Origin of the sequence: Edaphobacter aggregans DSM 19364, from assembly GCF_000745965.1 — a bacterium.
Taxonomy (GTDB): Bacteria; Acidobacteriota; Terriglobia; order Terriglobales; family Acidobacteriaceae; genus Edaphobacter; species Edaphobacter aggregans.
This window is the reverse complement of the sequence record NZ_JQKI01000047.1, coordinates 1-50697: the sequence shown is the minus strand read 5'-3', so window position 1 is coordinate 50697 and position 50697 is coordinate 1. Positions and strand designations below refer to the sequence as shown.

Annotated in this window: 45 protein-coding genes and 4 pseudogenes; 27 read left to right on the top strand and 22 right to left on the bottom strand. The window is 57.4% G+C overall.

Annotated features, from left to right (window positions below):
* From Q363_RS17880 to Q363_RS17825, 14 genes and pseudogenes are all read right to left on the bottom strand, one after another.
* A partial coding sequence (locus tag Q363_RS17880; protein WP_281176022.1) for a ligand-binding sensor domain-containing protein occupies window positions 1-1313 on the bottom strand: 1313 nt, incomplete at its 3' end.
* Window positions 1314-1400: 87 nt separating this feature from the next.
* Window positions 1401-1547 (bottom strand): annotated as a pseudogene (locus Q363_RS46420) (hypothetical protein); the annotation flags it as partial.
* A 47-nt stretch (window positions 1548-1594) separates the two neighbouring features.
* A complete protein-coding gene (locus Q363_RS17875; RefSeq protein ID WP_051978942.1) occupies window positions 1595-2368 on the bottom strand; it encodes a LamG domain-containing protein in 774 nt (257 codons plus the stop codon).
* 770 nt (window positions 2369-3138) lie between these two features.
* Window positions 3139-3198, bottom strand: a pseudogene (locus tag Q363_RS46415) (sigma 54-interacting transcriptional regulator); the annotation flags it as partial.
* 852 nt (window positions 3199-4050) lie between these two features.
* Window positions 4051-4734 (bottom strand): hydrogenase nickel incorporation protein HypB, encoded by a 684-nt coding sequence (gene hypB, locus Q363_RS17870; RefSeq protein ID WP_035352791.1) that lies wholly within the window; start codon window positions 4732-4734, stop codon window positions 4051-4053.
* Complete coding sequence (locus tag Q363_RS17865; RefSeq protein WP_035352788.1) at window positions 4700-5074, bottom strand: hydrogenase maturation nickel metallochaperone HypA/HybF; 375 nt, start codon at window positions 5072-5074, stop codon at window positions 4700-4702. The genes hypB and Q363_RS17865 overlap by 35 nt, the downstream gene beginning before the upstream one ends.
* Complete coding sequence (hypF, locus tag Q363_RS17860) at window positions 5067-7349, bottom strand: carbamoyltransferase HypF (protein ID WP_035352786.1); 2283 nt, start codon at window positions 7347-7349, stop codon at window positions 5067-5069. The genes Q363_RS17865 and hypF overlap by 8 nt, the downstream gene beginning before the upstream one ends.
* Window positions 7349-7588 carry a glutaredoxin domain-containing protein gene (locus Q363_RS17855; RefSeq protein WP_035352783.1) on the bottom strand — a complete coding sequence of 80 codons (240 nt, stop codon included), beginning with the start codon at window positions 7586-7588 and terminating at the stop codon, window positions 7349-7351. The genes hypF and Q363_RS17855 overlap by 1 nt, the downstream gene beginning before the upstream one ends.
* A complete protein-coding gene (locus tag Q363_RS17850; RefSeq protein WP_211256237.1) occupies window positions 7575-8759 on the bottom strand; it encodes a D-sedoheptulose-7-phosphate isomerase in 1185 nt (394 codons plus the stop codon). The genes Q363_RS17855 and Q363_RS17850 overlap by 14 nt, the downstream gene beginning before the upstream one ends.
* A gap of 10 nt (window positions 8760-8769) precedes the next feature.
* Complete coding sequence (gene hypE, locus Q363_RS17845) at window positions 8770-9828, bottom strand: hydrogenase expression/formation protein HypE (RefSeq protein WP_051978941.1); 1059 nt, start codon at window positions 9826-9828, stop codon at window positions 8770-8772.
* On the bottom strand, window positions 9825-10955 hold the full coding sequence (gene hypD / locus Q363_RS17840) for a hydrogenase formation protein HypD (RefSeq protein ID WP_035352780.1): 1131 nt from the start codon (window positions 10953-10955) through the stop codon (window positions 9825-9827). The genes hypE and hypD overlap by 4 nt, the downstream gene beginning before the upstream one ends.
* Before the next feature lie 84 nt (window positions 10956-11039).
* On the bottom strand, window positions 11040-11324 hold the full coding sequence (locus tag Q363_RS17835; protein ID WP_035352777.1) for a HypC/HybG/HupF family hydrogenase formation chaperone: 285 nt from the start codon (window positions 11322-11324) through the stop codon (window positions 11040-11042).
* Between the two features lie 54 nt (window positions 11325-11378).
* Entirely contained in the window at window positions 11379-12377 is a 999-nt protein-coding gene (gene moaA / locus Q363_RS17830; protein WP_035352774.1) for a GTP 3',8-cyclase MoaA, read from the bottom strand.
* Window position 12378: 1 nt separating this feature from the next.
* Window positions 12379-13395 carry a ThiF family adenylyltransferase gene (locus Q363_RS17825; protein WP_035352771.1) on the bottom strand — a complete coding sequence of 339 codons (1017 nt, stop codon included), beginning with the start codon at window positions 13393-13395 and terminating at the stop codon, window positions 12379-12381.
* 126 nt (window positions 13396-13521) lie between these two features.
* Here Q363_RS17825 and Q363_RS17820 point away from each other — a divergent pair, with 126 nt between their 5' ends.
* Window positions 13522-13728 (top strand): TOBE domain-containing protein, encoded by a 207-nt coding sequence (locus Q363_RS17820; RefSeq protein ID WP_035352768.1) that lies wholly within the window; start codon window positions 13522-13524, stop codon window positions 13726-13728.
* Between the two features lie 281 nt (window positions 13729-14009).
* On the opposite strand, the gene Q363_RS17815 is transcribed toward Q363_RS17820, so the two are convergent.
* Window positions 14010-15041, bottom strand: coding sequence for a 2Fe-2S iron-sulfur cluster-binding protein (locus Q363_RS17815; RefSeq protein ID WP_035352766.1), 1032 nt, complete (start codon window positions 15039-15041; stop codon window positions 14010-14012).
* A 4-nt stretch (window positions 15042-15045) separates the two neighbouring features.
* Window positions 15046-16701, bottom strand: coding sequence for a hydroxylamine reductase (gene hcp, locus Q363_RS17810; RefSeq protein WP_035352764.1), 1656 nt, complete (start codon window positions 16699-16701; stop codon window positions 15046-15048).
* A 428-nt stretch (window positions 16702-17129) separates the two neighbouring features.
* Between hcp and Q363_RS17800 the strand changes: the two genes are divergently transcribed.
* The 18 genes from Q363_RS17800 to Q363_RS17705 all read left to right on the top strand — a co-directional run bounded on the left by Q363_RS17800 (window position 17130) and on the right by Q363_RS17705 (window position 38302).
* Complete coding sequence (locus tag Q363_RS17800; RefSeq protein ID WP_211256236.1) at window positions 17130-18425, top strand: cysteine desulfurase; 1296 nt, start codon at window positions 17130-17132, stop codon at window positions 18423-18425.
* Between the two features lie 344 nt (window positions 18426-18769).
* Window positions 18770-19246, top strand: a complete 477-nt coding sequence (locus Q363_RS17795; protein ID WP_035352760.1) for a 4Fe-4S dicluster domain-containing protein — start codon at window positions 18770-18772, stop codon at window positions 19244-19246.
* Window positions 19247-19248: 2 nt separating this feature from the next.
* Entirely contained in the window at window positions 19249-21051 is a 1803-nt protein-coding gene (locus tag Q363_RS17790) for an aldehyde ferredoxin oxidoreductase family protein (protein ID WP_035352758.1), read from the top strand.
* Between the two features lie 32 nt (window positions 21052-21083).
* The gene (locus Q363_RS17785) at window positions 21084-21356 is read left to right on the top strand and encodes a MoaD family protein (protein WP_035352755.1); all 273 of its coding nucleotides are present in this window, start codon (window positions 21084-21086) and stop codon (window positions 21354-21356) included.
* A gap of 145 nt (window positions 21357-21501) precedes the next feature.
* The gene (locus Q363_RS36270; RefSeq protein WP_211256235.1) at window positions 21502-24429 is read left to right on the top strand and encodes a proton-conducting transporter transmembrane domain-containing protein; all 2928 of its coding nucleotides are present in this window, start codon (window positions 21502-21504) and stop codon (window positions 24427-24429) included.
* Window positions 24426-24896: an NADH-quinone oxidoreductase subunit B family protein gene (locus Q363_RS17775; protein ID WP_051978939.1), complete on the top strand. Its 471-nt coding sequence runs from the start codon at window positions 24426-24428 to the stop codon at window positions 24894-24896. The genes Q363_RS36270 and Q363_RS17775 overlap by 4 nt, the downstream gene beginning before the upstream one ends.
* Window positions 24893-25807, top strand: a complete 915-nt coding sequence (locus Q363_RS17770) for a respiratory chain complex I subunit 1 family protein (RefSeq protein WP_035352752.1) — start codon at window positions 24893-24895, stop codon at window positions 25805-25807. Before Q363_RS17775 ends, Q363_RS17770 begins: the two co-directional genes overlap by 4 nt.
* A gap of 1 nt (window position 25808) precedes the next feature.
* A complete protein-coding gene (locus Q363_RS36265) occupies window positions 25809-26336 on the top strand; it encodes a 4Fe-4S dicluster domain-containing protein (RefSeq protein WP_051978938.1) in 528 nt (175 codons plus the stop codon).
* Window positions 26333-26716, top strand: coding sequence for an NADH-quinone oxidoreductase subunit C (locus tag Q363_RS36260; protein WP_051978937.1), 384 nt, complete (start codon window positions 26333-26335; stop codon window positions 26714-26716). The genes Q363_RS36265 and Q363_RS36260 overlap by 4 nt, the downstream gene beginning before the upstream one ends.
* Window positions 26713-27789, top strand: a complete 1077-nt coding sequence (locus Q363_RS17755; RefSeq protein ID WP_035352749.1) for a hydrogenase large subunit — start codon at window positions 26713-26715, stop codon at window positions 27787-27789. The genes Q363_RS36260 and Q363_RS17755 overlap by 4 nt, the downstream gene beginning before the upstream one ends.
* Before the next feature lie 487 nt (window positions 27790-28276).
* The gene (locus Q363_RS17745) at window positions 28277-29200 is read left to right on the top strand and encodes a DUF3034 family protein (protein ID WP_035352743.1); all 924 of its coding nucleotides are present in this window, start codon (window positions 28277-28279) and stop codon (window positions 29198-29200) included.
* A gap of 1103 nt (window positions 29201-30303) precedes the next feature.
* Window positions 30304-30588, top strand: coding sequence for a hypothetical protein (locus tag Q363_RS17735; protein WP_035352737.1), 285 nt, complete (start codon window positions 30304-30306; stop codon window positions 30586-30588).
* 160 nt (window positions 30589-30748) lie between these two features.
* The gene (locus Q363_RS17730; protein ID WP_211256234.1) at window positions 30749-31600 is read left to right on the top strand and encodes an Mrp/NBP35 family ATP-binding protein; all 852 of its coding nucleotides are present in this window, start codon (window positions 30749-30751) and stop codon (window positions 31598-31600) included.
* Window positions 31601-31926: 326 nt separating this feature from the next.
* Window positions 31927-33330 carry a sigma-54-dependent transcriptional regulator gene (locus tag Q363_RS17725; protein WP_035352734.1) on the top strand — a complete coding sequence of 468 codons (1404 nt, stop codon included), beginning with the start codon at window positions 31927-31929 and terminating at the stop codon, window positions 33328-33330.
* A 24-nt stretch (window positions 33331-33354) separates the two neighbouring features.
* Window positions 33355-34572 carry a PAS domain-containing sensor histidine kinase gene (locus Q363_RS17720; protein ID WP_051978935.1) on the top strand — a complete coding sequence of 406 codons (1218 nt, stop codon included), beginning with the start codon at window positions 33355-33357 and terminating at the stop codon, window positions 34570-34572.
* The gene (locus Q363_RS17715) at window positions 34569-34964 is read left to right on the top strand and encodes a response regulator (protein WP_051978934.1); all 396 of its coding nucleotides are present in this window, start codon (window positions 34569-34571) and stop codon (window positions 34962-34964) included. Before Q363_RS17720 ends, Q363_RS17715 begins: the two co-directional genes overlap by 4 nt.
* 149 nt (window positions 34965-35113) lie before the next feature.
* Window positions 35114-36349 (top strand): molybdopterin molybdotransferase MoeA, encoded by a 1236-nt coding sequence (locus Q363_RS17710; protein WP_035352797.1) that lies wholly within the window; start codon window positions 35114-35116, stop codon window positions 36347-36349.
* Between the two features lie 30 nt (window positions 36350-36379).
* A complete protein-coding gene (locus tag Q363_RS17705) occupies window positions 36380-38302 on the top strand; it encodes a molybdopterin biosynthesis protein (RefSeq protein WP_035352731.1) in 1923 nt (640 codons plus the stop codon).
* Window positions 38303-38365: 63 nt separating this feature from the next.
* Here Q363_RS17705 and Q363_RS17700 read toward each other — a convergent pair whose 3' ends face one another.
* Together Q363_RS17700 and Q363_RS17695 are read right to left on the bottom strand one after the other, a co-directional pair.
* Window positions 38366-39433 (bottom strand): substrate-binding domain-containing protein, encoded by a 1068-nt coding sequence (locus tag Q363_RS17700; RefSeq protein WP_169747030.1) that lies wholly within the window; start codon window positions 39431-39433, stop codon window positions 38366-38368.
* Window positions 39434-39483: 50 nt separating this feature from the next.
* Window positions 39484-42075, bottom strand: coding sequence for a TonB-dependent receptor (locus tag Q363_RS17695; protein ID WP_035352794.1), 2592 nt, complete (start codon window positions 42073-42075; stop codon window positions 39484-39486).
* A gap of 537 nt (window positions 42076-42612) precedes the next feature.
* On the opposite strand from Q363_RS17695, the gene Q363_RS17685 reads away from it, so the two are divergent.
* Genes Q363_RS17685 through Q363_RS17675 form a run of 3 tightly spaced genes read left to right on the top strand, consistent with a single transcriptional unit; the run spans window position 42613 to window position 44792 of the window.
* A complete protein-coding gene (locus Q363_RS17685) occupies window positions 42613-43428 on the top strand; it encodes an ABC transporter substrate-binding protein (RefSeq protein WP_035352723.1) in 816 nt (271 codons plus the stop codon).
* Window positions 43429-43431: 3 nt separating this feature from the next.
* The gene (locus Q363_RS17680) at window positions 43432-44127 is read left to right on the top strand and encodes an ABC transporter permease (RefSeq protein ID WP_035352720.1); all 696 of its coding nucleotides are present in this window, start codon (window positions 43432-43434) and stop codon (window positions 44125-44127) included.
* The gene (locus Q363_RS17675; protein WP_035352718.1) at window positions 44124-44792 is read left to right on the top strand and encodes an ATP-binding cassette domain-containing protein; all 669 of its coding nucleotides are present in this window, start codon (window positions 44124-44126) and stop codon (window positions 44790-44792) included. Before Q363_RS17680 ends, Q363_RS17675 begins: the two co-directional genes overlap by 4 nt.
* Window positions 44793-44946: 154 nt before the next feature.
* On the opposite strand, the pseudogene Q363_RS46410 reads toward Q363_RS17675, so the two are convergent.
* Window positions 44947-45197, bottom strand: a pseudogene (locus tag Q363_RS46410) (transposase); the annotation flags it as partial.
* A gap of 102 nt (window positions 45198-45299) precedes the next feature.
* A complete protein-coding gene (locus Q363_RS17670; protein ID WP_035352716.1) occupies window positions 45300-45608 on the bottom strand; it encodes a hypothetical protein in 309 nt (102 codons plus the stop codon).
* A 376-nt stretch (window positions 45609-45984) separates the two neighbouring features.
* Between Q363_RS17670 and Q363_RS44250 the strand changes: the two genes are divergently transcribed.
* The 3 genes from Q363_RS44250 (at window position 45985) to Q363_RS17660 (ending at window position 47657) form a co-directional block, all read left to right on the top strand.
* A complete protein-coding gene (locus tag Q363_RS44250) occupies window positions 45985-46566 on the top strand; it encodes an AAA family ATPase (RefSeq protein ID WP_051978931.1) in 582 nt (193 codons plus the stop codon).
* 79 nt (window positions 46567-46645) lie between these two features.
* Window positions 46646-47380: a conjugative transfer relaxase/helicase family protein gene (locus Q363_RS44245; protein ID WP_051978930.1), complete on the top strand. Its 735-nt coding sequence runs from the start codon at window positions 46646-46648 to the stop codon at window positions 47378-47380.
* A 34-nt stretch (window positions 47381-47414) separates the two neighbouring features.
* On the top strand, window positions 47415-47657 hold the full coding sequence (locus tag Q363_RS17660) for a helix-turn-helix domain-containing protein (RefSeq protein WP_035352713.1): 243 nt from the start codon (window positions 47415-47417) through the stop codon (window positions 47655-47657).
* A 47-nt stretch (window positions 47658-47704) separates the two neighbouring features.
* Here the strand turns inward: Q363_RS17660 and Q363_RS17655 are convergent, their stop codons facing one another.
* Together Q363_RS17655 and Q363_RS42880 are read right to left on the bottom strand one after the other, a co-directional pair.
* Complete coding sequence (locus Q363_RS17655; RefSeq protein WP_035352711.1) at window positions 47705-48028, bottom strand: helix-turn-helix domain-containing protein; 324 nt, start codon at window positions 48026-48028, stop codon at window positions 47705-47707.
* Window positions 48012-48372, bottom strand: a pseudogene (locus Q363_RS42880) (type II toxin-antitoxin system RelE/ParE family toxin). Before Q363_RS42880 ends, Q363_RS17655 begins: the two are co-directional and overlap by 17 nt.
* A 261-nt stretch (window positions 48373-48633) precedes the next feature.
* Between Q363_RS42880 and Q363_RS17645 the strand changes: the two are divergent.
* Window positions 48634-49293: a hypothetical protein gene (locus tag Q363_RS17645; RefSeq protein WP_157467091.1), complete on the top strand. Its 660-nt coding sequence runs from the start codon at window positions 48634-48636 to the stop codon at window positions 49291-49293.
* A 224-nt stretch (window positions 49294-49517) separates the two neighbouring features.
* Complete coding sequence (locus Q363_RS17640; protein ID WP_035352705.1) at window positions 49518-50636, top strand: Fic family protein; 1119 nt, start codon at window positions 49518-49520, stop codon at window positions 50634-50636.
* Window positions 50637-50697 lie beyond the last annotated feature (61 nt).

Genomic DNA, 50697 nt, shown 5'->3' with positions numbered 1-50697 from the left:
AAAGAGGCAAGACCAGCAGACGTTCCACTCCAGAGAGTTCCGGATGAATCCTCGAAAAGGCAGTTCACCTCTGGGGAAGGCAAACCCTCTACCGTTGTATAGGTTCTCCATTGGCCGTTTGAAAAAGAACTCAGCCCGGTAGGTGTGGCAAACCACATTGCACCATCGCGGGTTTCAAGGATGGACGAGACGGTATTCGAAGCGAGTCCGTTGGTCGTCGTGTAAGTGGTGAAGTGCCCATCTTTGAATTTGCTGACGCCGCCGTTTAGTGTGCCGGCCCACACAGAGCCATCTCGGCTCTCATAAACAGCATAGGCACTGTTTTGGGCCAGTCCGTTTGCCTGTGTATAACTCTGGCTCGCTATCGCACCGTTGCGAAATCGTAGACGGGTCAGTCCCCCGCGTTGACGTCCGGCCCACACCACATCTGCCCGTCCACTGATGGAATAGACGACCTCATTTGGTGGTATCGATGTAACGGGTTGAACGCGGCCGTTCTGGAGAACATACAGCCCACCTTGAGCGGGAGCGAACCAGGTGCGGCCCTCCGGGTCGACATATACAGGGCCATTGTGTTCGAAACGACGATCGCTAACAGATGAATAGGTTACGAACGCACTGTCCCGAATGCGGTCTAGCCCTCGCGCACCTCCGATCCAGAGATTCCCTTCACGGTCTTCAAACAGAGCGTTAATCCCACCGTTTCCGCGAAGCTCCTTCTCTTCTGAGAGCGAAACACCTTTGGCATTGATACGCAGCAGCCCGCGCGCTGTGCCCACCCAGGCATTCGCATCGCGATCGCGCAGCATACTCAAAACCTGAACAGCACCAAAGGAGGACGGAAATCCAACACGCCGAAAGTCTTTCCCGTTCCCGTGATACAAGCCCGTGTCGCTGCCGACCCACAATTCCTGATTGCCGATCGGCAGCAAGCAGTTGATCTTTCGGTCGGGCAATCCTGCGTTGACGTTGGTAGCTCGACCGCCCGCCAGAAAAAAGAGACCAGCGCCAAGCGTGCCCAGCCAAATTTTGCCTTCTGTTGTTTCCGCCATAGAGATTACCGGCGATGAACCGGGTAAGACAGCGGGCGCTGTCAGTTTCTGAACCTCGTCTCCCCGGAAGTCGAATGTGCCCTTGGCGATGTCCGAAACCAGTACTCCCCCCTTGCTGTCTTTAGACACCGCAGTGATCTGGGATGTCATTGCTTCTGCACCGTATCTGACACTCTCAAATTTGCCGTCTTTTTGGCGTGCGACATCAGCGCCCTGTGGACGGATCCACAGTCCTCCGCCGGCATCCGTAAGGAGTTCCAAGATGGGAACATTGGAATCGGAAGCAACCGACGTAAATGAGACAGGGGTGAAGGTAAAACCGTCGAACCGTAGCAGGCCTTTGTCGGTCCCAATCCAGAGGTATCCATCGGCGGTTTGCCCAATCGCATTTACCGCCCCACCGGGAAAGTTACTCCCTGCACTCCATTGCTCGCGAACGTACTGCGACGGCGGACGATTGGGGTCGAGTGCACGCGCATCGCTGAAGAGGCACACTGGCGCAATTCCAATAAGGATCCATCGAATTTGCTTCAACGAGCAATTCACGGGAGATACTCGAATTTGTCGATTATGACCTGATTCTCGTCTTTCACTGGGATCTGGCCCTGATGGAAAACATACAGGGCGATGCGCACCGATTGGCCCCCCGGGGAAGGAACTCCCGAGGTAAACACGTGCTGGTTGAGCACACGGCCTGCATTGCCCGATCCCGCTACGGTCGAAAACGTTACCTGTCCCGGTTCCCAGCGGAACGAATGTGTGAACACACCACCCGGTACCCTAAATCGAACAATGTTAGCTGGAACATAGTAAGGCTGGATGACATAGTGCGCATTGTCATTATTACTGTATCCCCAACGAGAAAGCTCAATGTCCAACTCGCGGCGGTTCCTCTCGGTGCCAACGCCGTCCCAAGTGATAAGGGTCAGAACAGCAGAAGGTTCGAGATGAGAGACATCGCGCACCTGGAACCTGTATGTTCCGTATCCCAGGCTGCGCGTGAGCTTCACCTCCGCGGCAGTCCACTTTCCCGGGCTTCCCGAGATGCGAAGATGCAGTGCACCTCTTTCGTCCGTCCAAACGTTCGCAGGATCGAAAAAGTTTCTTGACCCAGCGCGGAAAATTGGCCCGGTGCTCGTCGTCCACTCGTAACCGCTGAAGTTCAGTATCTTGGGCGACGGGAGTACCGGCGCGGGGCCTTCCCCGTTAACGACTGCCAGCGCCACCACGCCGTTGCCGACGATCGGTAACGATTCAGTCTGGTCAGGCGGATTGTAGGTTGGATCAACCAACAGAGCGGCATATTGTGTTCCCAATTGGATCGAAGCTTTCCACCGGCCGTCAGGTTCGATATTCGTAAACGCCTGACTCGATCGCCGATACACCCGCCATCGTCCATCTGTCTTTGCGTACAACACGATTCGCTGCCCGGGTCGAGCCCCTGTGGCACGACCTTCGATTATGTCTGTCTTGTAGGGACTCTCCTGATCTGCGGCGGGGACCTTGCTGAAAGCAAGCGGCGGAGCTGAAATTTTTGCTGAAGAGTGGCATCCGGTCAGCACAAAGGACGCCAACAGCACTGACAATGTTGCGGTACGTGCGAGTATGTGCAGGCGCGACACCATCGATCTCCGTCACGATCCGAGGTAAGGCGGCCAGGGCTGCACCCACCATTGCCCGCTGTGCGCATAAATAACAATCTGCTGGTTTGGTCGAGCGTTTCTTACCCGTCCATAGAAGTGTCGACTCTTTCTCGTCCACCTTGCGGCGCCGGCGGGATATGGGTGAACTCGACCGAAGGTCCGGAATTGGCTTTATGCGACTGGCAACTGTTCAGCGCAATGCAGAAAACCAGCAGCAGCGACTGCTGCAAGAAAACTGGGACCACAGTCGCAGTTGCATGTGACCCCACAATAGACTGCTGGATGCGCGAGGTGAGAGGCACCCTGCAGAGTGCTTGAACCGAAATCTTACCGCACTGAGCTCCGGTGTGCACCTTCAACGAGGTCCGACCACTGGCATGATCATTCTTGTAGCAGACGATAACGCCCTAAGCCGTGAACTCATCAGAGAGCTGCTGGAAGGATCAGGCCAGGTGACCGAAAAGTTCGGATTCCAGTAGATCTTTTGGTATCGCACCACACTCACTGACTTACACGCTCAGCGCCCTCCAACTTTTGGAATAAACCCATGATGTGGCACAAACGCCAATTTATCGTTTATTCGCCACTGGAGACCGAGTCTTCGATGGCTCTGCCCACTGATTGCGGGCGAGTCACAGGCAAGAACGAAGCCGCAGGCGCCGCGGACGCTCGACTGTGCCATACTCGGGGTGGATGGGCTTGCAGAGATCGCTTCATCGGCCTTCGTTGATCTAGCTAAATGGCTGATTACAGGCGTGCTTTGATTCAATCTCCATAGACTCATTCGGATGCGGTCAGGTTACGAGCCATTAAAGTAGAGCTGCGGCGACGAATGCATGAACCTATTCCAGAGCAGGGCCGATGGTTGGGGCAAGTGGTGCGTGGCTACTTTGCGTACCATGCGGTGCCAACTAACACCAAGAGCTTGTGTGCGTTTCGGCACCACGTTACTGACCTCTGGAGGCGTTCGCTTCGGCGACGCAGCCAGAGGGATCGCACAACGTGGGATCGGGCCGCGCAACTCGTGGCAGCATTTCTGCCTGCCGTGCGAATAATTCATCCCTGGCCGCATGAGCGATCATCCAAGGTGGAAGCCCGGTGCGCGAATTGGCGCAACAGCGCCAAGATCCGCGCCGGCAAGTTCAGACCACTACGACCGGCTTATCGTACTTAAAAATCCGTTTTCTGAGATCGCCCTAATACGTTCTATGCTCCCGGCGCGCACGGCTACATCGACTATCCTTCACTTCAAACTGCGAACTCTGTGCTGGCTTGATTTGAAGAGAGGGCGGCGGACTCATTCGTTGACGTCCGCCGCTGTTCGAACTTTATGATACGTGCAGGCGCGAGCGATTTCAGGCCGGCTCTTGCTGCATGGGCTCTGCGATGCGGGCGGTGAGAAATTGCAGATACTCCTGCAGACCCACACCGCTTTTTGCAGAGACCGCGAAGTGGCGCATTCCAGGCCTTACGGCTTGAATGTTAGCCTTCACGGTCTCCTCGTCGAATTCAACTGCTTCAGCGAGATCCATCTTTGTAATCACAGCCACATCTGCGCTGTTGAAGATGGTGGGGTACTTCAGCGGCTTATCTTCGCCCTCTGTAACCGAAAGGAGGACGAGGCGAAGATTTTCTCCCAGGTCGTAGGACGAAGGGCAAACCAGATTGCCGACGTTCTCAATGAAGAGAAAGTCGAGTTTGCCGATCCCCCATTCCTTGAGCGCGTTGTCGACCATCGCAGCTTCAAGGTGACAGAGAGTTCCAGTTGTAATCTGCCTGACTGGGGCCTGACTGCGCGCCAGGCGCACGGCATCATTCTCGGTTGCGAGGTCACCGACGAGTGCAGCCACACGGTAGTGCGGTTGCAGGAGCGTTAGCGTCTTTTCGAGAAAGGCCGTCTTACCCGCGCCTGGGCTTGAGACGAGGCTCACAACAAAAGTTCGTTGCGTTCGAAAACGCTCTCGCAGTTCCCGAGCGATCACATCATTTTGCTTCAGGACGTTCTTACGCACTTCCAACAGGCGCGGTTCGACACTCATCTCGTACCTCCAGAGCAGTAATTGCCAGTTCTTTTCCGTGAATGACGTCCGACGTAGATGTACCGCACTCAGGGCAGCAGAACCATTGCATCGAACTCAAGATTTTTTGTGTCTTACAGGCCGGGCAGTAGACCTCGATGGGTATTTCCTTGATGACGAGCCTGGAGCCCTCCAGTTGTGTGCCGCTGCATGCCATCTCATAAGAGAAGAGCAACGCTTCGGCGACGACACCGGATAGCCGGCCAAGCTCCAGGTGGACAGCATCGATCCTGACTTCTCGACGCTCCGCCTCTTCGAGCGCTAGATCCACGATACTCATTGCGATAGAGAGTTCATGCATACGCGGCTCCATCGGTTGCACTTTGCTCGAAGACCGCGAGAGCAGCCTGGCCGAGACTGATTCCACCATCGTTGGGGGGGACAGCGTGGTTTGTCCAGACCTGAAGATGCTCTGCCTCAAGAAGCGGCTTGAGATCCTCCAATAGCAACTCGTTCTGGAAGACTCCTCCGGAGAGGACTAGAGTATGACTTCCATGCTCCTCGCAGAGCGTTTTGATCGAGGAGTACAGGCCCTGGGCGATTCCTCGTTGAAATGCGCGAGCAATCTCTCGTGCCGGACGTCCGCGGGTGCGGTCACGGATCACAGACTGAAGGAGAGGACGGAAGTCCAGTTCGTAATTGGCGAATGGGAATGGATACGCGTCCGTTGCCGATGAACCTTTAGCCACTTGCTCTAACCAGATTGCGGCCTGTCCTTCGAAGGTCGTCTGTCTGACGAAGCCAAGCAGGACCGCGGCCGTGTCAAAGAGTCTGCCCATGGATGTGGTGGAGAACGTGCGAACGCCTCGATCGATGAGTTGCACAGCATCGTGATAACGGGGGGTGAAGCTGAACGGCGCTGTAGCCATATCGGGCAAGTCATTAATCTGAGAGAGAAATCCGGCGGCGGCCTGTATGGGATATTGAGATGCTGCGTCCCCTCCGGGTAGAACTGCCTGACGCAGGTGGGCCACTCGCGTGAAACCTTGTTGCACGCTGCCAGCGAAGAACTCGCCACCCCAGATCGTGCCGTCGTCACCGTATCCGGTGCCGTCGAAGCTGACTCCCACTACCTTCGCTTCCCACTCACCGCGCTCGGCGAGGACTGACGCGATGTGCGCGCGGTGATGTTGCACAGCGCATCTGCTTGAGCAAGGCAATGCCAGAGCATGGGTGGTGGATGCATACTGCGGGTGGCAGTCGTGCACGACGAGTAGATCTTCGCAGCGTACGTTGTACATCGAGATCAGGTCGGTCACCGTCTCATCAAAGGCTCGGAATGACTGATAGTGGTCCAAGTCTCCGATGTGCTGGCTGACGAACGCCTGCCCATCAACGACGAGAGTGATGGTGTTCTTGAGGTCGGCGCCTACGGCCAGGATTGGGCGCTTCGTTGGCAGCATGGCAACGGCTCCGGGAGCGTATCCGCGGGCGCGTCGCAGGATCATGGGGCCGAAGGCGCTCGCGCGCGCGACCGAGTCGTCGACCCGCCGCGGAATGGGGCGTTCGCCAACGAGGAAGGCATCAGCGATTCCAGAGAGACGCTCGAGCGCATCCTCATCCTCGTATGCAATCGGTTCGCTGGAGCGGTTCGCGCTCGTCATCACCAACACATCAGGCGCACCAGCAGCAAAGAGAAGGTGGTGTAGAGGCGTGTACGGCAACATCACACCAAGCTCATTATTTTCGGGAGCGACACCGGCAAGTTCGAGCTTCTTCGATGCAAGCACAATCGGCCGAGCGCTGGACGTCAGCAGTATTTCCACGTCGTGAGTAAGCTGAACCAGGCCGCGTACTGTTTCCAGATCTTCAGCCATTAGTGCAAACGGCTTTTCTTTCCTGAACTTCCGCTCGCGGAGGGCAGTGTTGGCTTCGGCATTTCGCGCGTCACAGGCCAGGTGGTAGCCTCCGAGGCCTTTGATCGCCACGATCTTACCTTCACGGAGAAGCTGTGCCGTTCTTTCAATTGCGCCTGTGTCATCTGAGATCGTCGTTACCCCGTCCATGATGAGAGAGTGCTTCGGACCACAGGCGGGACAGGCGACAGGCTGCGCATGAAAGCGGCGATTGACTGGGTCGTGGTACTCATGGCTGCAGTAATGATCCATTGGCCAGCGGCGCATTGTGGTGTTCGGCCGATCATAGGGCAACGCGTGGATAACGCTATAACGTGGGCCGCAATTCGTGCAATTGATATAGGGATAACCGTACCGCTTGTTGGTTGGATCAAATAGTTCTGTGAGGCAATCATCGCAGATCGGAAGGTCAGGTGAGACACGAGCCGTAGGCCGGTCGAGTTGCTCGCTTTCGCGAATCGTGAAGTCGCTCAAGCCCTCGCACGATGCAGATTCGATTTGGATCTCTGCGATGGACGCTGCGGCAGGCGGCCTCATCTTTATCTCTCGAACGAATGTGGCCAGATTCTCTTCGACACCTTCGAGATGAATCTCGACTCCGTTGTTGCCATTGAGTACCCAACCTGTGAGCATGTTTGCCTGAGCGAGACGGTAGACGAAAGGGCGGAAGCCAACGCCCTGTACTACTCCGCGAACGCGAATGGAGCGTGCAATCGCCACTACGATCCCCAACCTACGACGCAGCCGCGGCCTTGCCAGCCGACCTGGATCACTTTGCCATCCTCCACCAGAACGGGGACGGTGCAGAGGCTACTGTCGAGCGAGCGCAGACGTTCTCTGGCCTCGGGATCAGCCTCGATGTCGTACTCAAGGAAATCGCGGCGGTTCCACTCCAGCGATTCGCGGAGCTCTTGCGTGTAGGGGCAGCTTGCGGTGCCGTAGAGTTCAAGCCTCGCCACGGTCGAGTACCTCCAATGTTTCGCGGATGACATGGTAGGCGGAGGCCTGAACCTCCTGGATGCGCGGGATATAGTCACTGCGAACGATGATGGGAAAGTCTGCGAGAGCGCGACGGAAGATCTCTCCACCGTCATAGCCGAGAAGTGCGACCGTCAGCAGACCGCGCTTCCGCGCCTCCTCAAGCGCCATCACAATGTTGCGTGAGCCTCCACTGGTGGAGATGCCTATCGCCACATCCTTCGGCCGCGCCTGAGCGATCAACTGGCGCCGGAAGATGACCTCTGTGCCAACGTCGTTCGCAAGAGCTGTTATGTTGGCTGGCTCCATGGCAAGCGATACTGCCGGAATCGAGCGATAGCCTGCGGGTGGGAGTATGCAGTCCAGGGCCCAATCATTGGCATCGGTTGCAGATCCACCGTTTCCGAAGAGAATCAGCTTCCCACCCTGCGACAGGCGCTGATGGATGGCGCGCGATGCGTTTCCGATCTGTTCGGCCTGTTCCTTAGCGAGTTGAGTTCGTAGCAGGGTGTCGTCATGGGCCTTCATCAGAATCGAGGCCGCCACCTCTTCGAAGATATTGGACATCTCCTGTTTTCTCTGGCCTAGAAACGGGTAGAGGAACTCCGATTGCCCAACGTCCTGTCCGAGTTCCCTGTGCTCAAGAAACACATGTACGGTCTCCCAGAGCGTGTGATAGAGGATCTCGATCATCTCCTGGTGGACGAATGGGTCTTGCGTGACTGGTTTGAGTGCGTATGAGCCCTCAGGTCCCGGGAGCGCAAAGGTCATTGCGTTGCGGGAACGAACCCATGCTAAGGCGGCATCCACTTCAGGATCGCCCCCGGGAGGGCCGAACCCCATTACGATGTCTTCAGGACTGAGGATTGTGTGGAGCCACGGCTCAAAAGCCATGGAAAGATCAAGTGCCGGAAGAGCTCGCTTTCCCACGATAACCGGATGAACGAACTCGACCGAGACATGCTGCGCATCGGTTGCGTATGGTCCTCGGCCAAAGGCCAGCAGGCGCCCTCCCTGCAGGAAGCGCTCTGACATCTCGTGGCAGGCCTGTGCCAGATGCCTTGCCTCTCGCGCGAAGAAGTGCTCCATGACGTCGTTCCGCATGAGGAGGCGTTCTTCAATCTGCGCTGTGAGTTTGCAAGTAGTTTGCATCGCAATCGCTCTAACAAATTCTTGGCAAAGGATCGCCAACAAGCATGTCCACAATTCGGCTGCCGCCGTATCGCGTCGTTACGAGCACGGAGCACGCAGGCTCCTCTCGCACCTCGCCGATGATGAGAGCATACTCACCGCCTTCCGCCCGATTGAGAGCGTTTAAAGCAGCATCGGCATACTCCGGAGCAACTACGGCAAGAAACTGCCCTTCATTCGCGATATGCAGCGGGTCAAGCCCGAGCAGTTCGCAGGCTCCGCGAACCTCGTCGCGTATAGGGATATCTTCTTCCGCCAACACGATTCCAAGTCCAGAATCGCGAGCAAGTTCGTTGAGGGAGGTCGCGACGCCTCCTCGAGTCGGATCACGCATCCACCGGATTCCTGGCCCCGCTTCCTCGACCATCGCTTCTACCAAAGGCAGGATGCAGCGGGTATCGGAAGACAAGTCCGCCGCAAGATCAAGCTCTCCGCGTGCGAGAAGGATGGTGATGCCGTGGTCTCCGATCGGTCCGGAGAGAAGAATTTTATCGCCGGGACGAACGGACCGCGTGTCGATTGTGACTTGCGGCATGAGGCAACCGATTCCCGTTGTTGTGATGTACATGCCATCGGCTTTGCCGCGCTCGACGACTTTCGTGTCTCCGCCGACCATGGCCACGCCCGCTCGCCGCAGCGCGGCTGCCATGGCACGGACTTCGACTTCGAGAACAGATGTGGGCAGGCCCTCTTCGAGCACGAAGGTCACGACCATCCCTTGTCCCCTCGCTCCTGAGACCGCGAGATCGTTCATGGTTCCATTCACGGCAAGTTCGCCGATGGAACCACCGGGAAATGTAAGCGGCTTTACGACGAAGCTATCCGTCGTGATCGCCACGGAAGAGCCGTCGATCTTGACGTGCGCGGCATCTCCGAGGGGCGCTCTTGAGTCTTCAAACAGGACAGGAGCGAAGAGACCTTCGACAAGTCTGCGGCTCGCCTTGCCACCAGCTCCATGCGCCATCTCGATCTGCGGGTCTCGGAAGCGTATGGCAGGGCCAACGGCTTCAACGGCAGGTCTTCCGTTCATGCCGGCGAACCGATGCTTGTCAGAGCTGCTGCCTTCCGATGTTCGTAGTTGTAATATGCTGCGCATGAACCCTCTGTAGAAACCATGAGCGCGCCCACCGGATGTTCCGGAGTGCATTCTCTGCCGAAAAGTTTGCACTGCGCAGGCTTGAGTACACCTTTGAGCACTTCTCCACACTGCGCAGCTTTAGGATCGGTAACCCGGGTGCCGGGAATCGGAAAGCGTTGTTCAGCGTCCCACTCTGCGTATTCGTCGCGGATCTTAAGGGCCGATTGAGAGATGAATCCTAGCCCGCGCCATTCAAAATAAGGCCGTAGTTGAAAGACCTCAGCCATGACCTTCAGAGCCGCGCGATTGCCCTCCCACGGCACTACCCGTTTGTATTGATTCTCGACTCGCGCTTCGCCCGCTTGAAGTTGTCGAAGTAGCATGACGATGGATTGGAGCAGATCCAATGGCTCGAATCCTGAGGTGACAACCGGCTTGCCCTCAGTCCTGGCAATCCATTCATAAGGACGGCAGCCAATCACTGTGGAGACATGTCCTGGCCCGATGAAGCCGTCGAGCCGCATGTCGGGCGAGTCGAGAATCGCACGGATTGCCGGGATGATCGTTACGTGATTGCAAAATACCGAGAAATTTTTGACGCCTTCCGCCCTAGCGCGCATGAGTGTAAGGGCTGTGGAAGGCGCTGTCGTTTCGAAACCGATCGCAAAGAACATGACGTGTCGGTCAGGGTTCTTTCTCGCGAGTTGGAGCGCGTCCGCTGGAGAATACACGATGCGCACATCAGTGCCTTTGGCCTTGTGCTCAAACGGACTGCCGTGGGCTCCCGGAACCCTCATCATGTCTCCGAAGGCGGCAAAGATGACATCGGCGTTTTTCGCGACCGCAAGGCCATCGTCGATTCTCCCCATCGGTAAGACGCACACGGGGCAGCCGGGGCCGTGAATCAACTCAATATTGGAAGGCAGGATGTCCTTCAGTCCGAAGCGGTAGATGGCGTGAGTGTGGCCGCCGCAGACTTCCATGATGCGATAGTGTCTTCCCGACTCCGCAAGACGATGGATCTCATCAGATGCTTTGAAGATCAGTTCAGGGTCTCGGAACTCGTCTACATATCGCATGTCGAAACCTCAGAACACGACTTCGCTCGAAGAGAACATTCCGCTCGTCCACAGAAGGGGCGCACTGAAAAGCGCACTAAAAAGTTATGGTGCTCTCGTGTCCTCGAGCCCATAGCCGCGAACCTCCTCTGCAGCCTGCTCCGTTTCGCCCAGCATGGTGAGAAGCTGCATCTGCTCCAATGCATCTTTTTCACTGATTTTGGTCATGGCAAAGCCGACGTGGATCAGGACCCAGTCGCCGATGACCGGCATGTCGTCCTGTAATAGTCTTAAGTCGATCCTGCGGCGCACACCGGTTACCTCCACGGTCCCAAGGTGCGGCTGATCTCGAGATAGATGGACGATTTTTCCTGGAATCGCTAGACACATGAAGCCACTTCCTCCGGTGACGATTGTCTACGGCTATGATCTCTCGAGTGAAGGTCAACCACCAATCGCGCTCATGGGTCGCGGTGGAGGCACGAACTGCACGCTGTTGATCGAGTGGCCTCGCCACTTTGCGCGCACGCAGCCGAAGATCGCGTCGCCTATGGCATCGTCGTCGGGGGAGTGCAGCAAGGGCCGCAGATCCGTCTCATCGACGGCGAAGAGGCAGTACCGCAGCTTGCCATCGGAGGTCAGCCGAAGCCGGTTGCAACTGCCGCAGAACGGCTTGGTCACTGATGAAATGAATCCCACTGTGCCGGTGCCGTCCGCGAACCGGAATTCAGCCGCCGGAGCGCGCTCGTCAGCTGCAGGCACTGGAATCAGTGGCCCAATCCTCCGTTCCAGAATCGCAACCATTTCATCGGCCGAGAGCACCTTCTCCGAATTCCAGAGTCCCTGCGCATCGAGAGGCATGAACTCGATGAAGCGGACCTGCATCCCGGACTGGCGCCCAAACCGCGCCAGGGCTACGATATCGTCCTCCGATTGCCCCTTCACCGCAACCGCGTTGATCTTGATCGGTCCGTAACCCAATTGGTTGGCCGCCTGCAATCCCCGCATGACCTTCTCGAACGCGTCGCGGCGGGTGATGCGCCGGTAGGCGTCACGATCCAATGTGTCCAGGTGTACGTTGATGCGGCGCAATCCGGCGTCGTAGAGTTCCTGCGCACGATCGGCTAGCAGGACGCCATTCGTGGTCAGCGCGAGACTCTCCATTCCGTCGATGCCCAGCAGACGTCTTATAAGGAGGCCCAGATCCTTCCAAACCAGCGGCTCGCCACCGGTCAGGCGGATCTTGCGCAGCCCGAGCCGCACCGCGACACGTACGATCCGCTCGATCTCGTCCACTGAGAGTAGTCCCGCACGCGGAGCGAAAATCGTTCCTGTTTCCGGCATGCAGTAGTAACAGCGTATGTTGCACCGATCTGTGACGCTGATCCGAAGCTTGTTATGCACACGACCGAATGTGTCGATGAGTTGCGTTCCGATGACCATCTCAGACCCCCACCCAGCGCGCCACGAGGCTGCGAGCCAATTTTGGATCGGGCGTGCCCTTAACGATCACCCGCCCGTCCTCAAATAAGGTCAGTTCATAGGGAGGCGCATCCAGCCGGAGCAGGTGATCATTGACCCGCACCGCGCCCACCGCGCCCAAGCGGCCAGCGAGCGCTTTGAAGTCGGGCCGGCGCTCGAAGACCGCGCGAACCTGGACCGCGTTCCGGCCGCACAGAGTGATCGCCTGCTGCCCTGCCATGTTCAAAAAATCGAACTGTTTCAGAGCACAGCAAGGGCAGTTTTCGTCGCGGGAGACAACGATGCGGTCGAGGCTAAGATCCCACGCGTCGGCCACAATCAGGGACGTCTCGGGGAGAGCTTTCCCGGTCAGGAACCGAAGCGCGATCGACGCCTGAATGGATGCCGCGACCAGTGCTGCCGGCGCGATAATGCCGGCCATATCGCACGTCCGGACCGCCCCCGGCTCCGGCAGGTCCCGGTGCAGGCATCGAAAACATGCAGTCTTCCCGGGGACGAACAGGCCGGCCATCACCGTCGCAGATACACAACTCGCATAGATCCACGGTACGTTGTGTTTCGTGCAGGCGTCGTTCAGCAAATATCGTGCCTGGAGGTTGTCGAAGCCGTCCAGCACGAGATCGATGCCTTGCAGCAGGTCGAAGATGTTGTCTGTCCCAATGTCGGCGACCACTGACTCTACTCGCACCTCTGAGTTAATCGCGGCGAGGTGCCGGGCGGCGGCAACGGCCTTTGGAGCGCCGTCCCGAGCATCAGATTCCTCGAACAGCAACTGTCGCTCAAGGTTCGTCAATTCAACTAGATCCCGGTCCACGATGCGGAGGAATCCCACGCCTGCCCGGGCCAGCACATTCGCGCTGTTGCTTCCCAGGCCTCCACATCCGGCGATAAGGACACGAGCCGCTCGTATGCGCGCCTGGCCTTCGGGTCCAATCGGAGAAAAGAGTTCCTGGCGCGAGTACCGGGCGTCGATGTTCATGGTCTTTGTACCTGCAATCGATCTTCCACATTCGGGTGCGCCGGGAAATTGCCGGGCGGCTACAGTTACTTTTGGGTTACCACTTACTCGGGAAGGCACTGACAGATTCTTGCTAATATCCTGCGCATGACTATTTCCGCGCGAAATCAACTTACCGGCACGATTGAAGAGATTCGGACAGGCGAAATCATGGCGCACATCACCGTGAAGGTCGGCAACAACATAATCGAGAGCGTGATCACTCGGACTAGCGCCGAGGCGATGGACCTCAAAAAGGGCGACTCGGTGAAGGCGGTCATCAAGGCGACCGAGGTCATGATTCAAAAGGGTTAATTCCCCGTACGCTCTGTCATCGCGTCACTGGTTCCTGCCGGCGGCTGTCGGCTTGATGCCGCGTGGCATTTTCAGTCGATGCGAACAACATCTATCAGACGGCGAAATGCCGCCACAACAGGCTCGCGATTTTCTAAATCCCGAACAACCCTAAGAGAAGCGAGGCTGAAGTTCAGCAGCCTCTGAGTTGCCCCAAATGAGGCAACACGTCCACTGTGGTGCCCCAAAAAGCGCAATGAGCTTGCAGTTAGAGTCATAGAACAGACTTCCGGGAGCCAGAGCTACAAACGCTCTGCGATGACCCGATCCTCTAGCCCATGCTGCTCCGCCACTGTCTCCACTGCTTCAATCATCTGCGGCGGACCGCAAACATAAAGATCGGGTTCTTCAGAGTTCTTGGCCAAGTGTGCCGCCAACGCTTCAGCTGCGTTTCCTGTAAATCCGGTCCAGCCTGGCTCCGGGTGCAAAACCGCCAAGGTCACGTCCAATTGCGGCAGTGTCTGTTTAAGCCTCGCAATCTCCTCCGCGGGCATCAGCTCTGCTTCTCGATTTGCTCCAAAGATCAGGTGGACGGGCTGTGAGTCCTGGAATTCGGCCATGTGCCGCAGCATGGACAGAACCGGCGCGATACCGCATCCGCCGCCAATCATGCATCTCGGCCGCAGGCTCGCTTCGTCCAGCACGAACCCGCCCAGGGGTCCGCGCACCGTCAGCGTATCACCCACCGCCGCGCGTTCTTGCAGCCACGTCGAGAAAACACCGCCCGGCCGAAGGCGGATCAGGAACTCCAGCCGTCCTTCCCAGTTCGGCACGTTCGTCAACGAGTACGCGCGTTTGGTGTCTGTTCCCGGTATTGTCAGCTTCATGTATTGCCCCGGGCGGAAGTCAACGGCAAGCCCGAGTTCGGCATCCGGGTTCAGCCGCAGCGTCACAGCCATCGCGCCGGACCATGCTGGCTTCAGGGATTCAATGACTGCCGTCCGTGCAGGTACTTTCTGCTGCAAGATCTGTGCATTATTGTAGGGCAGCTCAACGGACACATCCTCTTCCGGCGTGCAGCGGCACAGCAACACTTGCCCTGAATCCGTGTGCGGCAGAGCCGATTCAGTGCAAAGGCCCATTTGATAGCGCCCCTGTGTCACGCGTGCGTGGCATACACCGCAGAAACCTCCATGGCAGATCGCGGGCAGATGGTAGCCAGCCGCCTCCGCTGCCGCGAGAATCGTCTCGCTCCCGCGGCAGGGAAAATGCATTTGCGTGCCATCACGCGTCAACAGCGTTACTTGCGTTGTAGATACAGCTTGTGTGTCCATATCGTTATGCCGCGGAACGGCTCAAACAGGCCGCTATGTCTGCTTCGGCAGTCGTGATCGGTTGAACGCCGAATTTCTCAACCAGCACGTTCAGAAGCGTGGGGGTGAGGAACGCTGGCATGCGCGGTCCCAGTTTCACATTGCGAATTCCCAGGGCCAGCAGCGTCAAGAGCACCGCTAGTGCCTTCTGTTCGAACCAGGAGACCACCAGCGACAGCGGAAGATCGTTCACGCCACACTTGAACGCATTAGCCAATGCAAGCGCAATCTGCACAGCCGAGTACGTGTCGTTGCACTGCCCAATATCCAACAGTCGCGGGAGGCCGCCGATCGTTCCGAAACTTTGCTTGTTGAAACGGTACTTGCCGCAGCCCAGCGTCAGCAGCACCGTGTCGTTCGGCGCCTGTTCCGCAAACTCGGTGTAGTAATTGCGTCCCGGCGCGGCGCCATCGCAGCCGCCGATCAGGAAGAAATGCTTGATCGCTCCGCCCTTCACCGCATCGATCACTTTGTCAGCCACGCTCAGCACGGACTGGTGTGCGAATCCGATCAGGATTTTGTTTTCCGGTGAAGTCTCTGCGAATCCGGGCAGTGCCTTTGCTGCCTGCAACACTATCGAATAATCGCCGTTCGCAATGTGCCGTACGCCCGGCCAACCTGCGGGACCCGTCGTGAACAATCGATTTCGATACATCGCCTGCGGCTCCATCAAGCAGTTCGACGTCATCACGATCGGCCCCGGAAAGGACGCAAACTCCAGTTGCTGGTTCTGCCACGCAGTGCCGTAGTTTCCGGCCAGGTGCGAATACTCTTGTAACTTGGGGTACGCATGCGCGGGCAGCAACTCGCCATGCGTGTAAACATTGATGCCGGTCCCCTTGGTAGCCTCCAGAATCGCATGCAAGTCGCGCAGGTCGTGGCCAGAAACAAGAATCGCTTTACCGGCAATCGGGCTTGTACGTACGCCGGTTGGCACGGGCGTGCCGAACGCGCCGGTGTTCGCTGCGTCCAGCAGCTCCATCACCAGGTAATTCAATTTGCCTAGCGCAAGGGCTTCATTCAGCAGCACGTCTATGTCTGTCGAATTGGTCGCAAGAAAATCCAGCGTGTGAGCCACGCCCGCGCTCACCGCTTCCTGCGTCTTTCCCAGCACCTCGGCGTGATGCGCATAAGCGGCAACCCCTTTCAACCCATACAGCACAAGCGCGCGCAGCCCCACTATGTCTTCGCCTATGGTGTCTACGCCGGCCCGCACAGAGGCAATGGGCGCTTGCCCAATCAAACCGGCACGCGAATCGGCCGGTTCAAACGCTGCCGGCCCTTCCAGCTTTTCAGCATCCGGAGCCGCTGCTTCGTAAGCCGCACGGACGCGGTCGCGAACGCGCACTGCCTCCGCGATCAGATCAACAAACCGCGCTGCATTGAAGTTGACGTTCGTCAGTGTTGCGAAGATCGCACCCAGCGTGAAACTGTCGGCTGCGGCATCCGCTTTGCCCAGCTTATGTAAGCGGCTCGAATACTGCCCGATCCCCTTTAATTGAAAGATCAAAATGTCCTGAAGGTCCGACGTGACCTCTTCCTTGCCACATCCCCCCTTCGCGGTCGCACAGCCGCCACCATTCGCCGCTTGTCCCGTCTGCTCGCATTGGAAACAAAACATCTTGGTCAACTCCCTTGAGTGAAGCCCCCGCAATTCGACCCCTCAGCTTCGTTCGCGTGGCCTGAACCGATACGAAGCACGGGATGGGCCAATCTACTTCGGAGCTAAGAGCACCAAGCCCCGCGCCGCTTTCCCAGCACGATTCGGGACAAGCTCGGGAGTATAAGCAGCAAGCGGGACGGGACGGATAAATAAGGAGTACAGCTGCGCCTGCTGACGCCTCTCATTGCCCCAAAATGAGGCAATACGTCCACTGTGTTGCCCCAAAAGGCTCAGCCGAAGCTCGCCGAAATAATCTTGTTCCGGACCGGTGGCCAAGTCCTGAGGTCCCAGCGAATGGTCTAGATGCTGCGTGCTCTGTGTAGTTTTTGCAACAAGTGGCCCAATTGAAGAGATCATCTCTAGTGTTCATGTACTCAGGCCGAATCGTGGCATCGAAAATGCACTTTGCCGGACTGTTGCAGCAGATTCGCGATTCATCAGATATGAGCACAACAAATTGCGGAGTGTTTGACGTCTCGAAGGTCCGGTCAGATTTCCCGGCTCTCGATCAACGCGTTCACGGACACCCGCTCGTGTACCTGGATAACGCCGCGACCTCGCAGAAACCTTACTCTGTGATCAAAGCCCTGCGCCACTTCTACGAGGCCGATTGCGCCAATATTGACCGGGGTGTCCATGAGCTGAGCGAGCGCGCTACGACAGCATATGAAGCTTCGCGCATCAAGGCGAAACGTTTCCTCAACGCTCAGCTGCATGAAGAGATTGTCTTTGTGCGGGGCGCGACGGAAGGAATCAATTTGGTCGCCGCCAGTTGGGGACGAAAGAACCTGAAGGAGGGTGACGAGGTCGTGATCACTACGCTCGAGCATCACTCGAATGTGGTCCCGTGGCAGATCTTGTGCGAAGAAACGGGCGCTGTTCTCAGGTGGATTCCGATCGACGACCGAGGCGAGTTGATTCTGGAGGAGTATGAAAAGCTGCTCGGCCCACGGACCAAAGTATTGGCGGTTGCGCATGCATCGAACACGCTGGGTACGATCAATCCCATTCGTCAGATCACGGAGATGGCTCACCAGGCAGGTGCAGTTGTGTTGGTGGACGGAACCCAAGGGGCGCCGCACATGCGGGTTGACGTTCAAGCGCTGGACGCAGACTTCTACGTGTTTTCCGGCCACAAAGTGCTAGGACCGACGGGAATTGGAGTTCTTTACGGCAAGTCCGGGCTTCTCGAATCCATGCCCCCGTATCAGAGTGGTGGCGGGATGATTCGCACGGTGAGTCTTGAGAAGACCACGTATAGCGAACCGCCGTCCAGATTCGAGGCCGGCACTCCGAATATCGCAGGAGCCATCGGCCTCGGTGCGGCGCTCGATTACATTGCGCAAGTCGGTATGGATGAGATCGGTGCGTACGAGCAGGAGTTGCTGGTCCGCGGAACCGCGGCCCTCTCTACGGTTCCCGGACTACGCATCATCGGAGCAGCCCGCAACAAAGTCCCTGTGCTTACCTTCGTGATGGACGGCATTGATGCGCATGACATCGGAGCAATGCTGGACCTGATGGGAATCGCGGTTCGCACTGGGCATCACTGCGCGCAACCGGTGATGACGCGATTCAATCTGACGGCGACAGCACGCGCCTCTTTGGCCTTCTACAACACGATGGCTGAAATCGATGCGCTTGCGGCGGGCCTTCAGAAGATCAGCAAGACCTTTCAGTGAAGCTCGTTGCGCTTCCAGCTTTTACGTCAACGCGATAGCCGTTGCAAACGTTGCGGGCTTACCTACACGCGGCGGACTCACTCGGCCAGATTCTTAGGCCTAAATCGAGCACAAGGAAAGAACCAGGGCAGACGTCGAAGCATATCCGACGATTGCCGCCTAGCGTTGCAGGTGCCCCAAATGCGGCATGGTGATGGCCGCGCTGCCCCAAAAGGTCAATTCAAACAAGATGAAATACTCGAGCGCCACCGGAGACCGTTCGGATCGCATGCGATATGCAGTTCGAACCAGCTCGCGAACGATGGCATGGCGATTGCACAGATGGAGGCCAGGAGAGGGAGAGCATGGCAAAGCTATTGATGATTCATCCCGAGAAATGTACCGGGTGCCAGAACTGCATGCTTGCTTGCAGCCTGCATCATGAAGGTCAGTTCCGGATGGCAGCGTCCAGAATTCATGTTTACACCTGGGAGCGGGAGGGGTTCTCGGTTCCGATGATGTGCCAACAGTGCGACACAGCTTCCTGCATGAAGGTCTGCCCCACCAGTGCCCTCCACCGAAACCCAGGGGAGTTGCTCGTCGAATACGAGAAGAGCAAGTGCATCGGCTGTCATATGTGCACCATCGCCTGTCCGTTCGGGAACATCGTGTACGACGCCGTTTCCGGAACACCCCAAAAGTGCGACACCTGCGGCGGTGACCCGAGTTGCGCAAAGGCCTGTCCCAGTCAAGCTCTCGAGTGGGTTGACGACACAATCTCGCTGCGAGACCGCAAAAAGAGCTACGCGGCCAAGTTTAAGGCCGCATTCGAGGAGGAATAACGATGAACGGGTGGACCGGAACGATTCTTCGCATCAATCTAAGTACCGGAGCGATCAGTAGACAGCCGTCCAACAGGAACGATCTCGCCTTGTTTTTAGGCGGGCGCGGGCTTGGCGTCAAGATATTCACCGACGAGGTTGACCCCAGCGTCGATCCTTTGTCTCCCGAGAACAAGTTGATATTTGCGCCGGGGCCGTTCACCGGCACGATGGCGCCTTCCGCAGGGCGGTATCACGTCGTTGCGAAAAGCCCGCTGACGAACACGATCACCGGAGCCAACTCGGGCGGCGTCTTTGGCGCAGTCATGAAATACGCGGGCTACGATGGTGTGATCTTCGAAGGAAAGGCGGACAAGCCGGTCTATGTCTGGATCAATGATGACAAGGTAGAAATTCGGGACGCCGCACATCTTTGGGGAAAGTGGGTGCCCGACACAACGGATGCCGTGCGGAACGAAACAGACGCCGACGCGTCGGTGGCTTGTATCGGACCGGCAGGCGAAAAATTAGTGTTGTTTGCGTCGATCCAGAATGAGATGCACCGCGCAGCCGGACGCGGCGGCTTGGGTGCGGTGATGGGTTCTAAGAACCTTAAAGCGATCGCTTTTCGCGGAACCAATGGCGTTCGCGTCGCTGACGTCAAAGGCCTGCAGGATGCTGTATTCGCGGCCCGTGCGAAGCTTGCTGCAAATCCCGTTGCCCAAGGCTTGAACCGGCATGGCACGGAGATCCTGGTCAACATCCATAACGAAATCGGCTGTCTGCCTACGCGCAACTACCACGACGGCCACTTCCCCGCCGCCGACAAAGTAGGTGGAGAGACCCTTACCAAAGACTTCCTCGTCCGGAAGAAGGGTTGCTTCTCGTGCGTCATCAGTTGTGGACGCGTCACCCGTGTGAAGGATCCGAAGTACGCGGGAGAGGGAGAAGGCCCGGAGTACGAAGCAGGGTGGGGGTACGGACCGGATTGCGGCGTGGATAACCTGTCCACGGCGACCAAGGCCAACCACCTTTGCAACGAACTGGGCATGGACTCAATATCCGCTCCCGCGACGATTGCTTGCGTGATCGATTTGGCCGAAGCCGGCCTGCTGCCGGCGGCCGATTTCGATGGGCTGGACATACGCTGGGGTAACGCCGATCTGATGGTCGAGCTTACGAAACGGATCGGTTTGCGTCAGGGAATCGGCGACAAGGCGGCGCTCGGTTCGTATCGGTTCGCTGAGTTGTACGGTCATCCGGAATATTCGATGTCGGTGAAGAAACAGGAGATGCCGGCATACGATGCTCGTGGCATTCAGGGAATCGGTCTCCAATACGCTACCTGCACTCGCGGCGGCTGTCACGTAAAAGGCTACACCATCGCGGTAGAAGTACTGGGCAACGGCATGCGGCTCGACCCCCGTGAAATTAAAGGCAAGCCCGCTGTGGTTAAGGCGTTCCAGGACCTGACGGCCGCGGTGGATGCTTCGGGCGGATGTATCTTCGGCACCTTCGGTATGGTCGCGGATGATTTCGCAGCGATGCTGAGCGCTTTGACGGGCATACATTACAGCCCGGAGGACTACGTTAGGGCTGGCGAGCGAATCTGGAACCTTGAGCGTCAGTTCAATCTGAAGGCCGGTTTCACGGCGAAAGATGACACGCTGCCGGAGCGACTGTTCAAGAGCCCTATACAGACTGGGCCATCGAAGGGCCTCCTCAGCCGCGTACCGGAGATGCTTCCGGAGTATTACAGCCTGCGCGGGTGGAGCGAAGAGGGCGTGCCGTCCCCGGAGAAGTTGCAGGAACTGCAGCTGGCCTGACCACAACTATGCCGCTTTCAAGGAGCCAATAAATGACAGTCAAATATTTCGGAGATATTCGTCCGCTTACCGGCGGCATCAAGGAAGAAGAATGGCATCAGCCGGAGCCGGAGGTGCGCTCTCTGTTGAAGGCTCTGGGCCAGCGCCACCCTGCCCTTGCGAATCGTTTATTTGAAGGCGATCAACTCAGCAGCACGCTCATCGTCCTGGTGAACGGCAGGAGTGTCGACTACCTCAACGGAGCAGAAACTCCGCTTCAGCCGGATGACATTGTCGACGTGTTCCCTGTGGAGGGCGGCGGCTAGTCCGTTGGCTGAAGTGGCAAGAAAACGAAATCGTAGTGGAAAGAAAACGAAATCGTATTGACCTCTGGAGTCTCGCTTGAATCCCGCAATCGTAATTCTGTCCCCGATGGCAATTCTCCTGGCAGGAGTCCTGCTCCAGGGGCTTATGGCGGGCGTACTGACGGCGCGAGCGAAAGGTTGGCTCGCCTTTGTCATTGGAATGGGTGCGTTCGTTAGTGTGCTTGCGGCATGGCCAACGATTCTGGCCGGACATGTTCTCGACGTCCGGATTAGTCATTGGGACGGGCCTGCGCAATTCGCGTTTCACGTGGACGGGCTAAGTCTTCTGTTCGCACTTATGGGCACAGGCATCGGAGCAGCAGTGCTCTTTTATGCGGTTGCCTATATGGAGGAAGAAAAGGGAACAACTCGCTTCTACTCGCTTGTGCTCATCTTCATAACCGGCCTGATCAATCTTGTGTACACGGCGGATCTGTTCCTCTTTTACCTGAGTTGGGAGCTTGTCGGGTTGTGTTCTTTTCTTCTGGTCGGCTTCTGGTATACCAATCCCGATTCAGCCTACGGCGCGCGCAAAGTCTTCACCATGACTCATCTGGCCGGCTATGGTCTGCTCGCTGCCGTCGTACTCATCTATGTGAGAACCGGTTCCACGCTCTGGACGGATCCACGCGTCCAGGGTGCGTTCACCACCGGAATTTTTGTTCTGGTGCTGATATCCGCTATGGCGAAATCGGTGCAGTTCCCGCTGCACACGTGGATCCCGTACGCCATGTTTGCGCCCACGCCGGTCAGCGCGCTGTTGCATGCCGCGGTTTACGTCAAAGCCGGCGTATATCTCATGTCGCGGCTGCACTCGTTCGGCACGTGGCCCGCGTCGTGGGGCTTGGCGCTTTCCTGGGTAGGCGCCATCACATTGCTGGTGGGCGTACTCTTCGCACTCGCGCAGCATGATCTCAAACGACTGCTCGCCTACCACACGGTGAGTCAGATCGGCTACATGATGCTTGGCATCGGGCTGGGCACTCCTTTGGGAATTGCCGCCGGCCTATTGCACTGCCTCAATCACGGTCTTTTCAAGGGCGGCCTGTTCATGTGTGCAGGGGCCGTTCAGCACGCTACTGGCACTCGCGACATGGATCAGTTAGGAGGTCTCGGCCGGAAGATGCCGCGCACGACGGCACTCTGGCTCGTGGTCGCGGGAGGTATAGCAGGCATTCCGCTGCTCAATGGCTTTGTGAGCAAGTGGCTCCTCTATAATGCAGCGCTCGATGCCCACCAGCCAATCCTGGCTCTGATCCCATGGGTAGGCAGCATCCTCACGGTGTTCTCATTCCTGAAGGCTACCAGTTGCGTGTTCTTCGACAATGAAGGCCCCGCAGTGGCGCAGGCTCATGAAGTGCCCTGGACGATGAGCGCCGGCATTGGTGTACTAGCGGGTGGCTGCATATTGTTGGGAATCGCGCCCCAACTCGCAATCAAGTACATCATCAACCCGTTGCTTCCGGCACTCGGCTCTGCGTCGCTGACCGGTGTCAGTTGGCTCGGTTTCGCAGCCGGTCAAGGGGATTGGTACGCGACGGGCGGACTCATCTTGAGCATCCTGGCATTGGGATTCAGCGCGCTGATCTTCTGGCTGCCCAGGCCTGCCCGCGGAATGAAAGCGGCCGGCGGACGGCCGACCATCTTCACCGGAGGGGAACCGCTCACCCCACAGGGGCGCATGGGCGCCAGCGACTTCGCGGAAGTCGTGGCGTCAGGCTTGGCGCCGGTCTACCGGGGTCTGGATGTCGATCGCATGTGGCTGGGGCTCTGGCATGCAGCCGGGAGACTGGCGTCAGCGTTGGCGCGTTTGCTGAGCGGTCTGGAAGGTCACGCTGTGAATTATCTGGTGGGGGCGGGCAGCCTGGCCGCAGTCCTTGCATGGATACTCCTGCCCCGCGCTGCTGCTGTCCAGCCGGTTGCCGACCCGCCTCTGACCCCCTTGGCCGTTGCATTATTCGTATCACTCGCAGGCCTGCTTCTTGCTTGCTGGGCGACGAAGGCACTAAGGCGATGGACACTGCCGCTGGCGGTCGCGGGCGTTATGGCGTGCGCGGGAGTATTGACTACGAGCAGCATCCAGCGTTCGCTTCTCCTCGAAGCGGCCTCCGCCGTCGCGCTTCTGATCCTGTGGCGAACGGGCAAGCGGCCAGCCTGGCACGCATACTTCGCTGCTGTGATCATCTCCGCGGTTGGAATGGTGGGCGGCTCGATCGCCGCCGAACATGGCAACGTGGAACTGGCGAGAGTGCTGTTGCTTCCTGGAATCGCTGTAAAACTGGGCCTCTTCCCGCTCTGGTTCTGGCTGCCTTTGGTTGCGGAATCGGCGCCCGCGGTGGTAGCAGGCCTGGTAATCGCAATCATCGATGTCGCAGCGTTTGCCGAGGTAGTGACGCTGCGCACGGTTGCGCCGGAAGTGTTCAGCCCCGCGTTGCCCTGGCTGGCAGTAGGAGCGATATCGGCCGCAGGCGGCGCGCTGTTTGCATTGGCTCAAGGGAATCTCAAGCGTCTGCTTGCCTTCTCGACCATCTCGGACATGGGGCTCATGATGGTGGCGCTGATTGCGGGCGGTGCCTGGGGCATCGAGGGCGCGATACTCGGCGCAGCCGCTCACGCGATCGCAAAGGCGTTGCTGTTTGCAAGCGTATCGGGTCCGGAGGCAGAAGACGCCACTATGGTGAATCCGCGCGGGCTCGCATCCCAGCATCCACTTTCGTCGTTCGGATTTGTGGTGGGCGCGCTTGCTGTGCTCGGTGTTCCGCCTACGCTGGGGTATGCGGGCCACTGGCGAATCTTCTCCGCAGTTGCCAACAATATTCCCCTGTTCGTGATTCTTGCGGGTAGCGCGATGCTCAACGTGGCAACGTACGGCCGCGCGATTGCTCTGTTCTGGTGGGGATCCGTGATACCGGCTCCGCCCAGACGCGGCTACAGCAGAGTCGCTTTGGGCGCTGCTATTGTGCTGCTCGTTCTTGCCGCTTTGATCACAGGCGTCTGGCCGCGTGCGTTGGGCGTATTGGGAGGAATCTTATGAAGGACTACGGTTTCATGTACAGGCTCGTCGAGCGCGCTCGAGAGCACTCCGCATTCCTGTTTCACTTCAACGCTGGAGCTTGCAACGGCTGCGATATCGAATTGGTCTCCTGCCTCACGCCGAGATATGACGTGGAACAATACGGCATCAAGCTGGAGGGCAGCCCGCGCCACGCAGATGTCTTCGTGGTCTCCGGGCCTATCACCAGAACCACACGAGGAGCACTGGAAGAGGTGTATAACCAGTTGCCCGACCCAAAGGTCGTCGTCGCAATTGGGAATTGCCCGGCAACGGGGAACGTGTTCTGGGGCAGCCCGGTGATCGACGGGCCGCTCGATCGCATCATTCCAGTGGATATTTATGTCCCCGGATGTCCGCCGCGGCCCTTTGCCATCATTGAAGGTATCGCCGCTGCGATGCACAAGCTGGCCACCCGCCATTCAGTGATTTCAGGAGAACAGGGATGAACGCGGTACACGCGCTAGCGGCGCTGCTGGTCTTTCCCGGTGTGTTATACGCACTGCCCATGGGATGGCTGATGATGGGTGCCGAACGCAAATTGCGGGCGCGGTTCCAAGGACGAATCGGGCCGCCGCTTATCCAGCCGTTCTACGATTTCGTCAAGCTCGCGGCCAAATGGCCCGTGGCGCGCGCATTGAGCGACCGCCGGATAATGGCGCTACTGCCGCTGCTGGCCGTAGGCACAACGCTCGGCGCGCTGGCATTGCTCCCGGTCTTTCCAAACGAGAGGGGCTTTTCCGGCGACCTGATCCTGTTGGTCGGATTGCTCGAGATGCCGCCCCTATGCATGGTGCTGGCAGGATATGCCTCGCGCTCTATCTACGGCGAAATGGGAGCCACGCGCGAAGCCATCATCGACATTTCATGCAATGTGTCGTTCTTCGCCGCCCTGATTGCCATGTCTACCGGGGCGGGCAGCCTGCACATGACAGTCATTGCCTTGGCCACCCCCTGGCAGGTACGCTTGCCAGCTCTGCTGGCCATCCTGATTTGCCTTCCCGTCAAGCTGCGGTTGAATCCATTTTCGATAGCGAATGCCGAACAGGAAGTGCTCACCGGGCCTTTGGTCGAATCGGAGGGCCGGCTGCTGGCGATCTGGGAGTTGGCCCATGCATTGGAATGGGTAGCTTTGATCGGGTTTGTCGTGACGCTTGCCATCCCGTACCGGAGCGGCGTGTGGTGGCTCGACGCTCTTCTGTTCGCAGCCTGTTCGTTGGTGATGGTAATGCTCCTGACTCTGCTGGCCTCCGCCATGGGACGATTGAAACTTCGGCAGGCGACACGGCTGATATGGCGCTACTCGTTCGTGCTTGCCACGGTCGCTCTCGCCACTGCCTTCTTACACAGAGGAAACTGAGATGTTCAATATTCTGCAAATTATCGAAAAGAATCTCGCCGACGGACCGTCCACGATCTCGCTGCCGCATAAGGCGCCGCCGCCGACTGGCTACCGCGGGGTAGTACTGCTTGATCCCACACTCTGTGTGGGTTGCGGTCTTTGCGCCTATGTATGCGTCAGCGAATCGGTCACCGGCGCGAGCAGCGAGACGGAGTACCAGTGGCACTACGAGCCGGGACGCTGCACGTTTTGCGCGCGCTGCGTCGATCGCTGCCCTGCAAGCGCACTCCACATGTCAGCAGAGGCGCCGCCGGTTTACTCCCGCCCCGGTGAACTGGACACCAGCCACACTGTGCCGTTTCCTGCGTGCAAACGCTGCGGAAAACCGAAGCGGCCTTCATCGGAGAGCCTGCTTCACTCCGCTGCCGGACAGATCGACGATCAGGCGCGCGAACTCTACGATCTTTGCGAACGGTGCAGGAGACTGCATTACCAAACCGCAATGAAGTCTATGCTGAGCGGTTCGCTCGGGGAGGAGCGGCCATGATGACACAGGAATGGCGCCATCGCGCAGACGGCGATTGGCTGCCGGCAAGCCTGGGCGAGATCCGCTCGATCGCGCAAAGCATGCTCGAAAGCGGAGCGCGCTTTCTCGCGCTGGTGGTGACGCAGACTGGAACGGACGAGTTGCGGCTGGTGTGGAATTGGGATCTGAAAAGCAAACTGTTTTCAGTTGAAAGCACCGCCGCGCTGAACACGCCTCTGCCCAGCATCGTGGACATCTATTACGGAGCCGACTGGGCCGAGCGCGAAACACGTGACTACTATGCCGTGACGTTCGAAGGCCGCGCCTCGACGCCGCCGCTGATGCTGCGCGAGGGCGACCCGCCAGGTTTGCTTTTACGTTCTGAAGGAGACCGCCCATGAGCTACCGAGTTCCCATCGGACCATACCACGTTGCGCTCGATGAGCCTTACAAGATCGAGGTCGATTGCGAAGGTGAAACCATCACGGACGCCCACATCAAAGTGGGATTCAATTTTCGAGGGATCGAGTGGCTGGCGATCCGCAAGAACATGACCAAGTGTATTGCCCTGATGGAGCGGGTATGTGGCATCTGTTCGAACGTGCACTCGATGACTTTCTGCATGGCACTGGAACGCATTGGGTCTATCGAAGTGCCCAAACGCGCGCAGTATATACGGATGATCATGGCTGAACTCGAGCGCCTGCACTCGCACTTACTCTGGGCAGGGGTTGCGTCGGAGTTGATCGGCTTCGAGACCGCCTTCATGGAGCTCTTTCGTTTTCGGGAGCGAGTGATGGATCTTCTGGAAGCGATCTCTGGCAATCGGGTCAACTACTCGATGAACTGCATCGGAGGAGTCAATCGCGACATCATCGATCCGGAATCCGTCGCCGCCGGAGCCCGCGAAATTCGTGAGACGGTCACTGGGACTCTGATTCCGTTCTTCACGGAGGACCACAGTTTCGCCGCGCGATGCCGTGGCGTCGGTATCCTCTCGCATGCCGACGCTATCCGATACGGCGCAGTTGGCCCGGTCGCGCGCGCGTCGGGTATCGATACCGACCTGCGTCGCGATCACGCGTACCTGGCTTACAATCAGGTCGAGTTCGACGTGCCCGTTCAAACCGAAGGAGACGTTCTGGCGCGCGTGGTCGTACGGGCGCTGGAGATAGTGGAGAGCTGCAAGATCATCGAGCAGGCCGTGGCGCAGATGCCGCCGGGCAGCCTCAACGCGGGCGACATATACGCGGTCCCGCCCGGTGAAACCGTGATGCGTATTGAAGCACCCAGGGGCGAGGTCTTTTACTACGTAGAAACCAATGGCAGCGACGTCCCCAGCCGCGTTAAGGTACGGACACCGACGTTCGCTAATATTCCAACCGTGATGGCAATGATCAAGGGAAACGAGTTCTCGGATTTGCCCCTGATACAGGCCGCTCTCGACCCCTGCTATTCGTGTACCGACCGTTAGGGGCCGAGTCGAAGCTAACGCCAGCCTGGTTCGGGCGCGCAGGAAATTACTCTGGAACGACAGGCCTATCCATCCCTCTCTGCAGACGGCGAAATGCTGCGACGACGAGATTCGCCCTCTACTGAATCCCCAACAACCTTACGAGAAGCGAAAGCTGCAAGTGCAGCAGACTCGCCGAACCTCTCACTGCCCCAAATGAGTCAGCATGTTCACTGTGCTGCCCCAAAAGGCCCAGCTGAAGTTCGCCGAATCACGGCGTTCCGAATCGGCGGCCAGGTCCCAAGGCCACATTGAGTGGTCCCGTTGCTGCATGCTCTTTGCAATGTTGCGCATCACGTAGGTTGCATCCACGTTTGCCTCTGTGGCATTGCAATTGCCCATATGCAGGTCATGACAAAGTATTGTCGAAAAGCCTGCACGCCACCTCCACCGTAGTCCCATAACTTCCTAACCAACACTGTCCAGTTCAAATCATTGGAGGAAAAATATGAAGTACGCCTATGCTTCGATCAGAAAGTTGATGGAGCGCAGTTCCGCACCAGTTCGTCATCTCTGGGCCCCTGCTCTTCTTGTCGCTCTTTTTCTTGTCGCCCACCCTGCAAGTCTCTTTGCGCAGGCACTCGGATGGGAAGGCGAAACGGGTGTCTTCGTCACGCCGACCGCATATACGATCCCCACTCCGGAACGCCGATTTGCGATCCCGGTTGCCTCTTATCACTATTTGAATGGAGGCAGTGTTCTCGGCACATTCAACCAGATGTCCATCACCAGCGGTTATGCGAATCGCATCGAGTTTGGCTACACACGAGACTTTCACGCCACTGGATCTGACCCGGCGCTCAGTCCTTTGTGGACGGATGGCTTCAACACGTTTCATGGAAAGGGCGTCCTCATCAAAGAAAATTCGTGGAAGAAGCCCTGGATGCCGGAGATTTCAACAGGTTTCATGGTCCGCACTCAGGTGCACAATGTAGGTGGCGCCATCACCCATAAAGATACCCACAACGAAGATGTGTATCTCATCGGATCAAAGATGATCACTCAACTCAAGCCGATGCCTGTCCTGATCAGCGCCGGCGTTCGCGGCACGAATGCGGAGTTATGGGGATTGGGCGGCAACACTCCGGATTTCACCGCCCGCGCCTTCGGCAATGTGGCCTTTGTCTTCCAGGGGCCAGCAAAAAGCACGGTCATCCTGGGCATGGAGGTTGCACAGCAACCCCGTCATCCCTCCGAACTACCGAATGCGACCATTCGCACAACCATGGTCTACGCGGCGCGCGTGTTGCCGAGTCCCAAGCTCAAGCTGAACCTGGACGTCGGCGTACTGGAAGGACCGGGAGTCATTGCGCCGGGAGTTGACCTCAAGGCCAAGTCCCGTCCGGCATTTGCCCTCTCCTACGCCTTCTGAATCGAAATCCGCCACATTAAGCGGCGGCCGGATTCGAGCCCTTTGACCGGGATCTCATGATGCAGGGAAAAAGCGCAGCCTCTTTCCCGGCCTTCCGAGCAAAGGCAATCGCCTGAGGTGAGCAGCATGTGCTTGGCAGTGCCAGGAAGAACCATAAGCATCCGTGAGAATGGGCATCCCACTCTTCGTCGGGGCAGAGTGGACTTCAGTGGTATCCGGAAAGATAATCTGCCTGGGTTTACACACCTGAGGCGTCTTCGAAGCATTGCGAGAGTTCGATTAACTCAATGAACTGAAAGAGAGTTCAACCCAGTGCGGACCAACTGACCCGACTATGAGTTTCGTTCACCAAACCTGCATATCTTTTGGGCGGACAAAAGCTCAGTTTCCCCACTGCGCTCCACCGGCTTGCCTTTTCCGGTCCTTTGTACTCGTGGTGCGATTCACAAGTCTGCTCGTCTGCTCACATATATTGGAAAATTCTGTTGTGAGCGTCGTTTTTATCGCTGGAAATGTTTTCCAACCTAGGAAGTGGCTTTCTATTTTTCGGTGGCCAACTATGCCACAGTCGGCGTTGAAAATGCTTTCTCTTCAGCCAATGTGGCGAGTGATGGGCCCGGTGGAAGGCGTTACAGGTGTGCTTATGTGCGGGCTCTCCGCAAGCTTCCTGTTGCAATTGTCACTCGGCTCGTTCAGTTACGAGAGCCGGAACTTAGTCGCCCCTCGGCGCTCGGCGTCCTCATTCCCGGAAGTGCGGAATCAGTCAACAAACTGTGAGGACCCGAATATTGCCGAATCTACCGTAGGCAGCTTCCGTAAGATTCGCGATCTTGCCTTGCGACAGACCGACGCCAAAAAAGCGTCAACAAACTGACAGTGTCAATGTAGGACGTCCGATTGCAGACTTATTTGCTGATACAGCACCCACTTACCACGAGTAAACCCCTGAATGAGAAAGAACGCTCTCCCAGCAGCTTGTTACGGTGTAAACGGGAACAGACCGAACCTGGGAATGAAAGTGAGCTGGCAGTCGGCCAGCGGAGTGCACGAGGGGGGGTATATGCTTTGGGGTCAAGAACGGAGATTTCGGTTAGGAGGTAGCTATGAAATTCCTGGTGCTATGGCACTTCGATCTGACACGCCTCGGGCCCGAGGTTGCCCGCGCCGTGATGCAGATGCCGGATTACGCCAAGAAGCTGGGGGACAAGCTGGAGTGTCGCTACCATGTCATCGGCAGTCACGGCGGAGCATGGATTTACAAGGTCACATCGAACGAAGAACTTGACCGGCTTCTGGCCATGTCGCCTGTGTACAACCATGTCACTTACAAAGTTCTCGCGCTAGCAGAGATGGAGGACCCGACGACGATCACGGGGAAGGTGAGTTAGTCTGGAAGGCATGCTCTGTGAGAGGAGCGTGCTGAGTTGGCAGGCGGATTGCTCCGATATCTGCAGAGCAGTTTTGGACAACGGCAAGGTTCGAGCATTCGTCGCTAAGTTTGGCTAGCTTGTCTGCTTGCAATCGCTAATGCGTGGAAATTTGGCGCGAATGAAGGAGAGTTTTGTGGGACACATGCATGGGCAGTCGCCGCAATCGCCGCAACCCATTCCGGGTGTTGATGCGGTTGTCGCTGTGGGCAGCGGAAAAGGCGGTGTGGGGAAGACCACACTATCAGTGAACCTCGCGCTTAGCCTGGCGAGACTCGGCCATAAGGTCGGGCTGCTGGATGCGGATGTGTACGGTCCGAATGTACCGCTGATGCTTGGGGCCAGTGCGACGCCAAAAATCATGGTTGACAACATGATCGAGCCTCCGGAGCGGTATGGGGTCAAGCTGATCTCCGCAGGATTCCTGAACCCGGGGGATAGCCCGCTGGTCTGGCGCGGGCCGATGTTGCACCAGATCATCGCCGAGTTTATACAACGGGTCCAATGGGGAAAGCTTGACTACCTGATTGTGGACCTGCCCCCGGGCACCGGTGATGTGGCGATCTCTCTGGTTCAAACAGTGCCGCTGACGGGCGCAGTTGTGGTTACGACTCCAAGTGACGTGTCGCTGCAGGATGGCCGCAAGGCGATCGAGATGTTCCGTCAAGTGAAGGTGGACATCATCGGGATCATAGAGAACATGGGCTCATTTCAGTGTCCGCATTGCCATCATGAGATCGACATCTTTTCAAAAGGCGGCGGGCAGAGGACGGCAGCACAATTCGGCGTGCCGTTCCTGGGATCGATTGAGCTCGATCCGGAGATCCGCAAGGGCGGGGACACGGGCAATCCGGTGGTACTCGCAGGCGAGGACTCGGACCATGCCAAGTCGCTGTATGCGTTCACACGCAAAGTGATAGAGCGCGTGGGAGACCTGAAGGCGACAAGCGAGACCGTGATTTCGATTGAGTAGCGTTGTCGCAGTCATTAGCCACTTTCGAAAATGCACAGAGGGCACACTGCACGACAACTTATTGGTGGGCCGCGAAGAAGGTCTATGGTTTTGTCGTGTCGAGTTTCTTGAAATGAGACCAAGTTTTTGCAGTCAGATTGGTGTTAGCGAGTCGACATCGTGACAACCTCCCGTCATTGTGGTCATTTGCTGTCACCTCAACGGCGCCATTACGAGGACACCCCCAATAGGATCGTGTTGCGAATCATCTCGTCACAGGCGAAACGGCCACCGCATACTGAATGGCAACACTCGTGCACTTATCTTGGTGAGGCCAATCCAAAAGGATGTCCAGTGCAATTCTTGTCGTTGACGACCACGCTCCCAATCGGGAGTTCATTCGTGAGGCCCTGGACGACTCTGTTTACGAAATCAGCGAAGCACAAACCGCTTCGGATGCTCTCGAACACCTCCGGCGTCAGGAGACCGACCTCGTCATCACCGATGTACGGATGCCAGGCATTTCCGGTGTTGAACTGCTCAAGCGACTGCACAATCAGCACCCGAACATTGTTGTAATTCTTGTAAGCGCATTCGCCACCGTCGCAAGCGCCGTCGAGGCGATGAAGTTGGGAGCGCATGATTATCTGACACGGCCCATTGAAATCGACGAACTCCGATTGGTCATCCAGCAGGCACTTGAATACCATCGCACTCGAATCGAGCGGAGACACTGCAGCAATACAGTGGGACAAAGACGTGGGTTCGAAAGCATCCTTGGGAATTCGAAAGCATTGATGGGCGTTTTGGAGCAAGCGACCAGAGCAGCGCGAACAAACTCCACGGTTCTCATCCAGGGCGAGACTGGAACGGGAAAGGAACTGCTTGCTCGCGGAATTCACGCCCTCAGTGCAAGGAGCATAAAGCCATTTGTCACGATCAACTGTGGCGCCATCCCAAAGGACTTGCTGGAATCTGAACTCTTCGGACACGTGAAGGGGGCCTTTACCGGGGCGTGCACGGACCGCAAAGGGCAGGTCGAAGCTGCAGATGGAGGGACATTATTTCTGGATGAGATCGGCGAAATGTCGCCGGAGTTGCAGGTCAAACTGCTGCGGTTCATCCAGAATGGCGAGATTCACAAGGTGGGGGCCGTGCGCAGCATAAAGGTCAACGTCAGGGTCTTAGCCGCAACCCACCGCGACCTTGCAGCGATGGTGCATGAGGGTAAGTTCCGCGAAGATCTTTATTACCGCCTCAACGTAATCCCTCTCAGGTTGCCCGGTCTGCGCGACCGCCGTGAAGACATTCCGGAACTCATGCGATTCTTCTTCGAGCACAGTTGCTCCAAACATGGATGCCCTGATTTGAGTTTAGGCCATGGAGTTCTCGAGCGCTTTTTGGCGTACCAATGGCCTGGCAATATTCGCGAATTGGAGAATATTGTCGAACGTATCGTCATTCTCACGTGTGGCAGTGAAGTTGGCATTACCGATCTACCTCAATTTCTGCAGCCTGACCCCAACCCTGTACAGGCCATCAGGCTCGATCTCCCACCGAACGGAATCTGCTTCGGCGGCCTCGAGAAAGAGGTGCTCCTTCGAGCCTTGGAACTATCCGACTGGAACCAGTCGATGGCTGCGCCTCTCCTTGGCATGAGCCGGAAGACACTCGCCTACCGTGTGCACAAATACAACCTGCTTAGACGTTGCGCCATCAGCCGGTACGCGGGCACTCGAATGGTGAGATGAGCAGCATGTAACCGCGATGGAGTCATGAAGGAAGACATTGCCAAATCGAGCTCGCTGGGGAGTAGGCCCGTTGCGAACAACCGCTACTGGAGACTGCTGGAGGCTGCCCCGGACGGAATCGTTGAGGTGGATGACTCAGGCCGGATCGTCCTCCTGAATTCCCAGGTAGAGAAGATGTTCGGCTACCGGCGAGAAGAACTCCTAGGCAAATCAGTGGAGATGCTGATGCCGGAACGCTTTCGAGGACGTCACCCTGCACACCGCGAACAGTACCGCGCCCACTCCGTGATTCGCCCGATGGGGTCCGGACTGGACTTACGTGCGGTCCGCGCGGATGGAACAGAATTCGCAGTGGACATCAACATCAGCCCCTTTGAAGGCGAGACCGGCGGGTCTGTCGTGTGTGCCATTCGTGATGTGACCGATCGCAGATTGGCGGAAGAAGAGATAAGAAATCTGAATCTCAGCCTTGAACAGCGCACGCGTGACCTGGCGGTGATCAATTCAGAACTGGAGGTTCGCAACCGGCAGGTCGAGAAGGCCGATCGGCTGAAGAGCAACTTTCTCACAACGATGAGCCACGAACTGCGAACGCCTCTGAACGCCATTGTGGGGTTCGCCGACCTTCTGGCGAGGCAGACCGCCGGTCCACTTACGCAGAAGCAGGAGCGCTTTGTGGGGAACGTGAAGGAGAGTTCTAGGCACCTCCTTTCCTTGGTTGATGACATTCTCGATATTTCAAAGATTGAAGCGGGGTGTCTGGACCTGAAATTTGAAAGCTTTTCCTTGAGTGTTGCGGTCGACGAGGTGCTTTCGACGCTTAGGCCGTTAGCCGCTGCAAAGGAGATTGACCTCACGACCGATCTTAGCGTCGACCTGACGCTCCATGCGGATCGCCTTCGCGTGAGGCAAGTGCTCTATAACCTGCTGAGCAACGCGATCAAATTCACTCCAGCGAAGGGCAGTGTTCGTCTGGTTTCAAGAGCGAATGGATCCGTTATTCATATCTCCGTGATCGATACAGGAATCGGTATACCGCCCGAAGAAAACGAGAAGATTTTTGAGGTCTTCCACCGGTATCTGACCCCCACACAGCACGTATGCGAAGGGACCGGACTCGGCCTCTCGATAACCAGGCTCCTTGTTGAACAGCATGGAGGCAAGATTTGGGTGGAGAGTGAGCCCGGTAAGGGAAGTCAATTCCATTTGACGATGCCTGGTAGCAGGGACCCGGTTCGATGACCATTCTTGTGGCTGACGACAACGCCTTCAGCCGTGAACTGATGAGAGAGGTGCTGGAACAATCGGGCCACGTCATTCTGGAAGCAGTTAACGGCCGCGATGCACTGGACCTGATTCACGGGGGCCTACCCGAGCTGGTGTTCCTGGATTTGCAGATGCCCCTGCAAGACGGGTTCGGAGTCATTCGGGAGTTGCGGAACGACAGCCGTTTCCGGAACCTGCCAGTCGTTGCCGTGACCGCCAGCGCCATGATCGGCGACCGCGAACGAGCGATTGCGGCCGGCTTTGATTCATATATTGCCAAGCCGATCGATTTGACCGAGGTCGAGGCGCATGTAGCAGCGCTGGCTTCGCGCCCTTACGTTGGCAACGATAACCGGCCTCACGAGTAATCGATGAAATTTCAATTGACCATTCTGGGGCAGTGCAGTGCGCTTATCGTCCGCAAATATCCCATCAGTTATGGCTACGAAATTGCACTTACCATCGGCATGATACAGCCGAATCGTGCCATGCTCCGGCGTCGTCCAGGAGCATGGCGATGACCGAGTTTTTGGAGGTCGTAACCAGCGACGAGCTGCGGCGCCGGCTTGGCACCTTTCCACGAGTGTCAGCGGAGCGGATCTCAATTGACAACGCCATCGGACGATACCTGGCGGAAGACGTTCTCTCTCCTGAGGATCTGCCGGAACGCCCCCGTTCCACAGTGGACGGATACGCGGTCAAGGCGAACGACACCTTCGGAGCATCCGATTCTCTGCCGGCGCTCCTGCGCGTCAGCGGCGCCGTCGAAATGGGCAAGCAACCAGAGATCGCGGTCGAGCCGGGCTCGGCGGTTCAGATTCCAACCGGCGGATTTCTGCCCGCCGGGGTGGACGCCGTGGTCATGGTGGAGTACACAGACCGCGTTGATTCATCACACATCGAAGTAGCGAAGCCGGTGACGCTTAGGGCAAACGTGCTTGACCAGGGCGAAGATGCACGGAAAGGCACGCCGGTTCTGCTATCCGGCAGGCGCGTCCGTGCGCAGGAGGTCGGATTCCTCGCAGCGTTGGGGATCAGGGAAGTATCGGTGTTTCGACATCTCCGGGTCGCCGTAATTTCAACCGGTGATGAGATCGTCCCAGTAGAGTGCAAACCCGGTCCCGGCCAGATTCGCGATGCTAACGGCCACTCCATCGCCGCCCTCGTGCGAGCGTGCGGAGCCGAGGGAACCCTCCTCCCCATCGTGCCGGACAATGAGTCGGCGCTGCGCCGCACAATCGAGTGCGCGCTGGAACATCACGACGTCGTGGTCCTCTCGGGCGGCAGCTCCGTCGGCATGCGTGACTTGGTTGTGGACGTCCTCTCGGCGCTCCCACGTATCGAAATTCTGGCCCATGGGATCGCGATCCGGCCAGGGAAACCTGCGTTGTTTGCCCGGCGCGACAACAAGGCTATCGTCGATCTGCCGGGGCATCCTGTGTCGGCGTTGATCGTCGCCCACGTATTCCTCGCGCCGCTACTCGAGTATCTGCAAGGCGGGCCGCTGAAAAAAGGGCCGCTGGGCACTCGGGTGACTGGCCGATTGGCAACTTCCATGCACTCCACGATAGGGCTCGAGGAGTACGTGCGGGTGAGACTCGTGCCCGACTCCGAGGGCCGATGCGACGTCCATCCCGTATTCGGCAAGTCGTCCATGTTGTCGACCATGGTGCGCGCGGATGGTTTGTTGGTTATTCCGTCGCAAGCGGAAGGCCTCAGCGCCGGTGAAGCCGTTGAAGTGGTTCTCATGTAGGTCGAAGTGGTCTTCATTTAGAAGGAGCGGATGAAACGGGAACAACGCACTTATCGCAGTTTGAAACCGGTAGCAGAAGCGCGGCAGATCTTTCTTTCACGATTCGCTGATCGGCCGCTGCCTACGGAAGTAATACCGGTGCGACAAGCCCTGGGGCGGCGTGCGGCAAAGGCCGTCATCGCAGCACGCTCCGTTCCTGCTTATCATGGCGCGGCAGTGGACGGGGTCGCCGTCAAGGCGGCGGACACGTTCGGCGCGCTTCCCGAGAGCGCAATTATGCTCGAGGCAGGCACTGGAGCCATCGCAGTGAACACAGGGGATCCGCTGCCGGCCGGTACGGACGCCGTCGTGATGGTCGAGATGATCGCCGAAGCCGGCAGGTATTTCGAAATCCGCGAGCCGGTGTACCCATGGCAGAACGTGAGGAAGGCCGGAGAAGACATCGTTCGCGGTGAAATCCTCATTCCCGCGCTTCACGTCTTGCGGCCATTCGATCAGAGCGCGGTGCTTGCCGCGGGGATCCTGGATATCGAGGCCGTGCGCCGCCCGCGCGTCCTCATCATCCCGACCGGAAACGAGATTATCCGGCCGGAAGATGCGCCCAACCCAATGCCACCGGGCGCAATCCTCGAGGTAAATGGACAGATGCTCGCATCAATGGCCGCCGAATGCGGAGGCGATGCGATCATCCACGAGATTGTCCCGGACAACGCGGACCGCATACGGGAAGCCGTGCAGTCGGAAGTCGGCGCGGGATACGATCTGCTGCTGATCATCGCCGGATCGTCCGCGGGCTCACGTGATCATACCCCGACGGTGCTCTCCGAGGCGGGTGAACTGTTGGTCCACGGCGTTATGCTGATGCCGGGCAAACCTACGCTATTGGCGGACGTTCGCGGAACCCCCTTAGTTGGAGTCCCGGGATTTCCAGTATCCGCCATGATCGCCTTCCGCGAATTCGTGCGGCCGCTGTTATATCAACTTCAGGGAGTGCAGGATCCCGGGCCGGAAAGCATCCCAGCAGTGCTCGGCCGGAAGATTCCTTCCAAACCCGGACAGGAGGAGCATGTCCGCGTGATTCTCGGAAAGGTGGGTGAACGGGTCGTTGCCGTCCCGGTCGGAGGCGGGGCCGGAGCCTTGATGTCCGTCGTGCGCTCGGGCGGCATTCTGCGCATCCCGCCGGAACTGAGCGGTTGTTCCGAAGGTGAGGTGCGTCGCATCGACCTGCTCGTGCGGCCCGAATCCATCGATCAGCGGCTCATCGCCATCGGCTCCCACGACCTCACAGTGGACCTTCTCCGCAGCCTCATCCAGGAAAAATCCGGAGGCCGAGTGACGATCTCTTCGACAAACGTCGGCAGCATGGGCGGGTTGCTCGCGGTGGACAAGCGCATCACCCACTTCGCCGGCTGCCATCTACTCGATCCCGAAACCGGCGAGTACAACACACCGTACATCGCACGTTTCGTGACGAATACGCCAGTCACCGTAATCACTGTCGTACACCGCTGGCAAGGATTGATGGTTCCGAAGGGAAATCCCAAACAAATCCATTCGATTCGTGATCTCGCTCGTCCAGATGTCACGTTCGTGAATCGGCAATCCGGTTCCGGAACGCGTGTATTGCTCGATTACGAGTTGTCCCAAGCGCAGATCGCTCCAGACGCGATCAACGGCTACCGCTCCGAAGAGTACACACACATGAACATCGCGATGGCGGTGGCATCGGGCGGCGCGGACACCGGCCTGGGTATCCTGGCCTCTGCCCGTGCGCTCGATCTGGATTTCATCCCGGTCACACGCGAGCGTTACGATTTCGTGATCCCCACAGAACTAATGGAAGGCGAGAACGTGCGGGTGCTGCTGGACCTGCTCCAGTCCGCCGCGTTCCGCCAACAGATATGCGCCATGGGCGGTTACGAAGTCGAAGAGACGGGAAAGGTCGTGATCTGAATGGCCCTGGCGCTTTCAGCCTAACGCGCGCGGAAGATCGTCTTTCGCACGCCACAAGGGAGACTACTCTGCGCTTTTGCTCTCCTTAACGAGAGGCCGGATCGATTCAGGAATGCGGCGGAAATCATCGCGGCTGACAAGCGCCGGAGAAATCGGTGCGGGGCCGTTCTCTCTTAGCAGATCAGTCCCAGTGCGACCCAACAGAAGCTGGAGGAATCGAACAGCGGCCTCGGGGTGGGGAGCCTTCTTCAGTATGCAGATTCCCCATGCCACTCGGCTAGCCGAGACTGCTACCGTCCGTGCGCTCCCGGGGGTTCCCAGTCCCGGCAGAACAATCGATGCGTGTTGCCCGTACCAGGTGTTCTTTGCAGCGTCAGACAGATTGATCTCATCAGGCAGGTTGACGTACCGTATGTCAGGATCTTTGCTCGCGCTCGCCTGGGCATTGTGTTCGTAAGTGAGCTGAAAATCGAATTGCTTGCCGAGAGCAGAGCCCGTATTACCCGGCCCGGGAATCATCAGGTGCTTGAGCAGGTTGTTGTAAAGGTTGGGCACATGGTAATACTCTTGTGCCAACTGGAAGATCATATCCGCCCGATATGCGCCCGGATCGAGAAAGGGGTGTCCTCCCCCGATGACAACTCCAGGCATGGCCAGGATCGAATACCATTCCGGGGCCGCATTGGGAATGGAATCCGGGGGATGGAACGGCTGACTAGCCGGTGCGACGATCGGGGGTAATTTCTTTTCACCGACACTATTTGCGGAATATGCAAGAACCATCTTGCCCTGGGCGAACACGATGTTGAAATCGGCATATCCGGCAGGCTTCAGAAACAGATCGATGTCCATGTAGTCCGCCGGCGCGTAAAGATCGGCCGGCTGGCCTCCTGCGGTGATCTGCCGGGCCGCATCCACACTGCCCATCGCCATGTCCTTGACCTGGATTCCCGTTTGACATGTAAACGCGGCCACAAGCGGTGTGAACGCGCGCGTCAGACTACCGGCCCGATAGATGATTAGCTGCTGGTTGGTCATTGGGACGCATCCTGTAGTTTGAGCGACGGCGGTCGGCGCCAAAAAGAGCATCAGAAGAATCGATCGAAGTCCGTATTCCCAGACGTGCAGCATGATTTTTCCCCGCATATGATTCGTTCCAAGCGACCCCACATCCACTCCGGCTAGAAATCGATTCGCACCGAGGCGTTCACCACAAACGGTTCGCCGAGGTGCCCCAGATAGCTGCCGGTGCTTTGTCCCGTGATGCTTCCCGGCCCCAACGTCGACCAGTAGTGCACGTTCGAGATATTATTCGCGGTGAACCGAAATGTGGTCACCTTTCCCACTAGTTCGGTCGTGTATCGCATACCGAGATCAAATACGTTGTATTGCGGCGTGTAAGTGCTATTTATGTCATCGATCGGGCGGCGTCCCACGTGCTGCCAGTCGAAATTCAGATAGACGCCGGCCAACGCCCGCAACCTGTATTCCGCCAAGATATTGGACTTGTAATCTGGTATCCCTACAAAATGTTTGTTGTTGGTGGCCGGAATACCCGTGTCAGTAAGTTTCGGGTTCAGGACTGTCAGTCCGCCCGTTAGCATAAGGCTTTGAAAGATCCTGCCTGAGAGCATCGCTTCCACGCCGTAGTTGCGCTGGGTGCCCGTAATCTCGAGTTGAACGCAATTGCTTGTTCCCGATTGTGTTCCACAGACCGGACTAACCACACCAACGACATAGTTTGCAAAGGGCCGGTCGATACGGAACAGAGCAGTTGAAAAATCGAGTCTGCGCACCTTTAATTTGTAGCCAATCTCTCCTTCCTTACTCCGGTAAGGAGGCAGCGCCTGGTTGGCGTTGACGACGATGGTGCTGCCGCTGTTTGCCGCAGCGACATCCGGCGGCTGAATGCTTTGGGCAAACGTTCCGTAAATGGTCATGCTGCTCCTGGGTTTAAACAGGATGCTCGCGGAGGGGCTGACGCCTTGGCTCACGTAGCCGCCAATCCAGGTCCGGACAAACTTGGTGGCCGCGTTGTCTGCATAACTATCGGTCCAGGTCCAGTCCTGGCTGGCGGCTAGCCGCACTAACCACTGTCTGGAAAGCGTGATCGTGTCGGCAAGGCTGAATCCCTGTTGGTGGATGACGCTGGACTCATAAACGGCCGTCGCTGGGGTGGTGCCGCCCGGAGGTGCCACGAAAACCAGAGGATGGGCGATGCTGGCCTGGCACACACCTTGCGGGGTGTTGGAGGTGCATAGCGCCGTCTTAGGAGGGCTGGTAACCAGTGAATAGGTCGCGAACCGGTAACCAGTGCTCCCGATCACCACATCGTGCAGGAGCGGGCCTGTCTTGAACCGGCCCGTCACGTATAACAAATCGCTGTATACGCGGAAGCGCGGGGCCAGCGAAGAGAAGGCATTGGCGTCATAACTTTTGTAATTCCCGTTGTTGTCGATGAGCTGGTTGACCGCCGTGGTGATGCCCCGATTCGAGAGCTGGTCCAAACCTCCGACCACAAGATGCCAAGTCGAGTTGAAGTCGTGCTTCACTCGCACCTCCCCGATATAGGACGTAAGGTCTACGCCTGAGAAGGACTGACCATACCCCCTGATGGTCGGATCGGGCGCCTGCTCCGCCAACAGAATACTTTTGGAGCCCGGCACGGAAGTCGGAGTCGTCGTCGGCGCGTAGGCGAACCAGCCCGGGTAACCGTATTGAAACAGGTTGTAATAACTGTAATTACCTTCGAAGACGGTGTGCGCCCACGGACGTACATCGACCGCCCCCGCAGCCAACTGGCGCCGGAGTTGACTCGCTGTGACGTACCCGCCCCCCTCGGCCACTACCAGATTCATGCGGTAGCCGAAGATCTTCTTCTTGCCGACGCGGTCGCCCAGGTCCATGTGAACGGTACCGACGCTATTGCTCTCATAGCCCAATTCGACTTCGTGTAAGGGCACTTCTGCAGGCCTTTTGGTGATGAAATTGAACGTGCCCGAAGGGTTGGCAGGACCATAAAGCGGGGCGCCCACGCCGCTGACGACCTCGATCTGCTCGTACTCCTCCATGGCGGAGGGCGTGGTGACCGCGAATCCCATTCCGTCCTTGCGGTCGTTCTGCATGTTGCTCCCCTGCATCCCGCGGGTTGCCGGGCGTATCACCTCCGGCCCCTGCATCTCCTGGAACGACACCAGCGGCAGATACTTGGCGGCTTCTTTGAAATTCCTCGACTGCGTATCGTCGATCAACTGACGCGAAATCACATTAACCGTGTACGGAAGGTTGACGATTGGGGTCGTTCCGAGCGGTCCGCCCGCACTCACGGCTTCCACGCGATAGGCGTTTTCGACGTCGGCCAAGACAGTGACATTCTCTAGGACCTCGGCCAAAACAAAATCGCAATCGAAACGCACGAGCTGGCTCGCCGCGACTTCGAGTTTGGGGCTCACGGCGTGCTTGAAACCTTTAGCGTCGACCTCAACAACATACGAACCTGGCTGGATCGATGGGAATGTGTACACGCCGTCGCCATCGGAAACGGTTGTAGCTTTCACTATCCCCTGCAAATCCTTGAGAACGACGTTCGCGCCGACTACCGCCGCCCGAGCCGGATCCCTGACGTCTCCGGTAATCTGACCAGTTTTCGGCACGACCTGTGCGACGCCAAACAGGGGCGACAACCACAGTGCGACAGCAAGAAACAGGAAGGTTCCGCGCCGATGGCGGGCTTGAAAGGTTATGGCAGCAGCGGAACTCAGGTTCCGGTCCATGTCAGACCTCGTTTTCGTACGGATTGTCAGAAGTGCTTCGTTGGAAATCTTTGGAACCAGGACCCTGACAGTCGCGAGAGGAACCGAAGCGATGGTGCGGAAAGGCTTGCGGTCCAGACCGAATTCGTTTGGAGTGCGAGCAAGGAACTCGAAATGCGTGGTGGGTCGTGTAAAACAGAATTGCAAATTACTTCACCGCCGAGTGTCAACTGTTATGTCAATTGTTTGGAGCGTGTTGAACGCGAACTTCTGGCCCGGGGGCGTGCATTGGGCAACAAGGAACGGTACTATGCCCAGTTTACGACAAATGGAAATATCCTTCGGAGCGTATTCGTCAACGACAAATAGAAATGTCTTATTGTTCGAAGCGTGTTTAACCTGTAATGTCATTATCGCCCGTAACGGGTCCGGTTTCGAAAGCAGGAAGGGCTCGTTTCTGTGTTCAGCGATCACTCAATCCTGGAATTTATGCGATCGGTCTGATGTTGAACGCGAACTTCTGGCCGGGGCGTGCATTCGGCGGCAAGGAACGGGACTATGCCCGGTTTACCGATGAGAATTCACACCCTTGTCTTGCTGTTGGCGTGCACCGCAAGTTTCGCCCCGGCGGCCCCGCGCCTGAAGCTATCGACCACGACTTCAACACAAGCTGCAGGCATTCTCGATGTGTTGCTGCCGCCCTTCGAGAAGAAGTGTAGTTGCCAGGTCGACGTCATCGCCGTGGGTACCGGTAAGGCACTTAAGTTAGGAGAATCTGGCGACGTCGACGTGGTTCTGGTGCATGCACGCGCTCTGGAAGACCGGTTCGTAGCCGCCGGGTTCGGCATCAACCGCCGCGACGTCATGTATAACGACTTTGTCATCATTGGGCCAGCGAACGACCCCGCCCACATCAGCGGCGCAAAGACGGCCGTCGAGGCATTCAAGCGAATCGCCGCCGCGCAGGCTCCATTCATCTCCCGTGGCGACGAATCGGGCACGCACGAAAAGGAGATGGAACTCTGGCGAGAGGCGGGCCTGAATCCCCAGGGCAGGTGGTACAGATCGGTGGGGCAAGGCATGGGCGAAACAATCATCATGGCCACGGAGGTACGTGGCTATGCCTTAACTGATCGTGCCACGTATGCGGCGTTTAAGCAGGGCAAGACTGACCTCAAGATTTTATTCCAGGGCGAAGCGCAGCTCTTCAATCCTTACTCTGTTATCGCGGTTAACCCGAAGAAATTCCCGTGGGTCCAATTCGACCTAACGATGATGTTCATCGATTTCATTACCGGTCCTGAGGGTCAACGGATGATAGCCGACTACCGAATAGGGAATGAGCCAGTCTTCTTCGTTTATGGCAGGAAATAGCGAATGGGCTTCATCGCTGAGTCGCTCCGGAAAGCCATCGTCCTGATCTTTTCTGGTTCGCCGGACGTTGTTTCCGCCGTCTGGACCTCGCTTGTTGTTGCCGCCATCTCCACTTTGCTGGCTTCACTATTGGGAATTCCGGCGGGCATATGCATCGGAGCCGGTGAATTCCCGTTGAAGCGGATGTCACTCGTATTGCTCAACACCCTCATGGCAATGCCTACCGTAGCGGCGGGACTGCTGGTCTACGGGCTCATCGGCCGGCGGGGAGTTCTGGGAAGCTGGAACTTGCTTTTCACCCCTGCCGGCATGATAGTAGGCCTGACGCTGCTGGCAATTCCAATCGTCGCTAACTACAGCTTGAGTTCGGTAAAAGGGGCTGATCCTCGAATTGTACCCACCGCCCTCACCTTAGGCGCGAGCTTGATACAGAGCCGGGTGCAACTTATGCGTGAAGTCCGTTTTGGCATATTAGCGGCGATCGTTGCAGGGTTCGGGCGAGTGATCTCCGAAGTAGGTGTGGCGATGATGCTCGGAGGAAACATTCGTGGCTATACCCGAACCATGACCACGGCTATCGCCCTGGAGACCAACAAGGGTGAATTTGCGTATGGCCTCGCGCTCGGCATCATTCTCATGGGAGTGGCGCTGGCCGTCAATGGGCTCTTGACCTTTCTGCAGGAGAAGCGGCGCTCGTGACCTCCGCTATTTACGAACTCACCGCGGTTCAGGTGCGATTCGGGTCGCGCCTCGCCCTGGATATCGACAGCCTCACCATTCGAAAGGGATACCTGCACGTTTTGATCGGACCTAACGGGTCCGGCAAGAGCACGTTGCTTAGCGTCATGGCCTCTTTGACAAAGCCCGATCACGGCCGCATCACGTTTTGCGGTTTGCCGCTGAACTGGAGCCCCAAACAACTGGGGCATTTGCGGAAGCAAGAGACGCTGCTTCATCAGGAGTCTTACCTGTTTTCCGGTACGGTGATGGCGAACGTAGGGTTAGGACTCAGGATGAGAGGCGTAGACCAGAAAGAGGTGCGCCGTTCCGTGAAGCACTTTCTTGCGCTGGTGGGGCTGGCGGGATTCGAGGAGAGAGACGCCCGCGCCTTATCTGGGGGCGAAGCGCGGCGAGTGGCGCTGGCCAGAGCGCTGGCGTGTCGGCCGCAGGTTCTGTTGCTCGATGAGCCGATGGCCCACGTCGATCAAAAAAGCGCTGAGATCATCGAAGAGCTCATTGCCTCGCAGTCCCGGGCTGGAACCACAATCGTAATGGCGAGTCACGATGAGCACGCTGGAGAAGGACTGTCGAGTTCCATGGTTCGGCTGAAGGAGGGCCGCATCGAAGCAAGCGATCACAGCTGATTGCCCGCTGTCGTTTTTCCCTAAACTAGTAGAAAGCTTTTATTCATTTCAAAAACACTTGCATGTTCCCATAACTAGGTGTTTTCTGCTTATCTGGTTGTTTCAGCAGAGCCCAATCGGTTGTGGTTCTGGCTGTTCCGAGCGATATAGGACGGTCAGAGCCGCCCCGAATCTGCATGTAGGGCACGGGTCTACGTGCGGCTCCGAGACCGAGCAGGGTTTGAAAAGCGGCCATAGTGTCTGGCGGCGATTGTGACGGAAAACAAACTCATCCAGGTAAACCTGGAGTTGCTCGCGACTCACGCCGTGATAGGTCCCGATCAACCACTGTTGCAGGTTCCCAATGGATCGATCGGCCAGTGGCACCACCGATTTCGAGCCTTTGCGAAGGTCGCCTTGCAGGGGCTAACTCGCTGAAGTTCCGGTAAGGAATTCGAGCGGTTCCCAATTCAAATGGAAGTGCGTTGATCCAGTTTTGCTTCTGGGCGAACTGGTAGAACTGACAGATTACTGACAGTTTGTGATTGATTGTGCTGCGTTTGAGCGGACGACCTGTTTGAAACTTGCCTCCGAGGCGAGAATATTTCGATAGGTTGCGATGTTCAGCTCAGTGACATTGCGCCATCCAAGACCGACGTTCTCACAGAAGCTCAACCAATCGGCCAACTGATATGCGTAGCTCCGCCATGTTTTCGGGGATCTGGTCGTGCCACTGACGATGCTCATCCTTGTCAGAAAGGCATTCAGCTCCAGTTCCCATCGCATCTCTGAATCGAGCAGAAAAGGCCGCCCATCTTCATCAAAGAACAGATGCATATGAACCTCAGACGAAGTTGATCTGATTTTGCATGACACTCACTAGAGTGTGAGAAGATCCCGCCTTTGAATAAGAAATTGCAGAGAAAAAAGCAAAGTCTAATACATTGCTGGGCAGGGGAAGGGGGAAACAGCCCCCCTTCCCCTGCATCCCATCCCCCGAAACTACTAGAGGCGGAATGGAGTCATGCATACGACGGGAATCGCTTAGATAACGGCAAGAGCCGTTCATCAACCAGACCCTGGCGTCGAGCGCACTGGCCATGCTGGCGCGGCTCTTCCGCTATGGAAAGCTGAACCATCACGGAGCCTTCTTCAACTGAGCAAAGCACAGCTTAGTGCGGTCGATGAGATTTTCCTGAGCCGGGAAAAGATAGTGGGTCTGGATGGCGTTGCTGGTGCGGGTAAGACTACGACACTGCCTGTGATCCGTGAAGGCGCAGAGGCACAGGGATACATGGTCGAAGGATTTGCGCCGACATCCCGCGCTGCGCAGAGACTATCCGAAGCTGGTATGAGGGCTTCAACCCTCCAGCGTCACCTTGCCAGAGGAGAGCAGCCGGACACAGGAGAGAAGAGACTCTATGTACTAGACGAATCATCACTGGCCTCCTCACGCCAGATGCACGAGTTTGTGATGCGCCTTCATCGGAACGACCGCGTTCTGCTGGTCGGAGATACCCGTCAGCACGAGGGCATCGAAGCAGGCCGTCCCTTCGCGCAGCTTCAGGAGGCAGGTATGCGCACCGTGAAGCTGAATGAGATTCTTCGCCAGCGTGATCCGGAGTTAAAACAGGCCGTCGAGCAATTAGCGCGTGGGCAGGTGGGAGCCGCAGTCGAAAGTCTTGACCAACAGGGCCGTGTGCATGAGGTGAAGGAGCGCGGGAATCGCAATTGCAGCGACTGCGCGCGAATATGCCTCGTCGCCAGAAAGTACGCTGGTTGTTTCGCTGGATAACCGTTCGCCTATCGAGATCAACAGGCAGATTCATAAGGAGCTGCAATCGCGCGGCAAAGTGGACAGGCAAGAACATTCTATGCGGGTGCTTGTGCCGCGTCAGGAGATGACCGGGGCGGACCGCAGTTGGGCGCAGCAGTATCAGATCGACGACATCCTGCGCTATTCACGGGCATCGAAGGAGACCGGCATTGGAAAAGGCGAATACGGTCGCGTGATCGCCGTCCATGCCCAGGAAAAAACGCTGACTGTTCAGCGAGCAACTGGAGAGCAGACAACATACGATCCGCGCCGCCAGATGGGTGTCTCCGTATACCGCGAGCAGGAGAAGGCGTTTTCCATCGGCGACCGTATCCAATTCACCGCGCCGAATCAGGAGTTGAAGACCGCGAATCGTGAGTTGGGAAGAGTGGAGAACATCGCACAGGATGGCACGATGCGATTGAAGCTGGATAGCGGACGTAGCGTGGATTTCGCTCCACAGCACTTTCCTCATCTAGACCACGGTTATGCCGTCACCAGCTATTCCAGCCAGGGACAGACTGCCGAGCGTGTGTTGATTCATGTGGACACCGAGCTTGGCGCAAAGGATCTGGTGAATCACCGTATGGCCTATGTCTCAGTTTCGCGCGGCCAGTGGGACGCACAGATTTTCACGAATGACAGGGAAAAGCTGTCACAGGCCCTCAGCCATGATGTTTCGCACCAGAGCGCCTACAAGCCGGAACAGACGATAGCTTCCATGCATCAGAAGATCGCTGCATCGGCAGCGCACGGACTGGAGCAGGGCACTGGTTTAGGGCTGGGGATGTGAGCAGAACGGAATCTCTACTGAAGGAGCACATACGATGCAGGCAAGCAACAGCGCGCACAAGAAGCCACCGGCACGAGTCACCGTTGCGCCCGAGGCGAAACTGCTGGCAAGCCGCGAAGAGGCGGCCCAGCTTCTTTCCATCGGCCAGCGCGGTTTGGATTACCTGATAGCGAACCGGCGATTGCCGACCAGAAGGATTGGTGGAAGAGTTCTGATTCCGGTGGCTGACCTGCGTAAGTACGCGCGCTGCGATCACCCCGACCGTATTGTCGTGTAACAGTCTCTATGCGGACTCCCAGGCGACCAGTCGACGAGGCGACGTTGCTATACGAGTGCTTCGAGCCCGTGCTTCTCAACCACGGACAGAAGCTTGAGCGCCATTCCGCTCGGCTGCTTCGCTCCAGTTTCCCACTTTTCAATCGTTGACTCGCTGGTATTCAGGTAACGGGCGAAGACCGGTTGACTGACACGAAGGCGCATCCGCAGCTTCTTGATTTGGTCGGGCTTCAACGTTGGCGGCGCTGTAAGGCAAGATTCATCGAAACGCCGCATTGTGGTTTTGTCAATCGCTCCTACCTTGTACAAGGCGGTAGCGGAAGAATGGATAGCCTCAAAGGCATCGCTCTTGAATCTACGCTTGGTTGCCATTGCAAATCTCCATCCAGTCCTGATCTTGCAGAAGTCGGTTCACCTGATGAGCCGTGAGGCCACCGTAGGCTTTTGCCAGCTTGCGAAACTCGACCAGCTCATCGTCGTCAATGTTCGCCCGATCCTGTTTCGCGAACAAATACTCATAGACCCAGAACGTCCCAGCCCTTGCAAGAATGATGGAACGGTACTGATTTCTTCCGGAGGCGCTTCTTGTAGAGGCCACCACCGAGGTCGTCCGCTTGTCCAAGCGCAACTTGCAAGATCGCGGAACAAAGCTCCTCATCCGTGATGTGCGCTTTCCGTGCTGCCTTAGCAAACCATGCTGTTTTGAACGTCCTCATGGTTTTCTCAGCAGGTTCGCCATAAATCATATTGTAGCACTAGGTGCAACCGTTTGCGCCCTGGAGGTGTCAATCCCAGTTGCGCAGCGGAGGTCACGGTTTCCTCATTCATCACAGCCGGGCCAACTCAATTTCGCGACGCTGTGGCGCGTGGCGCAGCTAAACCGCCGTTGCCAGCTTTCGCGCTGCGCCCCGTGCGTTTGATTTTGGTTTTGCTTCGTCCTGTACGGCTGCGGCCTGCCATAGGGGGCACGACAATGCTTGTTTGAAGGTGCAGGCGTCGGCATAGGTTTTCAGGAAATGTTTGAACTCCATCAGCAGTTTTCAGAGGAAGCACAGCAGAAGACGCTCCACTATGTTCACGAATTGGAATCGAGGCTTTCTGGACTTCCCAGTGAGCTCGAAGCCGGCCTTGATCCGGAGCAGATTGCAAGGTTGCTAGGTGAGAGCCTGCGCCAGCATTTCCTCAACTCTGGCATGCCGGACACCGTCAAAGGTCTGCAAGCAACCAGCATGGCGATGACAACCGCACAGAAGGAACTCTCGACCGCTCTGCGCCATCTGTCGGATTCGCATGGCGGCGTTGTCGCCCAAGTGCAGTATGCCAACAACCGACTGGAGTATTCCCTTGAGAGTCGGGCAAAGACAATAGACGCGCTTCTACATGAATGGAAGAGTGACCTGCTGCGCATCTGGATTCCGATGATAGTGGGGGCTGCGATGTTGATCGGGCTATTTGGTGGCATTGAGATTCAGGGCTGCCGGGATTCGGCCCCCGGAGTGGCGGCAATGCCGACGCAAAGCGCGCCGCCGTCTGTTCCAAATCCAGAACCACAGGCGAGTGACATTCCGGATCGGAGTGTAAAGCCACGACGCGAGAGCCGAGAAAAGGCAAAAAACGACGCTCAGCATGAGCGATAGAGGGGCCAGCTATCGCTCATAGGACCCTCAGCCCACCGTCTCAGTGCCGAGCTCTTGGATGAGCCTTGTTGTCTGGATATGAAGTGACATTTCGTAAGTGACAACTTACGAACTGCATTTGAGAGCGAAAGGGATCGCCAAACGATGGAGCGTGAGCGATAGGAATAACCTATATCGATCATAAATCAATGTATAATGAGCGATAGAAATACCGGCTATCGCTCATGACATGGAATTGGCAACAACCGGATTGGCCCAATTTCAAGTGGGACCGCTTGCGGATATCCGCTACGGAAGAGCGGTTCCTCCTTGGCGCGGGCGTTGCCATCGGTACAGTCAAGCATCTGGGCGAAGACGAACGCAATCAACTCCTCGTGGAAATGATGAGCGGGGAGGCAGTGACCACATCGGCCATTGAGGGCGAAGTCCTCAATCGGGCCAGTGTGCAGTCATCCATACTGCGTCAGCTCGGACTGGCGTCTCCCGATAAACGACGCGTCACGCCCGCAGAACAGGGCATTGCCGAAATCATGGTCGATCTCTATCGGTCGTTTTCACAGCCTCTTTCCGAAGAAATGCTGTTTCGTTGGCACCGGATGGTGACTTCTGGCAGGAGAGACCTCGCCGACATCGGAAGATACCGCACAAGCAAAGAGCCGATGCAGGTCGTATCCGGTCCAATCGGCGCTCCGACGGTACATTTCGAGGCTCCTCCCTCGAAACAAGTCCCGACCGAGATGAAGCGGCTCGTTTCATGGTTCAATCGCACCGCACCGGGCAGCAAGGAACCGTTGCCGGCGATCACGCGCGCAGGTACGGCCCATCTGTTTTTCGAGTCGATCCATCCTTTTGAGGACGGAAACGGGCGGATCGGACGCGCTATCGCCGAGAAAGCGATGACGCAGAGCTTCGGCCAACCGGCGCTCGTCTCTTTGGCGACGACAATCCTGGCGCACCAAAAGAGCTATTACGAGGCCCTTGAAAGAGCTAACCGGCGGAATGACATCACGCAATGGCTGGTTTGGTTCGCTGAAATCGCATCGGAAGCGCAGCGCAGGAGCATCGCGCAGGTGGAATTTATCATCGCCAAGGCAAAGTTGCTCGACCGGCTGCGCGGCCAGATCAATGAGAGACAGCAGAAGGCGCTCCTTCGTGTGTTCCGTGAGGGTCCAGAAGGATTCAAGGGCGGCTTGAGTGCAGGCAACTACGGCACAATTACTGGAGCCTCCCCCGCGACAACGACCCGCGATTTGGCTGATCTGGTGGAGAAGGGGGCGCTCATCCGCACAGGCGAGCGCAAGCACGCACGCTATGCGTTGAACCTGACCACGGGTATAAACTAGCAAGGGAATACACTAGCTTTTCACTGGCGCAACTGTAACCCGCAGCGCGGTGAGTTATCCG

Excerpts from the sequence above, each read along its gene's own strand:
- Q363_RS44245 (WP_051978930.1), top strand. The coding sequence starts at position 46,646 with ATGCGGGTGCTTGTGCCGCGTCAGGAGATGACCGGGGCGGACCGCAGT.
- Q363_RS17820 (WP_035352768.1), top strand. The coding sequence starts at position 13,522 with ATGACTATTTCCGCGCGAAATCAACTTACCGGCACGATTGAAGAGATT.
- Q363_RS17755 (WP_035352749.1), top strand. The coding sequence starts at position 26,713 with ATGAGCTACCGAGTTCCCATCGGACCATACCACGTTGCGCTCGATGAG.
- Q363_RS17795 (WP_035352760.1), top strand. The coding sequence starts at position 18,770 with ATGGCAAAGCTATTGATGATTCATCCCGAGAAATGTACCGGGTGCCAG.
- Q363_RS17695 (WP_035352794.1), bottom strand. The coding sequence starts at position 42,075 with ATGGACCGGAACCTGAGTTCCGCTGCTGCCATAACCTTTCAAGCCCGC.
- Q363_RS17735 (WP_035352737.1), top strand. The coding sequence starts at position 30,304 with ATGAAATTCCTGGTGCTATGGCACTTCGATCTGACACGCCTCGGGCCC.
- Q363_RS17670 (WP_035352716.1), bottom strand. The coding sequence starts at position 45,608 with ATGCATCTGTTCTTTGATGAAGATGGGCGGCCTTTTCTGCTCGATTCA.
- Q363_RS17655 (WP_035352711.1), bottom strand. The coding sequence starts at position 48,028 with ATGGCAACCAAGCGTAGATTCAAGAGCGATGCCTTTGAGGCTATCCAT.
- Q363_RS17640 (WP_035352705.1), top strand. The coding sequence starts at position 49,518 with ATGACATGGAATTGGCAACAACCGGATTGGCCCAATTTCAAGTGGGAC.
- Q363_RS17835 (WP_035352777.1), bottom strand. The coding sequence starts at position 11,324 with ATGTGTCTAGCGATTCCAGGAAAAATCGTCCATCTATCTCGAGATCAG.
- Q363_RS17785 (WP_035352755.1), top strand. The coding sequence starts at position 21,084 with ATGACAGTCAAATATTTCGGAGATATTCGTCCGCTTACCGGCGGCATC.
- Q363_RS17705 (WP_035352731.1), top strand. The coding sequence starts at position 36,380 with ATGAAACGGGAACAACGCACTTATCGCAGTTTGAAACCGGTAGCAGAA.
- Q363_RS17710 (WP_035352797.1), top strand. The coding sequence starts at position 35,114 with ATGACCGAGTTTTTGGAGGTCGTAACCAGCGACGAGCTGCGGCGCCGG.
- Q363_RS17850 (WP_211256237.1), bottom strand. The coding sequence starts at position 8,759 with ATGCAAACTACTTGCAAACTCACAGCGCAGATTGAAGAACGCCTCCTC.
- Q363_RS17825 (WP_035352771.1), bottom strand. The coding sequence starts at position 13,395 with ATGAACATCGACGCCCGGTACTCGCGCCAGGAACTCTTTTCTCCGATT.
- hypE (WP_051978941.1), bottom strand. The coding sequence starts at position 9,828 with ATGAACGGAAGACCTGCCGTTGAAGCCGTTGGCCCTGCCATACGCTTC.
- Q363_RS36270 (WP_211256235.1), top strand. The coding sequence starts at position 21,502 with ATGGCGGGCGTACTGACGGCGCGAGCGAAAGGTTGGCTCGCCTTTGTC.
- Q363_RS17725 (WP_035352734.1), top strand. The coding sequence starts at position 31,927 with ATGTCCAGTGCAATTCTTGTCGTTGACGACCACGCTCCCAATCGGGAG.
- Q363_RS36265 (WP_051978938.1), top strand. The coding sequence starts at position 25,809 with ATGTTCAATATTCTGCAAATTATCGAAAAGAATCTCGCCGACGGACCG.
- hcp (WP_035352764.1), bottom strand. The coding sequence starts at position 16,701 with ATGTTTTGTTTCCAATGCGAGCAGACGGGACAAGCGGCGAATGGTGGC.
- Q363_RS17715 (WP_051978934.1), top strand. The coding sequence starts at position 34,569 with ATGACCATTCTTGTGGCTGACGACAACGCCTTCAGCCGTGAACTGATG.
- Q363_RS17745 (WP_035352743.1), top strand. The coding sequence starts at position 28,277 with ATGAAGTACGCCTATGCTTCGATCAGAAAGTTGATGGAGCGCAGTTCC.
- Q363_RS17865 (WP_035352788.1), bottom strand. The coding sequence starts at position 5,074 with ATGCATGAACTCTCTATCGCAATGAGTATCGTGGATCTAGCGCTCGAA.
- Q363_RS17730 (WP_211256234.1), top strand. The coding sequence starts at position 30,749 with ATGAAGGAGAGTTTTGTGGGACACATGCATGGGCAGTCGCCGCAATCG.
- moaA (WP_035352774.1), bottom strand. The coding sequence starts at position 12,377 with ATGGTCATCGGAACGCAACTCATCGACACATTCGGTCGTGTGCATAAC.
- Q363_RS17700 (WP_169747030.1), bottom strand. The coding sequence starts at position 39,433 with ATGCTGCACGTCTGGGAATACGGACTTCGATCGATTCTTCTGATGCTC.
- Q363_RS17770 (WP_035352752.1), top strand. The coding sequence starts at position 24,893 with ATGAACGCGGTACACGCGCTAGCGGCGCTGCTGGTCTTTCCCGGTGTG.
- Q363_RS17775 (WP_051978939.1), top strand. The coding sequence starts at position 24,426 with ATGAAGGACTACGGTTTCATGTACAGGCTCGTCGAGCGCGCTCGAGAG.
- hypB (WP_035352791.1), bottom strand. The coding sequence starts at position 4,734 with ATGAGTGTCGAACCGCGCCTGTTGGAAGTGCGTAAGAACGTCCTGAAG.
- Q363_RS17685 (WP_035352723.1), top strand. The coding sequence starts at position 42,613 with ATGCCCGGTTTACCGATGAGAATTCACACCCTTGTCTTGCTGTTGGCG.
- Q363_RS17680 (WP_035352720.1), top strand. The coding sequence starts at position 43,432 with ATGGGCTTCATCGCTGAGTCGCTCCGGAAAGCCATCGTCCTGATCTTT.
- Q363_RS17790 (WP_035352758.1), top strand. The coding sequence starts at position 19,249 with ATGAACGGGTGGACCGGAACGATTCTTCGCATCAATCTAAGTACCGGA.
- hypD (WP_035352780.1), bottom strand. The coding sequence starts at position 10,955 with ATGCGATATGTAGACGAGTTCCGAGACCCTGAACTGATCTTCAAAGCA.
- Q363_RS17660 (WP_035352713.1), top strand. The coding sequence starts at position 47,415 with ATGCAGGCAAGCAACAGCGCGCACAAGAAGCCACCGGCACGAGTCACC.
- Q363_RS17720 (WP_051978935.1), top strand. The coding sequence starts at position 33,355 with ATGAAGGAAGACATTGCCAAATCGAGCTCGCTGGGGAGTAGGCCCGTT.
- Q363_RS36260 (WP_051978937.1), top strand. The coding sequence starts at position 26,333 with ATGATGACACAGGAATGGCGCCATCGCGCAGACGGCGATTGGCTGCCG.
- Q363_RS17815 (WP_035352766.1), bottom strand. The coding sequence starts at position 15,041 with ATGGACACACAAGCTGTATCTACAACGCAAGTAACGCTGTTGACGCGT.